The following is a 56993-nucleotide window of genomic DNA, read 5'->3' as shown; positions in this document are numbered from 1 at the left end:
TCGGGGTTGGTCTCGCGGCGGATCAGGATGACCTTCTCGCCGGAGCGGGACCACTTGACGGCCGTGTACGAGTCGAAGACGGCCTTGCCGACCGCCGCGCCCGGGGAGGCGGCGATGCCCCGGCCCAGCAGCGTGGTCCCCCCCTTGCCGGAGGCGGTCTCGTCGAAGCGCGGGAACATCAGCTGCGCCAGCTGGTGGCCGGTGACGCGCTGGAGGGCCTCGGCCTCATCGATCAGGCCCTGGTCCACGAGCTGCGTGGCGATGCGGAAGGCGGCGCCCGCGGTGCGCTTGCCGACGCGGGTCTGGAGCATCCACAGCTGACCGCGCTCGATCGTGAACTCGATGTCGCAGAGGTCCTTGTAGTGGGTCTCCAGCGTCTCCATGATCGTCATGAGCTGGTCGTACGAGGCCTTGTCGATGCCTTCGAGGTCCGCGAGCGGCACGGTGTTGCGGATGCCCGCGACGACGTCCTCGCCCTGCGCGTTCTGCAGGTAGTCGCCGTAGACGCCCTGGTGGCCGCTGGCGGGGTCGCGGGTGAAGGCGACGCCGGTGCCGGAGTCGGGGCCGAGGTTGCCGAAGACCATGGAACAGATGTTGACGGCGGTGCCCAGGTCACCGGGGATGCGCTCCTGGCGGCGGTAGAGCTTGGCGCGGTCGGTGTTCCAGGAGTTGAAGACCGCCTCGACGGCGAGGTCCATCTGCTCGCGGGCGTCCTGCGGGAACGCGCGGCCGGCCTCCTTCGCGACGATCTCCTTGAAGGACGTGACCAGCTTCTTCAGGTCGGCGGCGTCGAGGTCGGTGTCGACGGTGACCTTCTTGGCGGCCTTCGCCTCCTCCAGGGCGTCCTCGAAGAGCTCGCCCTCGACGCCGAGGACGGTCTTGCCGAACATCTGGATCAGGCGCCGGTAGGAGTCCCAGGCGAAGCGCTCGTCGCCGGACTGGGCGGCCAGGCCCGCGACGGACTCGTCGGAGAGGCCGATGTTGAGGACCGTGTCCATCATGCCCGGCATGGAGAACTTCGCTCCGGAGCGGACGGAGACCAGCAGCGGGTCGTCCGACTGGCCGAGCTTCTTGCCCATCTTCGACTCAAGGGCGGCGAGGTGCGCGCTGACCTCGTCGCGCAGCTCGGCCGGGGCCGTGCCGCTGTCCAGGTAGACCTTGCAGGCCTCGGTGGTGATGGTGAAGCCGGGGGGCACGGGGAGACCGAGGTTGGTCATCTCGGCGAGGTTGGCTCCCTTGCCGCCGAGAAGGTCCTTGAGGTCCCGGTTGCCCTCGGTGAAGTCGTAGACGAACTTCTGATCTTTGTTTTCCGACACGGGTCTCGACTCCTCGACGACTCGGCTGGCTGCCCTGACGGCCAGGAACATACCCAGATCGAAGGCTTGTGGGTACGTCCACTTGGTCGTCATGAGGCCGTAACCACCCGTGCGCCAGCAGATCGAAAGTAACTCACGGGTAAGCCAGACACGTGATTCGCCTTCACTTCCCGAAGCCGGAGGGTGTGTACGGGCCTAGATTCCGCTCGGATGAGCGATCATCGATCCATTTGCGTTCAAGCCTTGAACGAACAAAGGGTGGCACCCAGTGCCACCCTTTGAAAGTCTTACCCGTGACTTCTGTGCTCATCTGAGCGAAACCTCTCCCATGCGTGGCGTATATCACGCCGCGCTGAGGGCGATTTGTCAGCCTCCGGACGTGTCCAGCTCGGCGTCCTCGCTCACGCCGGCGCAGTCGTACGGATCCTTCAACCAGCCCTCGGGCAGGACAACCCGGTTGTTTCCGGACGTCCGGCCGCGCGGACCGTCCGCGCTGTCGGGCCAGGGCTGATCCAGATCGAGCTCGCTCAGATGAGCGTCCAGTTCGGCCAGGGAGGAGGTGACCGCCAGCTTCCCGCGCATCTGCGATCCGACCGCGAAGCCCTTGAGGTACCAGGCCACGTGCTTACGGAAGTCGATCACCCCGCGCGCCTCGTCCCCGATCCACTCACCGAGCAGCTGCGCGTGCCGGTGCATGGTGGCCGCGACCTCGCGCAGCGTCGGCTTGTGGAAGTCCTCCGGGCGCCCCTCGAAGGCCGCGACGAGGTCGTTGAACAGCCACGGCCGCCCCAGGCAGCCGCGCCCCACGACCACGCCGTCACAGCCCGTCTCGCGGACCATGCGCAGCGCGTCCTCGGCGCACCAGATGTCGCCGTTGCCGAGCACCGGGATCTCCGGCACGTGCTCCTTGAGGCGCGCGATGGCGTCCCAGTCGGCGGTGCCGCCGTAGTGCTGGGCGGTGGTGCGGCCGTGCAGGGCGATGGCGGTGACCCCCTCCTCGACGGCGATCCGGCCGGCGTCGAGGTAGGTGAGGTGCTCGTCGTTGATGCCCTTGCGCATCTTCATGGTGACCGGCAGGTCCCCGGCGCCCGCGACGGCCTCGCGCAGGATCGCGCGCAGCAGGTGGCGCTTGTAGGGCAGGGCCGAGCCGCCGCCCTTGCGGGTGACCTTGGGGACGGGGCAGCCGAAGTTCAGGTCGATGTGGTCGGCGCGGTCCTCTTCGACGATCATCCGCACGGCCTTGCCGACGGTGACCGGGTCCACCCCGTACAGCTGAATCGAGCGCGGCTTTTCCGTCGCGTCGAAGTGGATCAGCTGCATGGTCTTGTCGTTGCGCTCGACCAGTGCGCGGGTCGTGATCATCTCGCTGACGAACAGCCCCTTGCCGCCCGAGAACTCGCGGCAGAGGGTACGGAACGGGGCATTGGTGATGCCGGCCATCGGCGCGAGCACCACGGGGGGCTGCACGGTGTGCGGGCCGATCGCGAGAGGCGGAGGGAGCGTGGTCATCCCCCCATTGTCGCGCACACCCTGTTCGTTAGTTAGTCGTACTATCGGCAATATGCATCACATGAGTCCCCGGAGGCGTGTGCTCGTCCTGGCGATCTGCTGCATGAGCCTGCTGATCGTCAGCCTCGACAACACCGTCCTGAACGTCGCGCTCCCCTCGATCCGCCGCGATCTGAACGCCTCCGTCGCGGGCATGCAGTGGACGATCGACGCCTACACCCTGGTCCTCGCCTCGCTGCTGATGCTGGCCGGCTCCACCGCGGACCGGATCGGCCGCCGCAGGGTCTTCGCGGCGGGCCTGGTGATCTTCACGGCGGGCTCGGTGCTCTGTTCGCTCGCCCCCACCCTCGAATGGCTGATCGCCTTCCGGATGATCCAGGCCGTCGGCGGCTCGATGCTCAACCCGGTCGCCATGTCGATCATCACCAACACCTTCACCGATCCCAAGGAACGGGCCCGCGCCATCGGCGTCTGGGGCGCGGTCGTGGGCGTCTCCATGGCCGCCGGACCGCTGATCGGCGGGCTGCTCGTGGACTCCGTGGGCTGGCGCTCCATCTTCTGGGTGAACCTCCCCGTCGGCCTCGTGGCCCTCGTCCTGACCCTGCGCTTCATTCCGGAGTCCCGCGCCGAGCGGCCGCGCCGGTCCGACCCGGTGGGCCAGGTGCTGGTCATGGTCCTGCTGGGCACGGTGACGTACGGGATCATCGAGGCCCCGGCGGCGGGCTGGACCTCCCCGCAGACCCTCGGCTGCGCCGCCGCCGCGCTGGCCGCGCTGGTGGGGCTGCTGGTGTACGAGCCCCGGCGCGCGGAGCCGCTGATCGATCCGCGGTTCTTCCGGAGCGTGCCCTTCAGCGGGGCGACGGTGCTGGCGGTGAGCGCCTTCGCCGCGCTGTCCGGCTTCCTCTTCCTGAACACCCTCTACCTCCAGGACGTGCGCGGGCTGGACGCCCTGGACGCCGGGCTCTACATGCTGCCGATGGCGGCCTTCGCCTTCCTGTGCGCGCCGGTGTCGGGGCGGCTGGTGGCCACCCGGGGGCCGCGGCTGCCGCTGCTGGTGGCCGGGGTGACCATGGGGGCGAGCGGGCTGCTGTTCGCGGTGTTCTCCGCGGAGGGCTCCACGCCGCTGATGTTCGCCGGGTACGTGCTCTTCGGCATCGGCTTCGGCCTGGTCAACGCCCCGATCACCAATACGGCCGTGTCCGGGATGCCGCGCGCCCAGGCGGGGGTCGCCGCCGCCGTGGCCTCCACCAGCCGGCAGACCGGCGGAGCGCTCGGGGTCGCGGTGATCGGCGCGGTGCTGGCCGCCGGAACGGCCGGGGGCGGCAGCTTCGTGGCGGCCACCCGGCCCGCCTGGTGGATCATCACCGCCTGCGGGCTGCTCGTCCTGGTGGTCGGCGCCGCGACGACCGGCCCCTGGGCCAACGCCACGGCCCGCCGCACGGCTCGTGAACTGGAGCCCTCTCTCGCCGGACCTGCCGCGACCGCCGCTCCCCCGTCGGCCTGAGGCGACCAGGCGCCACCCGCGTTCCCCGTGTTCCGCCCGGGGAGCGCACACCATCGAGTGACAGATATTGAAATCTGTCATCCGTCATGCCATTCTCGTTTCATGACCACGAATGAGAACCAGAACGAGAACCGAAACGCAAACACCACCGCGACCGGCGCGACCCCTCGCCGGCTCGGCGCCACGGGGCCGACCGTCTTCCCCCTGGGGCTGGGCTGCATGGGCATGTCCGCGCTCTACGGGGAGGCCGACCGGGCCGAGTCGATCGCGACCGTCCACGCCTTCCTGGAGGCCGCCCCCGCCGGTGTGCACACGCTCCTCGACACCGGCGACTTCTACGGCATGGGCCACAACGAGCTGCTCGTCAACGAAGCCCTCCGCACCGCCCCGGCCGCCGCCCGCGAGCAGGCGCTGACCAGCGTCAAGTTCGGGGCCCTGCGCACCGTCGAGGGCGGCTTCAGCGGCTACGACGGCCGGCCGGCCGCCGTCCGGAACTTCCTGGCCTACTCCCTCCAGCGGCTCGGCCGGGACCACATCGACATCTACCGGATCGCCCGCGTGGACCCGGACGTCCCCATCGAGGAGACCGTCGGGGCCATCGCCGAGGCCGTCCAGGCCGGGCACGTCCGCCACATCGGCCTCTCCGAGGTCGGCGCCGACACCCTGCGCCGGGCCGCGGCGGTGGCTCCGATCTCCGACCTCCAGATCGAGTACTCCCTGATCTCGCGCGGCATCGAGGCCGAGATCCTGCCCACCGCCCGCGAGCTCGGCATCGGCGTCACCGCGTACGGGGTGCTCTCCCGCGGCCTGATCAGCGGCCACTTCAGCCGCGACCGCGAGCTGGCCCCCGGCGACTTCCGCGGTATGAGCCCCCGCTTCCAGGGCGAGAACCTCCAGCGCAACCTCGACCTCGTCGACGCGCTGCGCAAGGTCGCCGAGGAGAAAGGCGTCAGCGTCGCCCAGACCGCCATCGCGTGGGTGCTCGCGCAGGGCCCGAGACTGGGCGTCGACCTCGTCCCGCTGGTGGGCGCCCGGCGCCGGGACCGGCTGACCGAGGCACTGGGTGCCATCCCGGTGGAGCTGACGGAGGCCGATCTGGCCGCCATCGAGGAGGCGGTCCCGGCCGGGGCGGCGGCCGGCGAGCGCTACCCGGCGGCCCAGATGGCCCACCTCGACAGCGAGCACTGAGCGGGCGGTACGGTCGTACCCATGTCCCCCGCTGCTGCCGAGCCCCTGACCCCCGAGCGCATCCTCGAAACCACCGAGGAAGTGCTGCGCCGCTTCGGCCCCGGCAAGGCGACCGTGGTGGACGTCGCGCGGGCGCTGGGCGTCAGCCACGGCAGCGTCTACCGGCACTTCCCGTCCAAGGCGGCGCTGCGCGAGGCCGTCACGGAGCGCTGGCTGGCCAAGAGCGAGGACATGCTGGAGGGCATCGCCTCGGCCCCCGCGCAGGCGGCCCCCTCCAAGCTGGAGTCCTGGCTGGAGGCGCTCTTCGCCGCCAAGCGCCGCAAGGCCGGAGCGGATCCGGAGCTGTTCGCCACGTACAGCGTGCTGCTCGCCGAGAACAGCGGGGTGGTCGACGCCCATCTGACCCAGCTCATCGACCAGCTGACCCGGATCATCGGCGAAGGCGTCGCCGAGGGCACGCTGGACGCGCCCGATGTCCCGGCCGCCGCCCGCGCCGTCTTCGACGCCACCGGGCGCTTCCACGACCCGCAGTACGCGGCGGACTGGCTTTCCCCCACGATCGTCACGGAGTTCGAGGCGGTCACCGCGCTGATCATCCGGGGTCTGCGCGCCTGACCCGGAATGGGTCGTAAGCCGCCCGTCCGGACAGCTTGGTGATCATTTTGGCTGGTGTGACTTGTACACGCCGGTGTGGTGTCCCTACGGTCGCCCTACCGCATGTTCATGCACCAACCAGGGGGACCCTTGTCCGGCGACATCGCACAACCTGCCACTCCCTCCCGCTCGGGCGCGGCCACCGCCCTCGGCTGGATCCTCACCATCGGGCTCAACGTGGTCGCCCCGATCCTCACGTACAACTACCTCACCGACCACCGTCATTGGAGCGAGTTCTCGGCGCTCCTGGTCAGCGGTGTCTGGCCGGTGCTCGAAAGCGTCGTCAGCGTGGCCTGGCGCCGCAAGCTCGACGAGTTCGCGGTCGTCACGCTGGTGTTCCTGGTGATCACCGCACTCGTCACCCTCATCGGCACCCACTCGGCCCGGACCCTGCTGGTCAAGGACTCGGCCGTGACCGGGCTGTTCGGCGCCCTCTGCCTCGCCACCCTGCTCGCGCCGCGGCCGCTGATGTTCTACTTCGGCCGCAAGTTCGGCACGGACGGCAGCAAGGAGGGTGTGGACGCCTTCAACAGCCTCTGGCAGTACCCGGACTTCCGCACGGTGATGCGCCGGATGACCGTCGTCTGGGGCGTGGCCTATCTGGTCGAAGCCTCGCTGCGCCTGGTCCTGGCCCTCGTACTGCCCACGTCCACGATGGTGATCGTGAGCCCCGTCCTGATCTACGGCTTCCTGGGCGGCCTGGTCCTGTGGACCATCCGTTACGGGAAGCGGTCCCAGGCCAAGGGCCAGGCCCGGGCGGCCGCCCGGCAGCGGGAGGAGGAGGAGGCGCCGGCCCGGGGCGGTACCGCCTCCGCGTAGCCGCCCGGCGGAACGGGTGAAAAGCCGGTGGCCCGGTGCGCGATCCGCGCACCGGGCCACCGGCTTTCGTACGTCCCGGCCTAGCAGCCGAGCAGACGGCTGCCGAGGTAGCTCTGGATCTGGTCCAGGGAGACGCGCTCCTGCTTCATGGTGTCGCGCTCGCGCACGGTCACCGCGTTGTCGTCCAGGGTGTCGAAGTCGACGGTGACGCAGAACGGCGTGCCGATCTCGTCCTGGCGGCGGTAGCGGCGGCCGATGGCGCCCGCGTCGTCGAACTCGATGTTCCAGTGCTTGCGCAGGTCGGCGGCGAGGCCCTTGGCCTTCGGCGACAGCTGCGCGTTGCGGGACAGCGGCAGGACGGCGACCTTGATCGGGGCCAGCCGCGGGTCGAGGCGCATCACGGTGCGCTTCTCCATGACGCCCTTGGCGTTCGGGGCCTCGTCCTCGTTGTACGCGTCGAGCATGAAGGCGAGCATCGCGCGGTTCACACCGGCCGCCGGCTCGATGACGTACGGGGTGTAGCGCTCACCGGCCTCCTGGTCGAAGTAGACCAGGTCCTGGCCGGAGGCCGCGGAGTGCGCCTTGAGGTCGAAGTCCGTGCGGTTGGCGACGCCCTCCAGCTCGGAGAACTCGCTGCCGCCGAAGTTGAAGCGGTACTCGATGTCGGCGGTGCGCTTCGAGTAGTGGGACAGCTTCTCCTTCGGGTGCTCGTACCAGCGGATGTTCTCCTCGCGGATGCCGAGGTCGCGGTACCAGTTCCACCGCTCGGCCATCCAGTACTCCTGCCACTGCTCGTCCTCGCCCGGCTTGACGAAGAACTCCATCTCCATCTGCTCGAACTCGCGCGTGCGGAAGATGAAGTTGCCCGGCGTGATCTCGTTGCGGAAGGACTTGCCCATCTGCGCGATGCCGAACGGGGGCTTCTTGCGCGAGGTGGTCTGCACCTGGGCGAAGTTGGTGAAGATGCCCTGGGCGGTCTCGGGGCGCAGGTACGCCTTCGAGCCGGTGTCCTGGGTCGGGCCGAGGTGGGTCTCCAGCATGCCGGAGAACTGCTTGGGCTCGGTGAACTGGCCCTTCACACCGCAGTTGGGGCAGTTGACGTCGGCGAGACCGTTGGCGGGCGGGCGGCCGTGCTTGGCCTCGTACGCCTCTTCCAAGTGGTCGGCGCGCTGGCGCTTGTGGCAGGAGGTGCACTCGGTGAGCGGGTCGGAGAAGGTGGCGACGTGGCCGGAGGCCACCCACACCTCGGGGGCCAGGATCACGGAGGAGTCGAGGCCGACGACGTCCTCACGCCCGGTGACCATCGCCTTCCACCACTGGCGCTTGATGTTCTCCTTGAGCTCGACGCCGAGCGGGCCGTAGTCCCAGGCAGCCCTGGTGCCGCCGTAGATCTCACTGCACGGGAAAACGAAGCCACGGCGCTTGCTCAGGCTGACGATGGTTTCGATCTTGTCGGCGGCCACGGTGCTCTCTTCATTACGAGGACGAACGGCGAAGTCTTCAGGTTACCGGCGCCCACACCCCCCCTATCAAATCGGGGGACCCCTTCCATGATGCCCGGCGGGCCGCCCACCTGGGTTTTTGACAATCGTTTCCACTTTTGATGAAAATGGATGTCATGAACGTACGACGCCTCATACCCAGCGCCGCCCTCGCCGGTGCCGTCGCCCTCGCCGCGACGGCCCTCACCGCCTGCTCCGGAACGGCCTCCGACGGCGACAAGGACGGCAAGGCAGCCAAGGACGGCAAGCTCGCCGTGACGGCGTCGTTCTACCCGATGCAGTTCCTCGCCGAGCAGATCGGCAAGGACCACGTCGCCGTCGACAGCCTCACCAAGCCGGGCGTCGAACCGCACGACCTGGAGATCACCCCGAAGCAGACCGGCCGGCTCTCCGAGTCCGACGTGGTGCTCTACCTCAAGGGCCTCCAGCCCGCCGTCGACAAGGCCGTTGCCCAGTCCGGCGTGAAGCACGTCGTCGACGCCGCCACCCTCACCGCGCTGGAGACGCACGGCGCCTCCGGCCACGACGACCACGCCGGGCACGACCACGCCGCCGAGGGCGAAGAAGCGGGTCACAGCCACGACGAGGGCGGCGCGGACCCCCACGTGTGGCTCGACCCCGTCAAGTACGCGGAGATCGCCAAGGGGCTCGGCGGCGCCCTGGCGAAGGCCGACCCCGACCACGCGGCGGACTACCGCAAGAACACCGACGAGCTGCTGGCGAAGCTGGGCGCCCTGGACACCGAGTTCAAGGACGGCCTGAAGAACACCGCCACCAAGACCTTCATCACCACCCACTCCGCCTTCGGCTACCTCGCGGAGCGCTACGGCCTCGACCAGGAGGGCATCTCCGGCGTCGACCCCGAGGCCGAACCCAGCCCGGCCCGCATGAAGGAGCTCCAGGCCGTCGCGAAGCAGGACAATGTCTCCACCGTCTTCTTCGAGACCCTGGCCAGCGACAAGACGGCCAAGAGCCTCGCCCGGGACACCGGTCTGAAGACGGACGTCCTCGACCCCCTCGAAGGCGTCACGGACAAGTCCCAGGGCGCTGACTACTTCGAGGTCATGCGGTCCAACCTGAAGAACCTCCAGAAGGCACTCGGGAGCAAGTAATGGCAGCAACGGAGGCGCCCGCCATGCAGACCACCCCGCACGAGGACCAGGACCCCGACCAGAGCGTCATATCCCTGCGCGGGGCCACGGCCTCGCTCGGCTCGCGCCCCGTCCTGCGCGGGATCGACCTCGTCGTCCGCGCCGGCGAGGTCGTCGCCCTGCTCGGCGCCAACGGCTCCGGCAAGTCCACCGCCGTGCGCGCCGTGGTCGGCCAGGTCCCGCTGACCGGCGGCTCCCTGTCCCTCTTCGGCACCGAGTTCGCGCGCTTTCGCCAGTGGTCGCGGATCGGTTACGTCCCCCAGCGCACCACCGCCGCCAGCGGCGTCCCGGCCACCGTCCGCGAGGTCGTCTCCTCCGGCCGGCTGGCCCGCACCCGCTTCGGGTTCCTGCGCAAGGCGGACAAGGCGGCCGTCGAGCGCGCCCTGGCCCTGGTCGACATGGAGTCGTACGCCGACGCCTCGGTCAACGCCCTCTCCGGCGGTCAGCACCAGCGCGTGCTCATAGCCCGGGCGCTCGCCGTGGAACCCGAACTGCTGATCATGGACGAGCCCATGGCCGGCGTGGACCTGGCCAACCAGGGGGTCCTGGCGAGCGCCCTGCGCCAGCAGGTGGCCGCCGGCACGACCGTCCTGCTCGTCCTGCACGAGCTGGGCCCGCTGGAGCCGCTGATCGACCGGGCCGTCGTCCTGCGCGATGGCTGCGTCACGCACGACGGCCCGCCCCCGGAGGCCGTCGGCCAGCACGCCCTGCCCGGCCACGACCACGTACACCCCCACGCGGCGCACGACGCCGAACCCCTGCGGACGGGACTGCTGACCTGATGGAGATCCTCGACTACGCCTTCATGCAGCGGGCCCTGCTCGCGGCCCTGCTGGTGGGTCTGACCGCTCCGGCGATCGGCACCTACCTCGTCCAGCGCCGCCAGGCCGTCATGGGCGACGGCATCGGGCACGTGGCCATGACCGGCGTCGCGCTCGGCTTCCTCCTCAACACCAGCCCGGTCTGGATGGCCACCCTGGTCGCCGTGATCGGCGCGGTCGGCATGGAGCTGATCCGCTCCCGGGGCAGGACCAGCGGGGACATCGCGCTCGCCATGCTCTTCTACGGCGGCCTCGCCGGCGGCGTGATGATCATCAACCTGTCGCCGGGCGGCTCCACCGCCAACCTGAGCAGCTACCTCTTCGGTTCGATCACCACGGTCTCCGCCGAGGACATCACGGCCGTGGTCGTCCTCGCCGTCTTCGTCGTCGCCGTCACCCTGGGGCTGCGCCGTCAGCTGTTCGCGATCAGCCAGGACGAGGAGTTCGCCCGGGTCACCGGCCTGCCGGTGCGCGCGCTGAACCTGCTGATGGCCGTCACCGCCGCCGTCACCGTCACCGTCGCGATGCGCATCGTCGGCCTGCTGCTGGTGAGCGCCATGATGGTGATCCCCGTCGCCGCGGCCCAGCGCGTCACCCGCGGGTTCACCGCGACCCTGACCCTGGCCATGGTGATCGGCGTCGTGGTCTCGCTGGCGGGCACCACGGCCACGTACTACATCGACGCGCCGTCGGGAGCGACGATCGTGCTGCTCGCGATCGCGGTCTTCACGGTCACCACGGCCCTGTCCACCCCGCTGGCCAGGCGCCGCGCGAGGGCCGCCGTGGCCTCCGAGGAGGTCTGTACCCGCGACGGTGTGACGGCCTAGCCGGAGCGGCCACCTGGCACAATGGGCCGAGGCCGAAACGAGGAGGAACCGGTGGCGACTGCGCCTGGCGAGATGAATACCGCGCCAGTACGAGGGCGATCCACCCGGCAGCGGGCCGCCGTGGCGGCGGCGCTGGACGAGGTGGACGAGTTCCGCAGTGCCCAGGAGCTGCACGACATGCTCAAGCACCGCGGCGACTCCGTGGGCCTGACCACCGTCTACCGCACGCTGCAGTCCCTGGCGGACGCCGGTGAGGTGGACGTGCTGCGCACCAGCGACGGCGAGTCCGTGTACCGGCGGTGCTCCACCGGGGACCACCACCACCACCTGGTCTGCCGCAAGTGCGGCAAGGCGGTGGAGGTCGAGGGCCCCGCGGTGGAGAAGTGGGCCGAGTCCATCGCGGCCGAACACGGCTACGTGAACGTGGCCCACACGGTGGAGATCTTCGGCACCTGCGCCGACTGCGCGGCGGCCGGCTAACCCACGCGGATCAGATTCCGGTCGAAAAGCGAACGGATCCGGTCGATGTCGATCGGATCCGCAGCCGCCCGCTTGGGCAGGACCGTGAGCCCGACGGCTTTGTCGTCGTCGCTCAGCATCACGAAGACGTGCTCCGTCTCGACGTAGCGGGGCTGTAGCCGCCAGCCGATCCGGGTATCCGTGTCGGCCGCGACCAGCCGGATCCCGGCCTCGCCCACGGTGGTGCGGGTCTCCCCCGCCTTGGCGAGCAGACCCTTGAAGCTCCGCGCGGTGAGCCGGGTCCCGTAGACCCGCAGCACCCAGGCGAGGACGCCCAGGACCACCATGACGGCCCCGGTCACGGGCCGCTCCCCCTTCCAGAGGTCCAGCACCCCGCTCAGCGGCAGCAACACCCCGATCACGACGAGCAGCCGCCGCGCCCGGCGCCCCGCCCGCGTGGCGCGGGCGCGCGCGTCCAGCCCGTACGCCATGTCCTGCGGCGTGAGCCGGTACACCAGCTCGACGCTTCCCCCCTGCATGTCCATGACGGATCAGCCTATGCGGCTCCGCCTACCCGGTCGAGGCGTTAACGGACCGCCGGGCGGCGCGCGACGCCGGTCAGGCCGTGGTGGTCTCGGACTGGTTCGGGACCGCGCCGCCGAAGCGGCGGTCGCGCTGGGCGTACTCCAGGCAGGCCCGCCACAGGTCGCGGCGGTCGAAGTCGGGCCACAGCACGTCCTGGTAGACCATCTCCGCGTACGCGCTCTGCCAGAGCAGGTAGTTGGAGGTGCGCTGCTCGCCGCTGGGGCGCAGGAAGAGGTCCACGTCCGGCATGTCCGGGTAGTACATGTACTTCGCGAAGGTCTTCTCGTTGACCTTGGCGGGGTCCAGCCGCCCGGCCGCCACGTCCCGCGCGATGGCCTGCGCCGCGTCCGCGATCTCCGCGCGGCCGCCGTAGTTCACGCAGAAGTACAGGGTCATCGCGTCGTTGTCGACGGTCTGCTCCTGGGCCACCTGGAGCTCCTGGACCACCGACTTCCACATCTTCGGCATGCGGCCGACCCAGCGGATCCGGATGCCCAGCTCGTTCATCTCGTCGCGGCGGCGGCGGATCACGTCGCGGTTGAAGTTCATCAGGAAGCGGACCTCGTCGGGCGAGCGCTTCCAGTTCTCCGTCGAGAAGGCGTACAGGGACAGGTTCTTGACGCCCATCTCCAGGCAGCCCTTGAGCACGTCCAGCACGACGCCCTCGCCGACCTTGTGGCCCTCGGTGCGCGGCAGCCCGCGCTCCTTGGCCCAGCGGCCGTTGCCGTCCATGACGACGGCGACGTGGTTCGGGACCAGCTCACCGGGGATCTTCGGCGGGCGCGCACCGGAGGGGTGCGGCTCGGGAACCTTGTACTCGCGGCGAGAACGTCCCAGAATCCCGCGTCGTGCCATGTGCCCAGCTCCTATTTCTCGACGTATCGCAAGGAGCGTAGCCCGCGCTCCAGATGCCAGTGCAAATAGGCCGAGACCAGCCCGCTGCCCTCCCGCACGTGGCGCGCCGCGCAGGCGTCCGCGTGCTTCCAGTCGCCCGTCAACAGCGCGCTGAGGAGGGCGATCGCCTCCGACGAGGGTACGACGGAGCCGGGCACGCGGCAGTCCCCGCACACGACCCCGCCCGCGGCGACCGAGAAGTGCCGGTTGGGGCCGTGGATCCCGCATTTCGCGCAGTCCTCGAAGCTGGGCGCGTAGCCGTTGACGGCGAGGGAGCGCAGCAGGAACGCGTCGAGGATGAGGTGCGGTTCGTGTTCGCCGCGGGCGAGGGTGCGCAGGGCCCCGACGAGCAGCAGGTACTGCTGTACGGAGGGCTCGCCCTCGTTCTCGGTGAAGCGCTCGGCGGTCTCCAGCATCGCGGTGCCGGAGGTGTAGCGGGCGTAGTCGGTGACGATGCCGTTGCCGTAGGGGGCGATGATCTCGGTCTGCGTGCACAGCGGCAGGCTGCGGCCGATCAGCTCGCTGCCCCGGGCGAAGAACTGCACGTCGACGTGGGAGAAAGGTTCCAGCCCGGCGCCGAACTTGGACTTCGTGCGCCGCACCCCGCGCGCGACGGCCCGTACGCGTCCGTGACCGCGGGTGAGCAGCGTGATGATGCGGTCCGCCTCACCCAGCTTCTGGGTGCGCAGCACGATGCCGTCGTCGCGGAACAGACTCATGCGCCCATTGTCTCCTGTACGGGGACCCGCGCGGGGACGCCTGCGCCCAGGGAGCCGCTAGGGCGCCCGCACCGCCGACAGCAGCCGGGTCACCTCGTCCGAGCCCATGCGCAGCGCCGCGCCGACGGTGGCCAGTACCTCGCGCTCGGCCGGGGTGTAGGGGCCATCGGCGAGGGCGATGCGCGCGCCCTGGAGCAGGATCGAGGCGCGGCCCGGTCCGGCCAGGTGCGGAGCCAGTGGTTCCAGCGCCTCGTGGAGCTCGATCGACAGCGCAGCCCCGCAGCACTCGGGCCCGTCGTACAGCCCGAGCCGGCCCTCGTCGGTGGCCAGGGACTCCACCAGGGACTCCAGCTGCTCCTCGGTGCAGTCCTGGAACCCGGCGGTCCGGACGGCCGTCACGGCGGCCTCCAGGGCGCTGCGCGAGGCGGTCCCGCCCGCGGCCAGCACGGCCAGCGCCACCGTGTGCGCGGCGTCGCGCAGGAGCGCCGAGAAGCGGGTGGTGGTCAGGTGGTCCAGTACGTCGGTGTCGAAGCACAGGCGGCAGGCCTGGCACTCCACGACCGGCCCGGCGTCGCCGCGCGGCAGCAGCGGGACGCCCAGCACGGTGAAGCGCCGGCGTCCGGTCCGCCTGCGGTAGTTGCGGTCACCGCCGCAGCCGGGGCAGAAGAACTCCCCGTCGCCGACGGTGCTCCAGGTGGTACGGATGCCCCAGGCCGTCAGCTTCCGGCCGTCCCCACCCCGAACTGGCAGCACGTCGCACCTCCGTAACCTTCCGGCAACATCGCCGGGTTGGCGTGATGTTAGCCACATCGGTGAGGCCGCGTCAGTCGTGTGACAAGACAACCTCGGACGAGGGCGCGCAGTTGGCCGAGTTGCGCCCCCGACAGACCGCCGCAGAACCCCGTAGAACCCCCGGTGCCCGGCCCCCCGGGGACGGCGTACCCCGCCCCCGCGCTGCCGCGGGGACGGGGTACGCGTACGGACTCAGCGACCCGCACGGTTGACGGCGGAGATGACCGCCTTCAGGGAGGCGCGGGTGGTGTTGGCGTCGATGCCGATGCCCCACAGGACGCGGCCGTCGATCGCGCACTCGATGTACGAGGCGGCCACGGCGGAGGCGCCCTCGCTCATCGTGTGCTCGCTGTAGTCCAGCAGACGGGCGTCGACGCCGATGCCGGCCAGCGCGTCGAAGAAGGCCGAGATCGGGCCGTTGCCGGTGCCGCTCAGGACCGTCTCCACGCCGTCCACGACCGCCTCGACGGTCAGCGTGTCCGTGCCGTCCTTGTCGGTGGTGGTCGAGCCGGAGCGCAGCTGGATGCGGCCCCACTGAGCCGCGGCGTTGGCCGGGTTGGGCAGGTACTCGTCCGAGAAGATGTCCCAGATCGCCTTCGGCGTGACCTCGCCGCCCTCGGCGTCGGTCTTGGCCTGGATGATCCGCGAGAACTCGATCTGCATGCGGCGCGGCAGGTCCAGCTTGTGGTCGTTCTTCAGGACGTAGGCGATGCCGCCCTTGCCGGACTGCGAGTTGACCCGGATGACGGCCTCGTAGGAGCGGCCGACGTCCTTCGGGTCGATCGGCAGGTACGGGACCGCCCACTCGATGTCGTCGACCGTCTTGCCGCGGGCGGCCGCGTCGGCCTCCATGGCGTCGAAGCCCTTCTTGATGGCGTCCTGGTGGGAGCCGGAGAAGGCGGTGTAGACCAGGTCGCCCGCGTAGGGGTGGCGCGGGTGGACCTCCATCTGGTTGCAGTACTCGCTGGTACGACGGATCTCGTCGATCTGCGAGAAGTCGATCTGCGGGTCGATGCCCTGCGAGAACAGGTTCATGCCCAGCGTGATCAGGTCGACGTTGCCGGTGCGCTCGCCCTGCCCGAACAGGCAACCCTCGATCCGGTCCGCGCCGGCCATCAGGGCCAGCTCGGCGGCGGCGACGGCGGTGCCGCGGTCGTTGTGGGGGTGCACGGAGATGCAGATGTGCTCGCGGCGGGTCAGGTGGCGGGCCATCCACTCGAAGCGGTCCGCGTGGGTGGAGGGCGTGGAGCGCTCCACGGTGGCGGGCAGGTTCAGGATGATCTCGCGGCCCTCGCCCGGCTGCCAGACGTCGCAGACGGCCTCGCAGACCTCCAGGGCGAAGTCCAGCTCGGTGTCGGTGAAGATCTCCGGGCTGTACTGGTAGCCGAAGACGGTCTCGGGGCCCAGCAGCTTCTCGGCGTACTCCATGACCAGCCGGGTGCCGTCGACGGCGATCTGCTTGATCTGCTCCTTCGAGCCACGGAAGACCACGCGGCGGAAGGTCGGGGCGGTGGCGTTGTACAGGTGGACGGTGGCGCGCTTGGCGCCGACCAGGGACTCCACGGTCCGCTCGATCAGGTCCTCGCGGGCCTGGGTCAGTACGGAGATGGTGACGTCGTCCGGGATCGCGCCCTCTTCGATGATGGAGCGTACGAAGGCGAAGTCGGTGTCGCCGGAGGAGGGGAAGCCGACCTCGATCTCCTTGTAGCCCATCCGCACCAGCAGGTCGAACATCTCGCGCTTGCGGGCGGGGGTCATGGGGTCGATCAGCGACTGGTTGCCGTCGCGCAGGTCGGTGGAGAGCCAGCGGGGGGCCTTGGTGACGCGGGCGTCCGGCCAGGTGCGGTCGGGGATGTCCACCTGCTCGTACCGGCCGTACTTGTGGATCGGCATCCCGGAGGGCTGCTGGGTGTGGGTCGCGTTGGTGATGGGCGTGGGGCGACCGACAAAAGGCTGCTGGCTCATGGCGTTGGGCTCCTCGCGTGTCCGCGTGTAGTTCGCTGGGACGGCCGACGGCGGTCGTATAAACCGCAACACCAAACTCCGCGGGGAGGGGGCCGGCCTACGACTACAGACCCTCGCCGCGGCAGCTAAGGAGAAGCAGCCCGAAACGCATGATGGACCGAGCCTAACCGAGCCGCCCCGTATCGCGAGGACGTGTTTCAGTATGCAAGACCGTCACGTCCGATTTGCCGCTTTTGTGAGCTAGGTCTCTATTCTCAGCCGGGGTCCGGTCGATCCGTCAACGCACCATGCTCCCTTTCAGACAGTCGAATGAATCATGGTTGCGGCTAGTGACACCGGCATCACCCACTGCCACATTGCCGGACATGGATGCCTCCCTCTCCCCCGGCCACACCCCCGCCCACCCCGTCTTCTGCACCGTCGTCCCGCCACACCTCCTCGACCGGGCCGCCCGCTCCGCGGACACCGCCCGCGCCGACGCCGCGCAGCGGACCCTCGAACTGGACGCCTCCCTGCGCACCCGGCGGCGGATCAGCGCCGTCCGCGGGATCACCCCGGCCGAGGCCGACGCACCCGGCGGGGAGGGCCCGCGGCGGACGGTCTACGACGCCCAGCACCGCACCCGGCTGCCGGGGACGAAGGTGCGCGGGGAGGGCGACGAGGCGGTGGGCGACGCCAGCGCGAACCGCGCGTACGCCGGGCTCGGCGCCACGTACGAGCTCTTCCTGAAGGCGTACGGACGGCAGTCGATCGACGGCTCCGGGCTGGCCCTGGACGCGAGCGTGCACTACGGCCAGGACTACGACAACGCCTTCTGGGACGGGCAGCAGATGGTCTTCGGCGACGGGGACGGGGACCTGTTCCTCGACTTCACCGTCTCCGTAGACGTCATCGGCCACGAGCTGACCCACGGGGTCACCCAGTACACGGCGAACCTCGACTACCACGGCCAGTCGGGCGCCCTCAACGAGTCCCTGTCCGATGTGTTCGGCTCCCTCATCAAGCAGTACTCGCTCGGCCAGAGCGCCGACCAGGCGGACTGGCTGATCGGCGCCGGACTGCTGGGACCGAACGTCAGCGGGGTGGCCCTGCGCTCGATGAAGGCGCCGGGGACGGCGTACGACGACGACGAGCTCGGCAAGGACCCGCAGCCGGCCACGATGGACGGCTACGTCACCACCTCGCGCGACAACGGCGGCGTCCACATCAACTCCGGGATCCCCAACCACGCCTTCTACATCGCGGCGAGCGAGCTGGGCGGCAAGGCCTGGGAGCGGGCCGGGCAGATCTGGTACGACACCCTGACCGGCGGGCAGCTGGCGGCGCGGGCGGACTTCGCCGACTTCGCCCGGCTCACGGTGGCGGCGGCCGTGGCCCGGTACGGGGACGGCGGCGCCGAGCACCGGGCGCTGCAGAAGGCCTGGGCCACGGTGGGCTTGGGGTAACCGGCCGCTGCGGGGTAGGAAGGCCGCATGCGGATCGAAGTGGTGCGGACGGGCGGTTTCGCGGGGATCGAGCGCCGGGCCGAGGTGGACACCTCGGGCCGGGCCGACGAGGACGAGTGGCGGGCCCTGGCCCTGCTGGCCCTGCGGGCCGACCCGGCGGCCGCCCGGGCCTCGGACGGGGTCCGGGACGGGTTCTCGTACCGGATCACGGTGGACGGGCGGACGGTGACCTGCCGGGACCCGCACCTGTCGGACGCCCAGCGGAGCCTGATCACGCGGATGCTGAAGGAAGGCGCCTGAACGCGGCGGCGGCCCCGGGAAACCGGGTGCCCGGCGCCGGGCGGTCCTGCTTGGATGGCCGGATGACTGAAACGATCTTGGCCACCCTGGAGCAGTACTACGACACCGTCCCGCGCGCGGGCGGCGCGCGGGCCGAGGACTTCGGCCCGCTGACGCTCTTCGTCCAGGAGGGGGAGGGCTGGCCGTACTACGCGCGGCCCGCGCTCGGCGGCCCGGAGGCCGGGGCCGACGACGTACGGAAGGTGCTGGAGCGGCAGCGGGAACTGAACGTGCCCACGTCCTTCGAATGGGTGGCCGAAACCAGCCCCTCGCTGCGGACCGCGGTGGAGGCGGCGGGACTGCACGTCCACGCGCACCCGCTGATGGTGCTGGACGCCGGCCGCGCACCGCTCCCGCCGCATCCGGACGTACGGATACTCGGCGCGGGCGACCCGCTGCTGGCGGCGGCGGTGACGGTGCCCGCCCTGGCCTTCGCCGCGCCGGGGACCGCCCTGGGCGAGGCCGGGACCGCCGAACTGACGGCGGCGCTGGCGGACCCGGAGAGCGGGGCCCGCGCGGCCCGCGTCTCGGCGATGCTCGCGGACGGCCGCACCGGCATGGCGGCGGCCGTACGGGACGGGGTGGTGCTCTGCTCCGGCCAGTACAACCCGGTCGGCGAGGTCGCCGAGGTCGTGGCCGTGGGCACGCTGCCCGCCGCCCGGCGCCAGGGGCTCGCCCTCGCGGTGACGGCCGCCCTGGTCGCGCACGCCCGGGAGCGGGGCGCGCGGACGGTGTTCCTGTCGGCCGGCGACGAGGACGTGGCCCGGATCTACGGCCGCGCCGGGTTCCGCCGCGTGGGGACGGCCCTGATCGCGGAACCGCCGGCCTGACGGCGGCGCCCCGGCCTGAGCGCGGAGCCGCCGGCCTGAGCGCGCTGTTGCCGGAGCGGCAACGATGTTTGCCGGGGCCCCGCGGGCGGCCGCAGCATCGGCGGCGTCCGTACCGGCACCACCGAGGAGGCCCCGTGGCCGAGCACGAGCAGCAGGAGAACAACGGGAGCGCGTGGGAAGGGCGGTCCTTCTGGGACGACCGCTACCGGGAGCGGGTCTGGAGCGGCTCCCCCAACGCCGTCCTGGTCCGCGAGGTCTCCGGCCTGGCCCCCGGCCGGGCCCTGGACCTCGGCTGCGGCGAGGGCGGCGACTCGATCTGGCTGGCCCGGCGCGGCTGGCGGGTGACCGGGACCGACATCTCCGGGGTGGCTCTGGAGCGGGCGGCCGCGCACGCCGTCGAGGCGGGGGTCGGCGACCGGGTGGAGTGGGAGCGGCACGACCTGGCCGACTCGTTCCCCGCCGGGGAGTTCGACCTGGTCTCCTCCTGCTTCCTGCACACCTTCGGGGAGTTCCCGCGCGAGCGGATCCTGCGCACGGCCGCCGCCGCCGTGGCCCCCGGCGGGGTGCTGCTGGTGGCCGGCCACGCGGGCTGGGCGCCCTGGCAGGACACCTCCGCCCTGGACGACCTCCAGCGCGCGGTGCGCTTCCCCACCCCGGAGCAGGTCGTGGCGGAGCTGGAGCTGCCCGAGGGGAACTGGGAGGTGCTGGTGGCCGCGGAATACGAACGGGCCCAGAACATGCCCGACGGCACGCCCGGGACCCGTACGGACAACGCGGTGGTGGTACGCCGGCTCAAGTAGCCGACCGGTGCGCCGGCTGAGGTGACCGACCGGTGCGCCGGCTGACGTGGCCGGCGCACAGGGGGTGGGTCTAGAAGCCCAGCTTGCGCAGCTGCTTGGGGTCGCGCTGCCAGTCCTTGGCGACCTTCACGTGCAGGTCGAGGAAGACCGGGGTGCCGAGCAGCGCCTCGATGTGCTTGCGCGACTTCATCCCGACCTCCTTCAGGCGCGAGCCCTTGGGGCCGATGATGATGCCCTTCTGGCTGGGGCGCTCGATGTACACGTTGGCGTGGATGTCGAGCAGCGGCCGGTCGGCGGGCCGGTTCTCGCGCGGGATCATCTCCTCGACCACGACGGCGATGGAGTGCGGCAGCTCGTCGCGCACGCCCTCCAGCGCGGCCTCGCGGATCAGCTCCGCGACCATGACCATCTCGGGCTCGTCGGTGAGGTCGCCCTCCGGGTACAGCGGGGGGCTCTCCGGCAGCAGCGGGGCGATCAGGTCGGCCAGCAGCTGGACCTGGCTGTCGCCGACCGCCGAGACGGGGACGATCTCGGCCCACTCGAAGCCGAGCTCCTCGGCGAGCCGGTGCACGGCGATGAGCTGCTCACCCACCACCTTGGACTCGACCAGGTCCGTCTTGGTGATGATGGCGATCTTGGGGGTCTTCTTGATCCCCGCGAGCTCCTTGGCGATGAACTTGTCGCCGGGGCCGAGCTTCTGGTCGGCGGGCAGGCAGAAACCGATGACGTCGACCTCGGCCCAGGTGGTCCGCACGATGTCGTTCAGCCGCTCACCGAGCAGGGTGCGCGGCTTGTGCAGGCCGGGGGTGTCGACCAGCACCAGCTGGGCGTCGGGGCGGTGCACGATGCCGCGGACCGTGTGGCGGGTGGTCTGCGGCCGGTTCGAGGTGATCGCGACCTTGGTGCCCACGAGCGCGTTGGTCAGGGTCGACTTGCCCGCGTTGGGGCGGCCGACGAAACAGGCGAAGCCCGCGCGGTGCGGGGCGGTGGGCTCGGGGGAACGATCGCTCATACGGGCCATTCTCCCCGATGCCGCTCCCAGCGCCGACCAGGCCACCGCCGCGAGGGCCGTCGCGGACGCCAGAACGGTGACGAGGAGGGGGTGCGCGGCATGGTCGGCGGCGCCCTCGGCGGTGACTCCGGAGGCTTCGGCCCGCACCGTGACGCGGGCCCACTCCAGCGCCGGCGGGTCCGCCCAGCGGAGGGAGAGGCGCACCTGCCCGCCGGGCGGCAGCTCGGCCGGCGGCCCGGCCGGCGGGCGGCGGGACAGGGGGCGTCCGAAGGCTCCGGTGGCGGTGAGCGCGGCGCGGGGGCGCACGGTGACGTTGCCGAGGTTGCGCAGGGTGTACGAGACCTCCGCGCCCCGGCCCGCGGCGGCGACCCGTACGTCCTCCACGGCGAGGGCGGCCGCGGTGGGCCCGGCGACCCGCAGGTACAGCCGGGCGCCGACCGCCTGCCGGATCCCGATGCCGGGCGCGCCCGCGTCGGCCGGGGCGTCCTCCTCCAGGGCGACGATGGCGCCGGGGTGGTCGCCGGGTGCGGCCCGGTCGGGGACGGTGAGGCCGAAGCCGACGTCCACCGAGCCCCCGGGCGGCACGGTGACCCGCTCCACGTCGAGCCGTACCCACGCGGCGGGCGCCAGCCGCGGCTCATCGGGGCCGCACAGCGCGAAGCCGCCGTCGCGGGCGGTGGTGTAGGCGTCGGCGGCGTAGAGCCGGAAGACGCGCGGCCGGCCGGTGCGGTTGGCGACGGTGACGGTGTCGCGGACGCTCGCGCCGGGCGCGGCGGCGAGGTAGAAGTACGGGCGCTGTCCGACGGCAGTGGCGGCGGGCAGCACGGACCACTGCCCGTTGTCGGCGGCGGCGGCCGCTCCGGCGGTCCCGGGCAGCGCGGACAGGCCGAGCCCGAACGCCCCCGCGAGGACGGCGCAGAGGGCGGCCACGAGGCGGCGGGCCCGCGCGCCGGGGCGCCGGGGCACGGCGCCCGCCCGGGTCAGGCCGCGGCCCCGCCTCACGACAGGGTCAGCGTCAGCACCGCCGCGTACGCCCCCGGCGGGGTGTAGGCGGGGATCCGGAGCGCGACCGTGGCGTCGACGGTGAAGGTTCCCCCGGTCACCGGGGCGTCGGGGGCGGAGGCCAGGACCGCCCCGTCCGCGCCGACCGGGCCCGCGCTGCCCGCCGTACAGGGGCTCGGGCTGCCCGGCGCGGCGGTGCAGGAGGGCGTCCAGGACAGGGCCCCGGCGGGAGGCGCAGGCCGCCGGGGCCCGCGAAGTCGGTGACCCGGCCGGTGAGGGTCCACCCCGCCGGGCCGCCCCGGGCGTCCTTGACGGTGACGGTGCCGATGCGGCCCGGGGCCGCGCCGCCGTCCCCGTACGGGACCGCGCCGAGGGTCACCGCCTCCCCCGCCTGGGTCATGGCCAGGGGGCCCGGCTCAACGGTGGCCGTCAGCCGCTGGGTGCCCGGCGCCGGTGCGGCCGGCTCGACCACCGTGTACGCGGCCGGGCCGGAGCCGCGCTCCCGCGACCAGGCCGGGCCCTCGTACGCCACCACCGCGGTGGTGGCCCGGTCCGTGACGGGCAGTTCGACGGTGGCCTCCCCGCGCGCGTCGGCGGTGCCGGTCGCCCGGTCGGCCGTCTCGGCGGCGCCCGCGCGGCCGGCCACGGTCACGGCGGTGCCCGGGGCGAAGCCCGCCGTGGTGACCGGGACCCGGGCGCCCGGTGCCCCGTAACCGGTGGTGAGCCGGACGCGGCGCAGGTTGGCGGTGGGCAGCGGGGTGGCGGTGAGGCGCTGGGCGACGGGTGCGCCGGTGACCTCGCAGACGGTGACCAGGTCGAGCGGGTGCCCGGTGTGCAGGGTGTAGCCGCCGGGGGCGAGGGTGACCGGGCCCGCGGCGGTGACGGTGAAGGTGCCGGTCATGGTGACCTCGGGCAGGGCGGCCCCCACCGGTACGGGCGCGTTGCGCGGGACCCCGACCACGGTGACCGCACCGCTCTGCGCGCCGCCGAGCACGACCCGGCCGACCGGGGTGAGGACGTCGGCGGGCAGCGGCGAGGTCAGCGGGTTCACGGCGGGGGTCCGGGCCACCCGGTAGGTGACGGTGACGGTGTCACCCACCCGCGGGTCCGGGTCGTCGACGCTGATCCGGGCCGCGCCGGCGCCGTCGGCGGGCGGCATTCCGGCCTCCTGGGGCGGCAGGCAGTGGGTGGGGAACTCCACCTGGCCCGGCGGCGTGTGCGCGTCGGCGGCGGCCGGCCCGCTCAGCGCGCCCCCGCTCGCGGCCGCGAGCACCGCCATGCCGACGGCCGCCCGGAATCCCCTGCTGCGCGCGCCTCTTCGCACTGCCCGCCCCCCGCGTTCCGTCGCCCCGACCGGGGCCATTCACGAGCGGGCGCCGGGAGAAGTCAAGGCACGGGGGCGGCAGCGACTGATGGCCCATCAGGAGGTGGCGCCGTGGCCGGTCCCGCCGCCCGGAAGGTGCGCCGGTAGGCCGTCGGGCTCACCCCGAGCGCCGCCTGGACATGTTTGCGCAGCGACTGCGCCGTCCCGAAGCCCGTCTCCCGCGCCACCGCCTCCATCGGCAGCTCGGTCCGCTCCAGCAGCCGCCGGGCCCGTTCGACCCGCTGGGCGGTGATCCACTCCCCGGGGCTGACCCCCGACTCCTCGCGGAAGCGGCGCGTAAAGGTCCGTACCGACATGGCCTCCTGCCGGGCCAGGTCCACCAGCCGCACCGGCTCGTGCAGCCGGTCCAGCACCCAGGCGCGCGCCGCCGTGGTGCTGGCCTCCTGCGGCCGCGGCACCGGCCGGTCGACGTACTGGGCCTGCCCGCCGTCCCGGTGCGGCGGTACGACGGTCCGCCGCGCCACGTCGTTGGCGACGGCCGCGCCGTGGTCGCGGCGCACGATGTGCAGGCACAGGTCGATGCCGGCCGCGACCCCGGCCGAGGTCAGCACGTCCCCGTCGTCGGTGTAGAGCACGTCCGCGTCCACCCGTACGGCCGGGAAGAGCCGCTGGAAGTGCTCGGCGTGCGCCCAGTGGGTGGTGGCGCGCCGGCCGTCCAGGAACCCGGCGGCGGCCAGCACGTACCCGCCCGTGCAGATGGACACGAGCCGGGTGCCGGGCCGGATGTGGGCGAGGGCGGCGGCGAGCCCGTCGGTCAGCCGGCCCTCCCGGTACACCGGCCCCAGCTCGTGCGAGGCGGGCACCACCACCGTGTCGGCGGTGGCCAGCAGTTCGGGGCCGTGCTCGACGTCGACCGCGAAATCGGCGTCCGTGCGCACCGGCCCGGGGGCCAGGGCGCAGGTGCGGATCTCGTACAGCCGCGCTCCGGCGGGGCCCTTGGCGCGGCCGAAGATCCGGTGCGGGATGCCGAGCTCGAAGGGCAGCAGCCCGGTGAGCGCGAGGACGGCGACGCGGTGAGGGGCCATGGCCCGATCATATCGAAGGGTGTCGGTCAGGCCACTGTCGTACCGGGCCCGTCCGGCCGGAAGCTGTCGGGGTGACGCAGACAGCCCCGAACGCAGCCCCCGCTCCCCCGCCCGCACCCACCTCCGCGCGGCGGCCCCCCCGCCCGCCCGGCCGGGTCCACCGGGCCTGGTTCGCGGCGGCCGTCGCCTTCGTGACGATCATTGGCGCCGCCGCCTTCGCCTCCCTGCCCGGCCTGCTCATCGAGCCGCTGCACACGGAGTTCGACTGGTCGCGCGGCACGATCGGCCTCGCCGTCTCCGTCAACCTCGCGCTGTACGGGCTCACCGCCCCCTTCGCCGCCGCGCTGATGGACCGTTTCGGCATCCGCAGGGTCGTCGCGCTGGCCCTGACCGTCATAGCCGGCGGCTCGGTGGCCACCGTGTGGATGACGGCGCCCTGGCAACTGGTGCTGTACTGGGGCGTCCTCGTCGGCCTGGGCAGCGGCTCCATGGCCCTGGCCTTCGCGGCGACGGTGACCAACCGCTGGTTCACCGCCCGGCGCGGGCTGGTCACCGGCGTCCTGACCGCCGCCGGCGCCTCCGGGCAGCTGGTCTTCCTGCCCCTGCTGTCCTGGCTGGTGGAACACCACGGCTGGCGCCCGGCGGCCGTGACCGTCTCCCTGGCGGCCCTGGCCGTCGTCCCCTTCGTATGGCTGCTGCTGCGCGACCACCCGGCCGACCTCGGACTCGCCCCGTACGGAGGCGTGTACGCGGACAAGCCCGCGCCGGTGCCGGGCGCGGCGCGGCGGGCGTTGACCGTGCTGTTCAAGGCGGCCCGCACCGGACCGTTCTGGCTGCTGGCGGGCACCTTCGCGATCTGCGGCGCCTCCACCAACGGCCTGGTCAAAACCCACTTCGTGCCCGCGGCCCACGACCACGGCATGCCGATGACGGCGGCGGCCGGACTGCTCGCCGTGGTCGGCGTGTTCGACGTGCTCGGCACCATCGCCTCGGGCTGGTTCACCGACCGCTTCGCGGCCCGCCGCCTGCTGGCCGTGTACTACGCCCTGCGCGGGGTGTCCCTGCTGTTCCTGCCGATGCTGCTGGCCCCGTCGGTGCACCCGCCGATGCTGTTCTTCATCGTCTTCTACGGGCTGGACTGGGTCGCGACCGTCCCGCCGACCATCGCCCTGTGCCGCGAGCACTACGGGCAGGACAGCGCGATCGTCTTCGGCTGGGTCCTGGCCTCCCACCAGGTGGGCGCCGCGCTCGTCGCCTTCCTGGGCGGGGTGGCGCGCGACGCCTTCGGCTCCTACGACCTCGTCTGGTACGCGGCGGGCGGCCTGTGCGCGGTGGCGGCCCTGATGGCGATGGTCATCCGCCGCCCCGCCCCGGCGGCCCCGGCGGTGGCCGCCTGAGCGGGCCGCGCGGCCGTCAGGCCCCGGCGGGCGTGGTCGACTTCAGGGTGCCGTCCGGGCCGGCCAGCAGGACCGGGGTGGCCGGGCCGCCGAGGTCGCGCACCGCCGCGCGGTCGGCCTCGGCGGGCGCGTCGGCCGCGCTCACCACGGCCGCCGCCTCCAGCGAGCGGGCGCCGCTGGCCACCGCCATGGCGACCGCCGTCTGGAGGGCGCTCAGCTTCAGGGAGTCCAGCTCCACGGTGCCGGCGACGTACGTACGGCCGGTCTCGTCCCGCACCGCCGCGCCCTCGGGCACCCCGTTGCGGGCCCGGGCGCTGCGCGCCAGCGTGATGATCTTGCTGTCCTCGGGGTCGATCCCGGCCCCCACGGTGCTCTCGCTCATGGGGCACAGCTTAAGGAGCGCCCCGGCACGGACGTACGACGGCCCCGCCGGGGCGTCCGGGCAGGCGCCCACCGGGGCGTCCCGGCCGCCGCCCGCCGGGGCGTCCCGGCCGGACCTTCAGGCGCGGTCGAGCCGCAGCCGCTCCGCCTTCGGCAGACCCGCCACGACCAGGTCGTACGAGTCCTCCACCAGCTCCCGTACCAACGCGTCCGGCAGCCCGCCGACCGTCACCGTGTTCCAGTGCCGCTTGTTCATGTGCCAGCCCGGCACGATCGCCGCGTGCTCGGCGCGCAGCCGCAGCGCCTCCTCAGGATCGCACTTGAGGTTGATCTTCAGCGGTTCGGCGTCGAGCGCCGTCAGCGCGAACACCTTCCCCAGCACCTTGAAGACCGAGGTCTCCGGGGTGAAGGGGAACTCCTCCACCGCCGCGTTGAACTCCAGACACAAGGCGCGCAGCTCCGCCGGGGTCATCCGTCCTCCTCGTCCGCGGGCTCCCCGGCCGGCTCCGCCGGCTCCACGAGCACCGTCACGATCTTGTTCCGCCGGCCGCCGGGCGACTCCGCCGTCAGCCGCAGCGGACGCCCGTCCGGCAGCTCCACCACCGCCGAGGCACCCGCGATCGGGACCCGGCCCAGGGCCTTGGCCAGCAGCCCGCCGACCGTCTCCACGTCCTCGTCGTCGAAGGCCTCGACGCCGAACAGCTCGCCCAGGTCCGTGATGTCGAGCCGCGCCGTCACCCGGTAGCGGTCCGCGCCCAGCTCCTCGACCGGGGCGATCTCCCGGTCGTACTCGTCGGTGATCTCCCCGACGATCTCCTCCAGGATGTCCTCGATGGTGACGATCCCGGCCGTGCCGCCGTACTCGTCGACGACCACGGCCACGTGGTTGCGCACCGACTGCATCTCGCGCAGCAGGTCCCCCGCGTTCTTGGTGTCGGGCACGAACACCGCCGGCCGCATCACCGTCGAGACCAGGTCGGACTCCGCGTCGCGGCTGATGTGGGTGCGGCGCACGAGGTCCTTCAGGTAGACGATGCCGACGATGTCGTCCTCGTTCTCCCCGGTGACCGGGATCCGCGAGAAGCCCGAGCGCAGCGCGAGCGTCGTCGCCTGACGGATCGTCTTGTACCGCTCTATGCAGACCAGATCGGTGCGCGGCACCATCACCTCGCGCACCAGCGTGTCCCCGAGTTCGAAGACCTGGTGCACCATCCGGCGCTCGTCGTCCTCGATCAGCGATTCCTTCTCCGCCAGGTCCACCATCGCGCGCAGCTCCGCCTCGGAGGCGAACGGCCCCTTGCGGAAGCCCTTCCCGGGCGTGAGCGCGTTGCCGATGAGGATCAGCAGCTGCGGGATCGGCCCCATCACCCGCGCCAGCGGTACGAGGACGTACGCGGCCGCCGTCGCGGTGTTCAGCGGGTGCTGGCGGCCGATCGTACGGGGGGAGACGCCCACCGCCACGAACGAGACCAGCACCATCACGCCGATCGCCACGAGCAGGGCGGTCCAGTTGTCCCCGAACGTGTCGAGGCAGACGTACGTGACGAGCACGCCCGCCGCCATCTCGCAGATCACCCGCACCAGCAGGGCCACGTTCAGGTAGCGGGTCGGGTCCCCGGCGACCTGGGCGAGCTTCGCACTGCCGCGCCGCCCCGCCCGTACGGCCTGCTCGGCCCGGAAGCCGGAGATCCGGGCGATCCCGGCCTCGGCGCACGCCGCGAACCAGGCCACCACGACCAGCAGGACCGCGCCGGCGATGAGCTGCGGCGCGGTCACGAGACGGTGGGCGCCGGCGACGGGCCGGTGATGCCGCGCTCACCGCGCCAGCCGTCGACGATGGCCGCCTGGAGCCCGAACATCTCGGCCTTCTCGTCCGGTTCCTCGTGGTCGTACCCGAGCAGGTGCAGCACCCCGTGGACGGTCAGGAGCTGGAGCTCCTCGTCCATGGAGTGCTGCGTCGGCGCTTCCTCGCCCTGCCTCTTCGCCACCTCGGGGCAGAGCACGATGTCGCCGAGGAGCCCCTGCGGGGGCTCCTCCTCGTCCTTCGACGGCGGACGCAACTCGTCCATCGGGAAGGACATGACGTCGGTCGGTCCGGGCAGGTCCATCCACTGGATGTGGAGCTGCTCCATGGCGTCCTCGTCGATGACGATGACGGAGAGCTCGGACAGCGGGTGGATCCGCATCCGGGTGAGCGCGTAGCGGGCGATGTCGAGGATCGCCTGCTCGTCGACCTCGGTTCCGGACTCGTTGTTGACGTCGATCGACATGGTGCGCTGAGCTCTACTTCCGCTGGTGGCCGTTCGCGGCCTGCTGGCTGTCGTCGTACTTCTCGTACGCGTCGACGATACGGCCGACCAGCTTGTGCCGGACGACATCCTCGGACGTGAGCCGCGAGAAGTGGATGTCGGGCACCCCTTCCAGGATGTCCTGCACCTGCCGCAGACCACTGCGCGCGCCACCGGGCAGGTCGACCTGCGTGATGTCACCGGTGATCACGATCTTCGAATCGAACCCGAGCCTGGTCAGGAACATCTTCATCTGCTCGGTGGTCGTGTTCTGCGCCTCGTCGAGCACCACGAAGGCCTCATTAAGGGTGTTGTGCGTCAGCAAGTAGTCCTGCGTGACGTACAGGGAGTCCTCGGCCGCGACCTGAATGCAGACGGTCTCCTCGCGGCCCGCGGGCTCGATGGATTCGACGAACCGCATCGGCCGGCCGCCGCCACCGGCCGCGTGGTAGGCGTCCCGCTTGCGGGCCAGGCGGAAGGGCTCGACGCCCTCCGGGAGGCGGATGTCGACAATGTGCGAGTCGTAGCGGTGCACGCCCAAGGCGTTTCCCCGCTTCCGGTCGACGGCCCTGCGGCGCCGGGTGTAGGCCACACCGCCCAGGGACTGGACGAGGGCGACCACGTCGTCCCGCAGGATGATCGAGGCCGTGCAGTACTGGACCCGGCAAGTGCGGTCCCGCTGGGTGACCGGGCCGCCGTCGGAGTCGAGCAGCCCCTGGAGCACGGCGAGACGGACGTCGGCCGTGTTGTACAGGTAGTCCTCCGGCACGTGCTTGGAGTGCGAGCGGGTGCCGAGCAGATCCAGCTCGCGCATGACCCGGGTGACCGGGTTTTCCAGCGTGACCACGTCGCCGGGCGACTTGATCCGGTTGAGGACGTAGTCGGGACCGCCCTTGTGGCGCGCCGTCACACCGGGGAGGGCGGACTCCAGAGCACGGACGAGCTCCTGGTCCTCCGTCGCGAAAGAGGGCGTGGTGGAGCCCGTGACGCACCCGTCGCCCAGCAGCAGACCGAGCGCGTACGGGTCCATCGGGACCTCGCGTGCGGGCAGCGCGACCGGAGCTGTCAGCATGGGGAGCTCGTAGCGGCGGGCGTGCCCTGCCCGCAGGTTGCCGATCATGTCCTGGGTCTCCAGGACCCGCCACGGCTTGTCGCGGCGCTTGTCGTCCCGCGTCCGTACGGTCCAGAGGTGCTCGCCGCAGGCCAGGGTCCAGGATCCGTCCTGCGCCGACACCCGGTACACGTCTTTCTCGCCCTGCGGGTACACGCCGAGGACCGGGGTCGGCTCGCCGTTGGACCCGACGACGAGGTCGCCGACCCGCAGGTCGCCGATGGCGCGCCAGCCGTCCGGGGTCAGCACCTTGGTGAAGACGGGCTGCGCACGACCGCGCATGTAGGCCAGCGGTGCGACCTCGATGGTGCCCGCCGCCATCAGGCGGGGGATGGAGTCCGGGTCCAGCATGTCGTGCAGGGCGTCGTACAGCGGGCGCAGGTACGGGTCGATCTTGTCGAAGAGGGTGCCGGGGAGGAAGCCGAGGCGTTCGCCCGCCTCGACCGCAGGGCGGGTCAGGATGATGCGGCTGACCTGCTTGGACTGGAGGGCCTGGACGGCCTTGGCCATGGCCAGGTAGGTCTTGCCGGTACCGGCCGGGCCGATGCCGAAGACGATCGTGTTCTTGTCGATCGCGTCGACGTACCGCTTCTGGTTGAGGGTTTTGGGGCGGATGGTGCGCCCGCGGCTGGAGAGGATGTTCTGGGTGAGCACCTCGGCCGGGGTCTCCGCCTCGCCGCCCCCGGTGCCGTTCGCCTTGAGCATGGCGATCGAGCGTTCCACTGCGTCCTCCGTCATCGACTGCCCGGTGCGCAGCACCAGCATCATCTCGTCGAACAGGCGCTGGATCAGGGCGACCTCCGCCGCCGGTCCGACCGCGCTGACCTGATTGCCCCGAACATGGATGTCGGCCTTCGGGAAAGCCTTTTCGATCACGCGCAGCAGCGCGTCGCCCGAACCGAGCACCGTCACCATCGGGTGGGCCGCCGGTACGGTGAAGTGGGCGCGCGCCTGGCCCGGCGCGGGGGTGGGGGCTGTCGGTGTCTGAGTCATGGGCCGGCACTGTGGCCTGCGCATACCTCCCGCTGAGGGGCCGCTCGGATCGTCGACCTCCGGAGTACCAAGGGTACGTCCACGCCCGGTCATCCCCGAGGGGTTTTCCGGTCCGGCCGCCCGGTGTTCTCCCGGCGTTCCCGTACGGGGGCCGGGCACGCGGGCGGCCCCGGCGCTCATACGGGGTGACGGAACCCGATGGTCGGCACCGCGCGGCGGCGCGGGGCGCAGGTGGAGCCGGGGGGCAGCAGGGCGTCGAGGAAGCCGTAGCGGCCGCGCAGGGCCTCCGGAGCGGTGCGCCACCACTGGGCCACCTCGGGCCAGCCGGGGGCCGAGAGGGAGCCGCCGAACTCCCGCACCGACAGGGCGGCGGTCAGCCCGGCGAAGGCGAGCCGGTCGGCCAGCGGCCAGCCCGCCAGGCTCCCGGTGACGAACCCGGCGACGAACACGTCCCCCGCGCCGGTCGGGTCCAGGGCCTCCACCGCGATGGCGGGGACCTCGGCCGTCTCCCCGGTCCGGCCGTCCACCGCGTACGAGCCCTCCGCGCCCATGGTCACCACCGCGACGGGCACCTTGTCCGCCAGGGCCCGGGCGGCGGCGCGCGGGCACTCGGTGCGGGTGTAGCGCATCGCCTCGCCGGCGTTGGGCAGGAAGGCCTCGCAGTGGGCGAGGTCGGGCAGGGCGGCCAGGTCCCAGCGGCCGGTCTCGTCCCAGCCGACGTCCGCGAAGATCCGCGAGCCCCGGCGGGCCGCCTCGGCGACCCACTGCTCGGCCGGTCCGGCCGCGAGCGAGGCGACGGCGGCGCGGGTCTTCGGGGGGCACCAGGGGAAGGGGCCGGGGCCGGTGGGGGGCGGGGCCTCGTGGCCGTGGGAGACCATCGTGCGCTCGCCCTCGTACGCCATGGAGACGGTGACGGGGCTGTGCCAGCCGGGGACGGTCCGCGACATGGAGAGGTCGATGCCCTCGCCCTGTTCGAGGGTGTCCCAGCAGTACTCGCCGTAGTGGTCGTCGCCGAACGCGGCGGCCAGCGAGGTGCGCAGGCCGAGCCGGGCGAGGGCGGTGGCCATGTTGGCGACGCCGCCGGGGCTGGAGCCCATGCCGCGCGCCCAGGACTCCGTACCGCGTACGGGGGCCGAGTCGAGGCCGGTGAAGATGATGTCGAGGAAGACGGTGCCGGTCAGGAAGACGTCGCAGCCCGGGTCTTGGGCATCGCGGAGCGGGCCCAGCGGGTCCAGCTTGCCCGGGCGGTTGGTGCGGCTGTCCCGACTGGTCACGGTGTGCTCCCCGGTGAAGTGTCGTTTCTGCTTGCGGTTCATGGGTGGAAAGCTGCGAGCCCTGCCCATGGACGGCAGGAGCGAAACCCAGTGTGACCCATCTCACCGGGCACTCGCTCCTCCGCGCGGCCGCCGGGCCGCCGCCGGGCCGCCGCCCCTACGGCCGCTTCGGTACGGGAACCCGTGCGAGGTCCGCCGCGATCGTCAGCCCGCCCTCGAAGCCGGCCGCGCGGGCCTCGCGTTCGAACTCCGAGGGGTCGGAGTAGCGCTGCGAGAAGTGCGTCAGCACCAGGTGCCGGACGCCCGCGTCCCGCGCCACCCGCGCCGCCTGCCCGGCGGTGAGGTGGCCGTGGTCCTCGGCCAGGCGGACGTCGGCGTCGAGGAAGGTCGACTCGATGACCAGCAGGTCGCAGCCCTCGGCCAGCTCGTCCACCCCGGGGCACAGCCGGGTGTCCATGACGAAGGCGAACCGCTGCCCCGCCCGGTGCTCGCTCACGTCCTCCAGCGCGACCGCGCCGAGCCGTCCCTCGCGCTGGATCCGGCCCACGTCCGGCCCCTTGATCCCGTGCTCCGCGAGCAGTTCCGCCACCATGCGGCGGCCGTCCGGCTCGGTCACCCGGTAGCCGAAGGACTCCACCGGGTGCGAGAGCCGCCGCGCCTCCAGGAGGTACGGGGGCCCCTCGGCGAGGGTCCCGTCCCGCTCCACCGGCTCCTCCCGCAGCCGCACGGTCTCCCGGTAGGCGGTGGCGTAGCGGAGCCGGTCGAAGAACTTCTGCCCCGAGGCCGGGTAGTGCGCGGTCACGGGGTGCGGGACCTGGTCGAGGTTGATCCGCTGGATCACCCCGGCCAGGCCGAGGCTGTGGTCACCGTGGAAGTGGGTGACGCAGATCCGGTTGATGTCGTGCGCGGCGACCCCGGCCCGCAGCATCTGGCGCTGCGTGCCCTCGCCCGGGTCGAAGAGGATGCCCTCGCCGTCCCAGCGCAGCAGGTAGCCGTTGTGGTTGCGGTGCCGGGTGGGGACCTGGCTGGCGGTGCCGAGGACCACGAACTCTCGTACGGACACGGGCTATCCGGGGGGCCACTGGAGGCCACGGCCGCCGAGGACGTGCGCGTGGGTGTGGAAGACGGTCTGCCCGGCCCCGGTGCCGGTGTTGAAGACGATCCGGTAGCCCTGCTCGTCGATCTTCTCGTCGGCGGCGATCAGCCCGGCCTCGCGCAGTATGTCGGCGGCCACGGCCGGCTCGGCGGCGGCGAGGGAGGCGGCGTCGGGGTAGTGGACCTTCGGGATGATCAGGACGTGCGTCGGCGCCTGCGGGTTGATGTCGCGGAAGGCGACGGTCGTCTCGCTCTCGCGGACCACGGTCGCCGGGATGCTCCCGGCGACGATCTTGCAGAACAGGCAGTCCGCCTGCGGTTCCCCGGCCATGGCCGTGCCTCCGGTGTCGTGCGTTGATCGGTCGGGGCATCGTAACCGCCGCTCCCGCCCGCCGGGCCGTCACCGGCGGACGAGGCCGGGGGTCCGTACGGGCCGGCGGGACGACGACCGGCGACCCGCGCGCGCCGGCCGGGATACGACCAGACGCCCGCGCGCACAGGCGGGACTACGACCAGCGGCCCGCGCGCACCAGCGGGGACTACGTCCGGCCGCCCACGCGCACCGGCAGGGCCTCGTCCGGCCGCCCGCGCGCATCGGCACGGCTACGTCCGGCCGCCCCTGCGCACCGGCGAGACTGCGACCAGCCGTCCGTGCCCGCCCGCCGGACTACGACCAGCGGCCCGTGCGGGCCAGCAGGACGGCGGTCGCGGCCGTGCCCGCCGTCGAGGTGCGCAGCACCGAGCGGCCCAGCCGGTACGGGTGGGCGCCGGCCTCCGCGAAGGCGGCAAGCTCCTCCGGGGAGACCCCGCCCTCGGGTCCGACGACCAGCACCACCGAGCCGGAGGCGGGCAGCCGCACCGTGGCCAGGGGCCGCGAGGCGGCCTCCCGGTCCTCGTGGAGCACCATCGCCAGGTCCGCCTCGGCCAGCAGGGCGGCAACCTGCCGGGTGGACAGCGCCTCGGCCACCTCGGGGAAGCGCACCCGGCGCGACTGCTTGCCCGACTCCCGGGCGGTGGCCCGCCACTTGGCGAGGGACTTCGCCCCGCGCTCGCCGCGCCACTGGGTGATGCAGCGGGAGGCCTGCCAGGGGACGATGGCGTCGACGCCGGTCTCCGTCATCGTCTCGACCGCCACCTCGCCCCGGTCACCCTTCGGCAGCGCCTGCACCACGGTGATCCGTACGTCCGGCTCGGGCTCCTCGGCGGTCCCCGAGACGGAGACGACCAGCCGGTCCTTGCCCTCCGCCGCCGTGACGACCGCCTCCGCCCAGCGGCCGCGGCCGTCGGTGAGGACCAGTTCCTCGCCCGGGTTCAGCCGCTTGACCGACACCGCGTGCCGGCCCTCGGGGCCGTCCAGTACGTACTGCGGCCCCGCGGGGACCTCTTCGACCACGAACACCGGGGCCGTCATGACGCTCTCCTCATCTGCAACACCTTCAACGCGCGCTGCGCCTCGGCCAGTTCGGCCACCAGCACCTCCACCAGCCGCGCCGCGGGCAGCGCCCGCGCCAGCCGGTGGCCCTGCCCCGCCCACAGGGCCATGCCCTGCGGGTCGCCCGCCTCGGCGGCCGCCTTGCGCAGTCCCGCGGTCATGTGGTGGACCTGGGGGTAGGCGGCCGGGGCGTACGGTCCGTGCTCCCGCATGAAGCGGTTGACCAGGCCCCGGGCGGGGCGCCCGGAGAAGGCCCGGGTGAGTTCGGTGTGCCCGAACAGCGGGTCGGTCAGGGCCCGCTTGTGCAGGGGGTGCGCGCCGGACTCCGGGCAGGCCAGGAAGGCCGTGCCGAGCTGCGCCGCCTCGGCGCCCGCCGCGAGCACCGCTGCGATCTGGGCGCCGCGCATCAGGCCGCCCGCGGCGGTGATCGGGAGCGCCACGGCCTCCCGTACCTCGGTGACCAGCGCGAGCAGGCCGACGCCCGCCGTGCCGTCGGTCTCCGGGTCGTCGCGGTGGGTGCCCTGGTGGCCGCCGGCCTCGACGCCCTGGACGCAGACGGCGTCGGCGCCCGCCGCCTGGGCGGTGCGGGCCTCGTCGGCGGAGGTCACGGTGACGACGGTGCGCGTACCGGCCGCGCGCAGCCGGGCGAGGGCCTCGGGCACGGGGCAGCCGAAGGTGAAGGAGACGACCGGGACCGGGTCCTCCAGCAGGATGGCGAGCTTGGCCTCGTAGCCGTCGTCGCCGGTGCCGAGGGTGTCCTCCTCGGCGATCGAGACCCCGTACCAGTTGGCCTCGCCCGCGAGCTGGCCGCGGTAGGTCTCGATGGCGGCGGGATCGACGTAGCCGGTCTGGGGGAGGAAGAGGTTGACGCCGAAGGGGCGGCGGGTGAGTCCGCGCAGCCGCTTGATCTCCTGGTACATGCCGTCGGCGGTCTTGTAGCCGCCGGCGAGGCAGCCGAGTCCGCCGGCCTCGCACACGGCCGCGGCGAGGGGCGGGCAGGAGACGCCGCCCGCCATGGGAGCCTGCACGATCGGGTACGGGTGGAGACCGTTCGGTGCGGAGGACATGGACTGCATCGTGCCACGTCCGGCGCACCGCACCGAATCACGGCAATTCGCCTGGCATAGTCCGCTTCCCTCCCGCCGTGAGGGAAGCACGGAGCCCGGTCCGGGGCGTCCCCGGACCGGGCTCGTACGTGCTGTCGTACCGGGCTCAGCGGCCGTTGAAGGCGTCCTTCAGCCGGCTGAAGAGGCCCTGCTGGCCGGGGGCGAACTGGCCCGTCGGGCGCTCCTCGCCGCGCAGCTTCGCGAGCTGGCGCAGCAGCTCCTCCTGCGGGGCGTCGAGCTTGGCGGGAGTAGTGACCTCGACGTGGACGATGAGGTCGCCGCGGCCGCCGCCGCGCAGGTGCGTGACGCCGCGCCCGTGCAGCGGGATCGCCTGGCCGGACTGGGTGCCGGGCCGGATGTCGATCTCCTCCAGGCCGTCCAGCGTCTCCAGCGGGCACTTGGTGCCGAGCGCCGCCGCCGTCATCGGGATGGTGACGGTGCAGTGCAGGTCGTCCCCGCGGCGCTGGAAGGTCGGGTGCGGCAGTTCGTGGATCTCCACGTACAGGTCGCCGGCGGGGCCGCCGCCGGGGCCGACCTCGCCCTCGCCCGAGAGCTGGATCCGGGTGCCGTTCTCGACGCCGGCCGGGATCTTGACCGTCAGGCTGCGGCGGGAGCGGACCCGGCCGTCGCCCGCGCACTCGGGGCACGGGGTCGGGACCACGGTGCCGAAGCCCTGGCACTGCGGGCAGGGGCGCGAGGTCATGACCTGGCCCAGGAAGGACCGGGTGACCTGCGAGACCTCGCCGCGGCCGCGGCACATGTCACACGTCTGCGCGGAGGTGCCGGGGGCGGCGCCCTCGCCGGAGCAGGTGGTGCAGACGACGGCCGTGTCGACCTGGATGTCCTTGGTCGTCCCGAAGGCGGCCTCGTCCAGCTCCAGGTCCAGACGGATCATGGCGTCCTGGCCGCGGCGGGTGCGCGAGCGCGGTCCGCGCTGCGAGGCCTGGCCGAAGAAGGCGTCCATGATGTCGGAGAAGTTGCCGAAGCCGCCGGCGCCGAAGCCGCCCGCGCCCGCGCCGCCGCCCGAGGAGGACAGCGGGTCGCCGCCGAGGTCGAAGACCTGCTTCTTCTGCGGGTCCGAGAGGACCTCGTAGGCGGCGTTGATCTCCTTGAAGCGCTCTTGCGTCTTGGGATCGGGATTGACGTCCGGGTGCAGCTCGCGGGCGAGCCGCCGGAAGGCCTTCTTGATCTCGTCCTGCGATGCGTCGCGGCGCACGCCGAGAACGGCGTAGTAGTCCGTGGCCACTTACGACTCCGCCAGGATCTGTCCGACGTAACGTGCCACTGCGCGTACCGCTCCCATCGTTCCGGGGTAGTCCATGCGGGTCGGTCCGACCACGCCGAGTTTGGCGACTGCTTCGCCGCCCGAACCGTAGCCGACCGAGACGACCGACGTGGAGTTGAGTCCCTCGTAGGCGTTCTCGTGGCCGATGCGTACGGCCATCCCCGACTCACTGGCCTCGCCCAGCAGCTTGAGGAGCACGACGTGTTCCTCCAGCGCTTCGAGCACCGGCCTGATCGTCAGGGGGAAATCATGTCCGAAGCGGGTGAGGTTGGACGTGCCGCCGATCATCAGCCGCTCTTCCGCCTCCTCCGCCAGCGTTTCGAGGAGGGTCGCCAGGACGGCCTTGACGGTCGCCCGGTCGTCGGTCTCGAACGACTCCGGAAGGTCCTGCACGAGCTGCGGCACGTCGGTGAACCGACGGCCGACGACCCGGCTGTTGAGCCGCGCCCGCAGATCGGCGAGGGAGGTCTCGCCGAAGGGGGTCTGGGTGTCGACGAGCCGCTGCTCGACCCGCCCGGTGTCCGTGATCAGTACGAGCATCAGCCGGGCCGGGGCCAGCGACAGCAGCTCGACGTGCCGGACGGTGGAGCGGGTCAGCGAGGGGTACTGGACGACGGCGACCTGCCGGGTGAGCTGCGCGAGCAGGCGCACCGTGCGGCCGACCACGTCGTCGAGGTCGACGGCGCCGTCGAGGAAGTTCTGGATCGCCCTGCGTTCGGGCGTGGACAGCGGCTTGACCCCGGCGAGCTTGTCGACGAAGAGGCGGTAGCCCTTGTCGGTGGGGATCCGGCCGGCGCTGGTGTGGGGCTGGGCGATGTAGCCCTCCTCCTCCAGCACGGCCATGTCGTTGCGCACGGTGGCGGGTGAGACGCCGAGCCGGTGCCGCTCGGTGAGGGCCTTGGAGCCGACCGGCTCCTCCGTCCCGACGTAGTCCTGGACGATGGCGCGCAGCACTTCGAGTCTGCGTTCACTGAGCATCGCGCACACCTCCGGATGCGGTCGGTCGGTCGTCGGTCGGTCGTTCACTGTGCGTCGGCCGGGCTTCCCCGGCCCCTCGTTGGCACTCTGCGCACCCGAGTGCCAGAGATCCCCCGGTCAGTGTACGGGTGGGCGGTACGGGGCGGGCAAGGGTGGCCCGCCAGGGTAGCGTCGCCGCATGGACGTACGTTGGGAAGAGGCGGGCTGGGAACGGCTGACCGGACGGGCCGGACGACGACGGCTTCCGGTGTGGGACTGCACCGTGGGGCTGGTGGTGGGGGACGAGTCGGTGCTCCTGGTCGACCCCGGTTCGAGCGTGCGCGAGGGGACCGGGATCCGGGCCGAGGCGGAGCGGCTGACCGGTCGGCGCGTGACCCATATCGCATTCACGCACGGACATTTCGACCATGTGCTGGGCGCTCCGGCCTTCTCGGGCGCCCAGTGCTACGCGGCGGTCGGCCTGGACCGGCTCCTGGCGACCCCGGGCGGCCGCGAGGAACTGCGCCGCGGCGCGGTCTCGCACGGTCTGGACGAGGCGGAGGCCGCCGGGGCGGTGGAGCTGCTGCGGGCGCCGGAGCACCTGGTGTCGGGCGAGCGGACGCTGGAGCTGGGCGGCGTCCAGGTGCTGCTGGCCAACGTGGGGCCGGCCCACTCGCAGCACGACCTGACGGTGCTGGTGCCGGGCGAGCGGGAGGTGGTGTTCTGCGGGGACCTGGTGGAGGAGTCGGGCGAACCGCAGGCCGGCCCCGACGCCGTGCCCGGGCAGTGGCCCGCCGCCCTGGACCGGCTGCTGTCGCTGGCAGGGGACGACGCGCTGTACGTGCCGGGTCACGGAGCGGTGGTCGACGCCGGCTTCGTCCGTGGGCAACGCGCCACACTGGCGGCCCGGTTCGGCGTGTCGGGGGCGTGAGCGGGGCCGCTCTCCTATCGTCGGCCGGATGCGTGAGTACTCCCCCGACCTGACCCCGCAGTGGAAGCGCGCCAGGGCCGTGCCCGAGGTGCCCGCGGACCCCGATCTGGTGGTCGAGGTGGCGGGCACCGACTTCTGCGGGGCCGTGGTGGGCTGCGAGGCGGGCACCGTGACCCTGGAGGACCGCTTCGGCCGGCGGCGGGTCTTCCCCATGGAGCCGGCCGGCTTCCTGCTGGAGGGCGCGGCCGTGACCCTGGTGCGCCCCTCGCGGGCGCCCGCCGCGCCCGCCCGCACGGCGTCGGGCTCGCTCGCCGTGCCCGGGGCGCGGGCCAGGGTGGCGCGGGCGGGGCGGATCTACGTGGAGGGCCGCCACGACGCCGAGCTGGTGGAGCGGGTCTGGGGCGACGACCTGCGCGTCGAGGGGGTCGTCGTGGAGTACCTGGAGGGCGTCGACGACCTCCCGTCGGTGGTGGCCGGCTTCGCCCCGGCCCCGGACGCCCGTCTCGGCGTGCTGGTGGACCACCTGGTGCCGGGCTCGAAGGAGTCCCGGATCGCGGCGGCCGCGGCCGGCCCGGACGTGCTGGTCGTGGGCCACCCGTACGTGGACATCTGGCAGGCGGTGAAACCGTCCGCGCTCGGCATCCCGGCCTGGCCGGTGGTCCCGCCCGGCCAGGACTGGAAGACGGGCGTCTGCCGGGCCCTGGGCTGGCCCCCGAACACCGGCGCCGCCTGGCAGCACATCCTGTCGCGCGTGTCCTCGTACAAGGACCTGGAGCCGGTCCTGCTGGGCCGCGTCGAGGAACTGATCGACTTCGTCACGGCCCCGGCCTAGCCAGGGCGGGGCGCCGCGAGCCGCAGGGCCCCTCAGTCGACCAGGTCGCGCACCACCGCGTCGGCCAGGAGCCGGCCGCGCAGGGTCAGCACCGCGCGCCCGGCCTCGTACGGAGCCGCCTCCAGCAGCCCCTCGGCCAGCGCCTTCGCGGAGGCGGCGAGGCCGGCCGGGGCCAGCAGGGACAGCGGGACGCCGTCGGCCAGGCGCAGCTCCAGCAGGATCCGCTCCACGCGGCGGTCCTCCGCCGACAGCAGCTCGCGCCCCGCGCCCGGGGAGCGGCCCGCGGCCAGGGCCGCCGCGTAGGCGCCGGGGTGCTTGACGTTCCACCAGCGGACCCCGCCGACGTGCGAGTGGGCGCCCGGGCCCGCGCCCCACCAGTCGGCGCCGCGCCAGTACAGCTCGTTGTGCAGGCACCGGCCGGCCTCGGTGGTGGCCCAGTTCGAGACCTCGTACCAGGAGTACCCGGCCTCGGCCATGACGGAGTCCGCGATCAGGTACCGGTCGGCGTGGACGTCGTCGTCCGTCATCGGGACCTCGCCGCGGCGGATCCGGCGGGCCAGCTGGGTGCCCTCCTCGACGATCAGGGCGTAGGCGCTGATGTGGTCCGGCCCGGCGCCGAGGGCGGCGGCCAGGGAGGCCCGCCAGTCGTCGTCGCTCTCGCCCGGGGTGCCGTAGATCAGGTCCAGGTTGACGTGCTCGAAGCCGGCCGCGCGGGCCTCGGCGACGCAGGCCTCGGGGCGTCCGGGGGTGTGGGTGCGGTCCAGCACCTTCAGGACGTGCTGCCGGGCGCTCTGCATGCCGAAGGAGATCCGGTTGAAGCCGCCCGCGCGCAGCTCCGCCAGGTACGCCGGGTCCACGGACTCCGGATTGGCCTCGGTGGTCACCTCGGCGTCCTCGGCCAGCCCGAACTCGTCCCGGATCGCCGCGAGCATCCGTACGAGGTCCCGCGCGGGCAGCAGGGTGGGCGTGCCGCCGCCGACGAAGACGGTACGCACGGCCCGGGGGTCGTCGCCGAGCACCTTGCGGGCCAGGCGGACCTCGTCGATCAGGGTGTCGGCGTAGTTCTCCCGGGAGGCGAGCACGCCGCCGGTGCCCCGCAGCTCGGTGGCCGTGTAGGTGTTGAAGTCGCAGTAGCCGCAGCGCGTCGCGCAGTACGGGACGTGCAGGTAGAACCCGAGCGGCCGGTCCCCGGCACCCGCCAGGGCGTGCGACGGCAGCGAGCCGTCTTCGGGCATGGGTTCACCGTCGGGCAGTGCGGAAGGCATGGACCCATTGTCCCGCACCGCCCCATGGTCGTTTACGCGTCCGGCCCGGGGCGGCCGGACGGCCCGGCGAGCCCCGGCCGGGCCCCGGCCGGGCGCGCGGTCCCGGGCCGGACGGCCCGGCCGGTCAGGCCTCGCGGGCGCCCTCGTACATCTCGTCGATGAGGTACTTGAACTCGCGCTCGACCACCGGCCGCTTCAGCTTGAGGCTGGGCGTCAGGTCACCGTGCTCGACGTCCAGGTCGCGGGGCAGGAGGCGGAACTTCTTGACCGTCTGCCAGCGCTGGAGGCCCTCGTTGAGGGTCTGGACGTACGTCTCGACCAGGCGGCTGGTCTCGGGCGCCGCCAGGACCTCCTGGTACGTCTTGCCCTCCAGGCCGTTCTCGGAGGCCCAGACCAGGATGGCCGGCTCGTCGAGGGCGATCAGGGCGGAGCAGAAGTTCCGGTCGGCGCCGTGCACGACGATCGTCGACACGTACGGGCAGATCGCCTTGAACTGGTTCTCGACCTCGGCCGGGGCGACGTACTTGCCGCCCGAGGTCTTGATCAGGTCCTTCTTGCGGTCGGTGATGCGCAGGTAGCCGTCGGGCGACAGCTCGCCGATGTCGCCGGTGTGCAGCCAGCCGTCGCTCTCCAGCACCTCGGCGGTCTTGTCGGGCTGGCCGTGGTAGCCCTGCATGATGCCGGGGCCGCGGAGCAGGACCTCGCCGTCGTCGGCGATGCGGACCTCGGTGCCGGGCAGCGGCTTGCCGACGGTGCCGGTGCGGTAGGCCTCGCCGGGGTTGACGAAGGAGGCCGCGCTGGACTCCGTCAGGCCGTAGCCCTCCAGGATGTGGATGCCCGCGCCGGAGAAGAAGTAGCCGATGTCGGGGGCGAGGGCGGAGGCGCCGGAGACGGCGGCGCGCAGCTTGCCGCCGAAGGCCTCGCGGAGCTTGGAGTAGACGAGCGCGTCGGCGATCTTGTGCTTGGTGGCGAGGCCGAAGGGCGCGGTGGCCTGGCCGGTGCGGCGGAAGTTGTCCTGGGTGACCTTGGCGTACTCGCGGGCCACGCCCACCGACCACTGGAAGATCTTGTACTTGGCGCCGCCGCCGGCCCGGGCCTTGGCGGCCACGCCGTTGTAGACCTTCTCGAAGATGCGCGGGACGGCCGCCATGTAGGTGGGCTGGACGACCGGCAGATTCTCGATGATCTTGTCGATCCGGCCGTCGACGGCGGTGACGTGCCCGACCTCGATCTGTCCGGAGGTCAGCACCTTGCCGAAGACGTGGGCCAGCGGCAGCCATAGGTACTGGACGTCGTCCTGGGTGATCAGGCCGGTCGCGACGGTGGCCTTGGCCATGTACGACCAGTTGTCGTGCGGCAGGCGGACTCCCTTGGGGCGGCCGGTGGTGCCGGAGGTGTAGATGAGGGTGGCGAGCTGGTCGGCGGTGATGGCCGCGATCCGCTCCCTGACCGCCTCGGGGTGCTCGGCGAGGTAGGCGTTGCCGCGCTCCTCCAGCTCGGCGAGGGAGAGCACCCAGCCCTCCGGGTCGCCCTCGGCGGCGACCGCGTCGGCCGCCTCCATGACCACCACGTGCGCGAGGTCCGGCAGGCCCGCGCGGCGCTCGCGCGCCTTCGCCAGCTGGGCCGCGTTCTCGGCGATCATCACCCGGCTCTCGGAGTCCGCGAGGATGTACGAGGACTCCTCGGCGTTGGTGCTGGGGTAGATCGTGGTGACCGCGCCGCCCGCGCACATCACGCCGAGGTCGGCGAGGATCCACTCGACCCGGGTGTCGGAGGCGAGCGCGACCCGCTCCTCGGAGCTCAGCCCGAGCGAGATCAGGCCGCCGGCGATGGCGAAGACCCGTTCGGCCGCCTGCCCCCAGCTGAGCGACTTCCAGTCGTCGGGGCCGCCCTCCGGTCCGGCCGCGGGCACCGGGAAGCGGTAGGCCTCCGCGTTCGGCGTGGCGGCGACGCGCTCAAGGAAGAGGGCCGCCACGGTGGGCGGGCGGTTCTCGATCATGGTCTGTGTGTCGCTCACGACATCCTCCGGACCGGTCCACGCGCGGGGCGTGGGCGTGGGGGCGCTAGGGACGGGCGGGGGCGCCGGCGGGGGGACCGGCACTTTCGAACTGGCGAGTAACCATCGAGCAGTGATCAGCGTAAAGGCCGTGCGCCCGCCGCGTAAGGGGCCCCGAGCAGCCGCTTCATAACGAAAAGGGCCCCCATGCGTGTGCATGTGGGCCCTTTCGTACGGTCGGTCAGCGGCCGGTTACTTCTTCTTGGCGCCGGACTCGTCGCTGGAGAGGACGGCGATGAAGGCCTCCTGCGGGACCTCCACGGAGCCGACCATCTTCATCCGCTTCTTGCCTTCCTTCTGCTTCTCCAGCAGCTTCCGCTTACGGGAGATGTCACCGCCGTAGCACTTGGCGAGGACGTCCTTGCGGATGGCGCGGATGGTCTCGCGGGCGATGACCCGGGAGCCGATCGCGGCCTGGATCGGCACCTCGAAGGCCTGCCGCGGGATGAGCTCGCGCAGCTTGGCGACCAGGCGCACGCCGTAGGCGTAGGCGGCGTCCTTGTGCGTGACGGCGGAGAAGGCGTCGACCTTGTCGCCGTGCAGCAGGATGTCGACCTTGACCAGGCTGGAGGACTGCTCGCCGGTGGGCTCGTAGTCGAGGGAGGCGTAACCGCGCGTCTTGGACTTCAGCTGGTCGAAGAAGTCGAAGACGATCTCCGCGAGGGGGAGGGTGTAGCGGATCTCCACCCGGTCCTCGGAGAGGTAGTCCATGCCGAGGAGCGTGCCGCGGCGCTGCTGGCACAGCTCCATGATCGCGCCGATGAACTCGGTGGGCGCGAGGACGGTGGCCCGGACGACCGGCTCGAAGACGTCCGAGATCTTGCCCTCGGGGAACTCGCTCGGGTTGGTGACGGTCACCTCCTTGCCGTCCTCCAGGACCACCCGGTACACCACGTTGGGCGCGGTGGCGATCAGGTCGAGGCCGAACTCGCGCTCCAGGCGCTCGCGGACCACGTCCAGGTGGAGCAGGCCGAGGAAGCCGACGCGGAAGCCGAAGCCCAGCGCCGCCGAGGTCTCGGGCTCGTAGACCAGCGCCGCGTCGTTGAGCTGGAGCTTGTCCAGGGCCTCGCGCAGGTCCGGGTAGTCCGAGCCGTCGAGCGGGTAGAGGCCCGAGAAGACCATCGGGCGCGGGTCCTTGTAGCCGCCGAGGGCCTCGGTCGCGCCGTTGTGCAGGCTGGTGATGGTGTCACCGACCTTGGACTGACGGACGTCCTTCACACCGGTGATGATGTAGCCCACCTCGCCGACGCCCAGGCCGTCGGAGGGGGTCATCTCCGGGGAGGAGACGCCGATCTCCAGCAGCTCGTGGGTGGCGCCGGTGGACATCATCCGGATGCGCTCGCGCTTGTTGAGCTGCCCGTCGATGACACGGACGTAGGTGACGACGCCGCGGTACGAGTCGTAGACCGAGTCGAAGATCATCGCGCGGGCCGGGGCGTCCTTGACGCCGACCGGGGCCGGGACGGTGGCGACGACCTTGTCCAGCAGCGTGTCCACGCCGATGCCGGTCTTCGCCGAGACGCGCAGCACGTCCTCGGGCTGGCAGCCGACCAGGTTCGCCAGCTCCTCGGCGAACTTCTCCGGCTGGGCCGCCGGCAGGTCGATCTTGTTGAGGACGGGAACGATCGCGAGGTCGTTCTCCATCGCCAGGTAGAGGTTGGCCAGTGTCTGCGCCTCGATGCCCTGAGCGGCGTCCACCAGCAGGATCGTGCCCTCGCAGGCGGCGAGGGAGCGCGAGACCTCGTACGTGAAGTCGACGTGACCAGGGGTGTCGATCATGTTCAGGATGTGCGTGCTGCCCTTGCCCGCACCCTCCGTGGGGGCCCAGGGCAGACGGACGGCCTGCGACTTGATCGTGATGCCGCGCTCACGCTCGATGTCCATGCGGTCGAGGTACTGGGCGCGCATCTGCCGCTGGTCGACGACGCCGGTGAGCTGGAGCATCCGGTCGGCGAGGGTCGACTTGCCGTGGTCGATGTGCGCGATGATGCAGAAGTTGCGGAGCAGTGCCGGGTCGGTACGGCTCGGCTCGGGCACGTGGCTGGGGATCGCGGGCACGCGGTGTCCTGATTCTCGGGTCGCAGTCGGAAGCGTTTCCGGCTCTCGTCGGATCTGTACGCAGGTTCCCATGGTCCCATGGACGGGGCAGTGCGCTCGGTTTGGGCCGCTCGGAGCGTGCCTGGTAGCCTGGGCAGCTGTGTCTCGTATGCCCTCTCAGCTGTCGGGACACAATCCGAAGATCAAACTCTGAACCTGAAAAGGCTCTTTCGTGGCGAACATCAAGTCCCAGATCAAGCGGAACAAGACCAACGAGAAGGCGCGCCTGCGTAACAAGGCCGTCAAGTCGTCGCTCAAGACCGCGATCCGCAAGGCCCGCGAGGCCGTCCTCGCCGGTGACGTCGAGAAGGCCACCGTGGCTTCCCGTGACGCCGCGCGTGCGCTCGACAAGGCTGTCTCGAAGGGTGTCATCCACAAGAACGCCGCCGCCAACAAGAAGTCGGCGCTGGCCTCCAAGGTCGCCACCCTCCAGGGCTGAGCTCTGATGTGAAAAAACGCCGGTAAGGACCCAGCGGGCCCTCTCTTCCGCTCCGGACCGGCACACCGCGCCGCACGCGGCCTGCGTTCGCCACGCGGGTGCGGCGCACAACGGCAGTAGACGAAGGCCCCGGCCACCTCCCTTCCCCAGGGCGGCGACCGGGGCCTTCGTGCTGCCCGGGGGCCTTGAGCCCCGGCCGGCCCTCACAGCGGCGCCCGGCCCTGGCGGCGCCCGGCTCCAGCGGCGCCGGGCTCCAGCGACGCCGGCCCCTGCGTGGCGCCCGGCCCTGGAAGCGCCCGGCCCTGGTGGCGCCCGGCTCTGGGAGCGCCCGGCCCCTTGCGGCGCCGGCCCTGGTGGCGCCCGGTCCTAGTGGCGCTGGGGGCGGGCGGCGCGGGCCACGGCCACGACCGCCTTCTCCAGCGCGTACTCGGGGTCGTCGCCGCCGCCCTTGACCCCCGCGTCCGCCGCGGCCACGGCGCGCAGCGCGTCCGAGACGCCGTCCGCCGACCAGCCCCGCATCTGCTGGCGGACCCGGTCGATCTTCCACGGCGGCATGCCGAGGTCCCGCGCCAGGTCACCGGGGCGGGCCCCGCGCGGCGCGGAGGCCAGCTTCCCGATCGCCCGGACCGCCTGGGCCAGCGCGCTGGTGATCAGCACCGGGGCCACCCCGGTGGACAGGGACCAGCGCAGGGCCTCCAGGGCCTCGGCGGCCCGTCCCTCGACCGCCCGGTCGGCGACGGTGAAGCTGGAGGCCTCGGCCCGGCCGGTGTAGTACCGGCCGACCACGGCCTCGTCGATGGTGCCCTCGACGTCCGCGCACAGCTGCGTCACGGCGCTCGCCAGCTCCCGCAGGTCACTGCCGATCGCGTCGACCAGGTTCTGGCAGGCCTCCGGGGTCGCGGAGCGCCCCAGCGTCCGGAACTCGCCCCGGACGAAGGACAGCCGGTCCGCCGCCTTCGTCATCTTCGGGCAGGCGACCTCCCGGGCCCCCGCCTTGCGGGCCGCGTCCAGCAGGCCCTTGCCCTTGACCCCGCCCGCGTGCAGGAGCACCAGGGCGATCTCCTCGTACGGCGCGGCGAGGTAGGCCTTGACCTCCTTCACCGTGTCCGCGCCCAGGTCGTGCGCGTTGCGGACGATCAGGACCTTCCGCTCGGAGAACAGCGAGGGGCTGGTCAGCTCGGCCAGCGTGCCGGGCTGGAGCTGGTCGGAGGTGAGGTCGCGCACATCGGTGTCGGCGTCGGCGGCGCGGGCCGCCGACACCACCTCCCGTACGGCGCGGTCGAGCAGCAGGTCCTCCTGCCCCACCGCGAGGGTGAGCGGGGCAAGCGGTTCGTCGGTGGGGTTCTTCCTGGTGGCCATCGTCCCCAGCATCCCACGGCCCACTGACAGCCCCCCGCTCCCGGTGCCCGAGAATGGCCGGGTGAACGTGCGACATGTGCTGGTCCTGCCCGACCGCGACGCCGCCGAGGAGGTGGCCCGGGAGGCCGCCGACCGCTTCGGCCTGCCCGAGGAACCCCAGTTGGTCCGCGACGCCCTCGCCGGCGAGGACGACGCGGAGGACGCCCAGTGGCTGGTCGTCGTCGAGGACCCGCGACAGCTCCTCGACTCCGCCTCGCTGGACGGCCTCGCCGCCGAGTACGAGGGGTGGCTGGAAGCCCCGTAGCGGGGGCGCCCCGGCTACGCCTTGTGGACGATCTGGACGTCCAGCTCCACTTCCACGGTCGGCCCGAGTGCCGCGACGCCGTGCGCCAGGACCGACTGCCAGTTCAGGCTGAAGTCCTCGCGCCGCAGCTCGGCCGTGGCGCGGCAGGCGGCCCGCGGCTCGCCCTCCAGGCCGGTGCCGGTGCCCAGGTACTGGGTGTCGAGGGTCACGGACCGGCTGACGCCGTGCAGGGTGAGCGCCCCCGCGACCGCCCACCGGCTGCCGCTGCGGTGGATGAACCGCTCGCTGTAGAACTCCACCGTCGGATGGCGGGCGGCGTCGAGGAAGTCCGCGGACCGCAGGTGGTCGTCCCGCATCCGCAGACCCGTGTCGATGCTCGCCGCGTCGATGATCACGTGCATGGAGGAATCCTCCATGCGCTCGGCTATCCGTACCGCGCCGGCGAAGGTCGCGAACCGGCCGTGGATCCGGGCGAAGCCGATGTGGCGGGCGGTGAACCCGATCGACGAGTGCGCCGGGTCCAGTTCCCAGTGTCCGGGCTGCGGCAGCAGCGGCGGCTCCACCGCGTCCAGGATGATCTCCGCGGTGCCGGGCTGCGCCGGGTCCCCCACCAGCGTCGCCCCGTGGAAGGGCGCGTAGCCCTCGGCGGTCACGGAGAGCCGGTACTCCCCTTCCGGCATGGCGGCCGTGAACCCGCCGTAGGGATCGGTCTCCCCGCTGACGACCCGTCTGCCGATCGGATCGGTGACCTCGAACTTGGCCTGGCGAAGCGGCTGGTGGACCGTGTCGAGCACCCGACAGCTCAACAGCCGCGCCGTGGGCGGCAGGGTCAGGGTGGCGGATGTATGCGAGCCGGCACTTCCGGCCGTATCCATCCCCCGTCGGCGTCCGAACATGACTGATGCACCCCCGTGCTGTGTGGACTTGGACCGTTCTGGCGGAAACGCATTCGATCATGCTGTCGGGTCGGGGGCAAACAGAACGGTCGCTCCCGGTATGCCGGGAGCGGCTCCGGCGCCGTCCGGCCGGAAACGCCCGCATCCCCGAGCCGCTCCCGGTGACCGCCACGGAGCCGTCCGTATCGGTGCGCAGCACGGTCGTCCCGCGCGCCCTCAGCCGCGCGAGCGTCACCGGTGCGGGGTGGCCGTAGCGGTTGTCCGCGCCGACGGGGACGATCGCGAGCCGTGGCCGGATCCGCTCCTGGAGCCCCGGGTCCTGGTGGGCCGAACCGTGGTGGGCCACCTTGAGGACGTCCACCGGCCCCAGCTCCGGATGCTCCCTCAAGAGGGCCTGCTGGGAGGGCGGTTCGAGATCACCCAGCAGCAGGAGCGTCAGCCCCGACGTGTGCACCAGCAGGGCGACGCTGGCGTCGTTCGGACCGTCGGGCGGCGGTCCGGAAACCGGCGGCCACAGCACCTGCCACTCCAGCGGCCCGGCCCCGCGCCGCTCCCCCGCGACGGCCGGCACCACCGGCACCCCGGCGGCCGCCGCGCTCCGCCGGACCATCGCGGCCTGCCCGGGCGGCTCCTCCAGGGTGGTGGTCTGAATCACACCGACGGACCGGCCCCGCAGCACCCCCGAAAGCCCTCCGACGTGGTCCGCGTGGAAGTGGGTCAGCAGGAGCAGTGGGACGCGACTCACACCCAGGGCGCGCAGACAGGCGTCCACCGGACCGGGCTCCGGCCCGGCGTCCACGACGACGGCCGTCCCCGGCCCTGCGGACAGCACGGCGGCGTCCCCCTGGCCGACGGCGCACTGGACGTACTTCCAGTCCGGCGGCGGCCAGCCGGTGAGCGTACGGGTCAGCAGCGGCGGCCGCAGCACCACGACCAGCAACACCACCACCAGCCCCCAGCGCACCGCCCGCCGCCGCCCGTACCGGGCCCCGAACCCCACGACCGCCAGCGTGGCCGCACCGAGCAGCAGCCCACCGCCGAGCCCGCCCGGCCAGGGCAGCTCCGCCCCCGGCAGCCGCGCCCCGGCCCGGGCCACGGCGGCGATCCACCCGGCCGGCACCCCCGCGCACCAGGCGAGCGTCTTCGCCGCCCCCATCCACAGCGGGGCCACGGCGAGCGCCGCGAAGCCGAGCACCGTGGCCGGCCCCGCCGCGAGCTCCGCCAGCAGGTTGCACGGCACCGCGACGAGACTCACCCGGGCCGAGAGCACCACCACCACCGGCGCGCACACCGCCTGGGCCGCGGCCGCCGCCCCCAGCGCGTCGGCGAGGCGCGGCCACATCCCGCGCCGCCGCAGGGCCTCACCCCACCGGGGCCCCAGGGTGAGCAGCGCCCCCGTGGCCAGCACCGAGAGCAGGAACCCGTAACTCCGGGCCAGCCACGGGTCGTACAGCACCAGCAGCAGCACCGCCCCGGCCAGCGCCGGGATCAGGGACCTGCGCCGCCCGATGGCGAGGGCGAGCAGGGTGACCGCCCCGCAGGCGGCGGCCCGCAGCACGCTCGGCTCGGGCCGGCACACCACCACGAAGCCCAGCGTCAGCGCGGCCCCGCCCAGTGCCGTGGCGCGCAGCGACAGCCCCAGCCGGGGCGCGAGCCCGCTCCGCTCGACGTGCTGCGCGCGGGCCGGCGCCCCGATGAGCAGGTACAGCACCACGGTCAGGTTGGATCCGGAGACGGCCAGCAGGTGCAGCAGGTCGGTGGCTTCGAACGCCGCGTGCAGGTCGGGCGGCACCCGGGAGGTGTCCCCGACCACCAGCCCCGGCAGCAGGGCCCTGGCGTCGGCCGGGAGCCCCTCGGTGGCCTCCCGCAGCCCGGCCCGCAGCACCCCGGCGACGCGCTGCGCCGGGCCGGGGCCCCCGGTCACCACGGGCGGGGCGTCCGCCGCCGGCCGGAGCAGCGCGATGGCCCGTTCCCCGCCGCGCCCCGGAGCCAGCCGGGCGACCACCCTGACCCGGGTCGACGGCTGCAGCCCGGCCCAGCCCGGATGCCCGGCCAGCACCCGCACCGGCGTCTCCACCCGGGTCCGCGTCCCGTCCGGCCCCGTCACCCCGGTCACCACCGCGTCCAGCGCCACCACGGGCGGCCCGCTCCCGCCCCGGGCGGCCCGGGGGTCGGACCCGACGGTGAGCTCCGCGAGGACCCGGGCGTGGTCCCGGGCCAGCCCCACCACGGGCCCCGCCCGGGCCTCGGCCCGCTCCAGCCCGGCCACCCCCGCCCCCGCGGCCCCGCACAGCAGCGCGGCGGCCGCGGCCGCCCCGACCCGCCACGCCGGCCACACCCGGCGACGGGCCCGCACCAGCAGCACCCCCGCCACGGCCACCGCGAGCCCCGCCCCGGCGGCCGTCCACCCGCCGGGCAGCCCGAGCGCGACGGCGGCGGCGCCCCAGGCGGCCACCGCCGGCCCCGCCAGCCGTAGATCGGTCGCCGCCACGGCCCGCCCGACTCGGTCCGGCTCCGGCCCCGGCTCCGGCCCCCCACGCGGCTCACCCGGGGCCCTCACGGCCGGACCAGCTTCCGCAGGTCGGCGAACCGGCGCTCGCCGATGCCCTGGACCTGCCGGAGGTCCTCCACGGCCCGGAACCCGCCCCGGGCGGTGCGGAAGTCGACGATGTGCCGGGCCAGCACCGGCCCCACCCCGGGCAGTCCGTCCAGCTGGTCCACGGTCGCGGTGGCCAGGCTCAGCGGGCCGGGACCCGGACCGGCACCCCCGACGGCGGGCTGCGCGGTCGCCCCCACCAGTACCTGTTCGCCGTCCACCAGGACCCGGGCCAGGTTGAGCCCGGTCGTGTCGGTACCGGGCCGCACTCCTCCGGCGGCGGCCAGCGCGTCCTCCACCCGCGAACCGCCGGGCAGCCGCCGCACCCCGGGCTCCCGGACCTTGCCGCCGACGTCCACCACGACGCGGGCGCCCCCGGGCCCGGCCGGCGCCGACGCCGATGCCGACACGAGGGCCGGGGCCGGGGCGACCACCGCGGGGGCCGTCACCGCCTCCGGGCGCCCGGACCAGTACTGCTGGGCGGCGAACCCCACCGCCGCGACCAGCACCACGGCGACGGCGGCCACCGTCCGCGGCTCCACCCCGCACCGCGCCTGCACCCACACCGGCAGCCGCTCACGCACCCCGAGCCGCCACCCACCCGCAACCGCCCCACCACCACCCAACCCCGGCGCCGCCACGTCCCCAGGCTCCCCAGGCTCCCCAGGCAAAGACCCGACCACCTCCGGCGCCCGCACACCCCCAGCCCCCTCAGCCGAAGCCCCACCCGACTCCGGCGTCTCCTTGGCAGGCTCCCCCGAACGGCCATCCCCGCCCTCGGACTCCCCCTCGGGCCAAGCGCGCGGATAGGCCCCCCTCCAGGGCTCCGCATCGGGCGGCGGATCGGCCACCCGGACCCCGCCGTCCCCCGACCCGGCGCCCGCCCCCACATCCACCCCCGGCGGCGCACCACTTGCCAGCAGAACCTCCGCCCGGCGCCGCAACACAGCGGGGTCGGGCCGCACCCGCCGCCGCTCCCGCAGCCGCCCGTCGGAGCCACGCCACCGCCCCGGCCCACTCCCGGCACCGGCCCGAGCCGGCACCCCCGCAGACACGGAGCCAGGACCACCGGCCCCAGGCCCTCCAGCCCCCGCAGACCGGGACCCACCAGCCCCGGCCCCACCGCCCTCACCAACGCCCTCAACCGGGCCCGCCACACGCGTTCGCAGAGTCGTCATGCCCCGACGCTAGGCCCGATCCGCGACCCCCGTTCGGAAGCCTCAATTCCGGTGGATGGAGCCCCCGTTGTGGATAACCCCATCACCCGTTCCGGTGATCAGCGGGGCGATACGACCGCCGCCAGCAGCCCCGGCCCGGTGTGCGCGCCGATCACCGCCCCGACCTCGCTGACGTGCAGCTCCACCAGACCCGGGATCCGCTCGCGCAGCCGCTCCGCGAGCTTCTCCGCCCGCTCCGGCGCCGCCAGGTGGTGCACGGCCACGTCCACGCTCCGCGCCCCGGCCCGCTCCACGGCCAGCTCCTCCAGGCGCGCGATGGCCTTCGAGGCCGTCCGTACCTTCTCCAGCATCTCGATCCGCCCGCCGTCCAGCGTCAGCAGCGGCTTGACCGCCAGCGCCGAGCCCAGCAGCGCCTGCGCGGCCCCGATCCGCCCTCCCCGCCGCAGGTAGTCGAGGGTGTCCACGTAGAAGTACGCCGACATCTCCCCGGCCCGCTTCTCGGCGGCGGCCACGGCCTCGTCGACGGTCCCGCCGGCCTCGGCCGCCTCCGCGGCGGCCAGGGCGCAGAAGCCGAGGGCCATCGCGACCATCCCGGTGTCGACGACCCGGACCGGTACCGGAGCCGTCTTCGCCGCGACCACGGCGGCGTCGTAGGTGCCGGAGAACTCCGCCGAGAGGTGCAGGCTCACGATGCCGGTCGCACCGGCGTCCGCCGCCGCCCCGTAGGCCCGTACGAACTGCTCCGGGCCGGGGCGGGAGGTCGTGACCGACCGGCGCTTCTGCAGGGCCACGGCGAGGCTCCGGGCCGAGATCTCGGTGCCCTCCTCAAGGGCCTCGTCCCCCAGGACCACGGTCAGGGGAACGGAGGTGATCCCGTGCCGCGCCATCGCCGAAGGGGGCAGGTAGGCCGTGGAATCGGTGACGATCGCGACATGGCGGGACATGAGCCGGAGGTTACCTCCACAGGCCGCGATCCGGCAGCCCGGACCTGCACACCCGCACCCGCACACCCACCCCCGAACACCCTCAGGTGGTGGCCTCCGGCCGCGGCGTCTTCTGCCACGGGTAGCGGGCCGCCGGAGCGGCCGGGTTCAGCGACGCCGGCCGCGACTCCGAATCCGCACCGCCCGCACCACCGGCACCGCCCGCACCCGCACCGCCCGCACCACCGGCACCACCCGCACCGCCCTGCGCGTCCCACGCGGCCGCCGCGGCCGCCAGGTCGTCCACCGACTCCCGCGACCAGTCCCGCAGCGCGCCCGACTCCATCTCGATCTGCTCGGACAGCGCCGCCAGATCGTCGGCCGCGAACCGGCGTGCGCGGTCGCGCACGGCCCAGCGCAGCGAATCAGCCGCCTGCGTGATCTTCGCGGCGCGTTCCCGCAGGTCCGGCAGCATCTCCGCGATGCGCCGCCGGTCCGGCTCCTGCTCCAGCCGCTTCAGCTCGTCGTCCAGCTCGTGCCCGTGGGCGCTCAGCCGCTCGAAGAGGCCGATCGACTCCTTCAGCGAGGCGTCCGCCTGCACCCCCTGGTAGAGCGCCTGCTGCGTGGCCCGCATCGACGTCCGCAGGTCCAGCCGCAGCTGTGCCAGCGCCCCCGAGACCCCGACCTGGCCGAGGCTCTTCGCCTTCAGGGTGGTGTCTTCGACGGTGCGGCGGGCCTGCGTGATCGTCCGGTCCACGCCCCGCTTGGCCGCGCCGACCGCCTTCACCGCGACGAACACGCCCAGCCCCAGGAAGGCGAACAGCATCAACAGAGCAAAGATGATCAAAGCGCCCGCCTCCATGAGGGTTCCCTTTCCTCCGCCGTACCGTCCCGTCCCTCCACCGTAAACGCCAAGGGCAGGCCAGGGGTTCCAAACGAACCCCCAACCTGCCCGTACGGGATGTCCCCCACCTCCCCCGCCGGGGGGGAGGACGGCGGCCGGTCACCCACCTCCCCCGGCGGGGAGCACGGGGGGGGGACCGGTCACCCTCAGATGACGATCAGATGACGATGTTCACCAGCTTCGGCGCGCGCACGATCACCTTGCGGATCTCGGCCCCGCCCAGCGCCGCCACGACGCCCTCGTCGGTGACCGCCAGCCGCTCCAGGTCGGCCGCGGAGATGCCCGGCGGCACCTCCAGGCGCGCCTTGACCTTGCCCTTGACCTGCACCACACACGTCACGGTCTCGTCCACGACGTACGCCGGGTCCGCGACCGGGAAGTCCTGGTGGACCACCGAATCGGTGTGACCCAGGCGGTGCCACAGCTCCTCCGCGATGTGCGGCGCCAGCGGGGCGACCAGCAGCACCAGCCGCTCGGCGACCGAGCGCTCCAGCGGCCGGCCCGCCTTCGTCAGGGTGTTGTTCAGCTCGGTGATCTTGGCGATGGCGGTGTTGAACCGCAGGCCCGCCATGTCCCCGCCGACCCCGTCGATCGCCTTGTGCAGCGCCCGCAGGGTGTCCTCGCCGGGCTCCGCGTCCACGACGGTGACCTCACCGGTCTCCTCGTCGACGATGTTGCGCCACAGCCGCTGCAGCAGCCGGTACTGGCCGACCACGGCGCGCGTGTCCCAGGGACGCGAGACGTCCAGCGGACCCATGGCCATCTCGTACAGGCGCAGGGTGTCCGCGCCGTACTCCTCGCAGATCTCATCGGGCGTGACGGCGTTCTTCAGGGACTTGCCCATCTTGCCGTGCTCGCGCTTGACCGGCTCGCCCTGGTGGAAGTAGGCGCCCTCGCGCTCCTCGACCTCGGCCGCCGGGACGTAGACGCCGCGCGCGTCGGTGTACGCGTACGCCTGGATCATGCCCTGGTTGAACAGCTTGTGGAACGGCTCCGCCGAGGAGACGTGACCCAGGTCGAACAGGACCTTGGACCAGAAGCGCGCGTACAGCAGGTGCAGCACCGCGTGCTCGGCGCCGCCCACGTACAGGTCGACACCGCCGTGCGGCGCGCCCTCGCGCGGGCCCATCCAGTACTGCTCGATCTCCGGGTCGACCAGCGCCGAGGCGTTGTTCGGGTCCAGGTAGCGCAGCTCGTACCAGCAGGAGCCGGCCCAGTTCGGCATGGTGTTGGTCTCGCGGCGGTAGCGCTTGACGCCCGCGCCGTCACCCAGGTCCAGCTCCACGTCGACCCACGCCTCGTTGCGCGACAGCGGGGTCTCCGGCTTGGAGCCCGCGTCGTCGGGCGCGAAGGTGCGCGGGGAGTAGTCCTCCACCTCCGGCAGCTCCAGGGGCAGCATCGACTCGGGCAGCGGGTGCGCGACGCCGTCCTCGTCGTAGACGATCGGGAAGGGCTCGCCCCAGTACCGCTGGCGGCTGAACAGCCAGTCGCGCAGGCGGAAGTTGACGGTGCCCTCGCCGATGCCGCGCTCGGCCAGCCAGTCCGTGATGGCGGCCTTGGCCTCGACGACGCCCAGGCCGTCCAGCGAGATGCCCTCGCCGGCCGAGTTCACCAGCTTGGCGTCGTACGAGACGAACGCGTCGTCCCACTCGGCCGGGTCGGTGCCGCGCCCGTCGGTCGGCTCGACGACGCAGCGGATCGGCAGCTCGAAGGCGCGCGCGAACGCGAAGTCGCGGACGTCGTGCGCCGGTACGGCCATGATCGCGCCGGTGCCGTAGCCCATCAGGACGTAGTCGGCGATGAAGACGGGGACCTGCTCGCCGCTGACCGGGTTGGTCGCGTACGCGCCGGTGAAGACGCCGGTCTTGTCCTTGGCCTCGGCCTGGCGCTCGACGTCCGACTTCGAGGCGGCCTGCTTGCGGTACGCGTCGACGGCCTCGGCCGGGGTCGCGTAGCCGCCGGTCCACACGGAGTGGGTGCCCTCGGGCCAGGCGGCCGGGACGATCGGGGCGACCAGCTCGTGCTCGGGCGCCAGCACCATGTAGGTGGCGCCGAACAGCGTGTCGGGGCGGGTGGTGAAGACGGTGATCGCACCCGCGTCGCCGACGGGGAAGTCGACGCGCGCGCCCTCGCTGCGGCCGATCCAGTTGCGCTGCTGCAGCTTGATGGCCTCGGGCCAGTCCAGCGCGTCCAGGTCGTCCAGCAGACGGTCGGCGTACGCGGTGATCCGCATGTTCCACTGGCTCAGCTTGGCCTTGAACACCGGGAAGTTGCCGCGCTCGGAGCGGCCCTCCGCGGTGACCTCCTCGTTGGCCAGTACGGTGCCCAGCCCGGGGCACCAGTTCACGGGCGCGTCGGAGGCGTAGGCCAGCCGGAAGCCGTTCAGTACGTCGGCCCGCTCGGCCGCGGTCAGCTCCGCCCAGGCGCGGCCGCCGGGGACCTCACGGGTGCCGGCCTCGAAGGCGGCGACCAGTTCGGCGATCGGGCGGGCCTGCCGCGCGTCGGCGTCGTACCAGGAGTTGTAGATCTGCAGGAAGATCCACTGCGTCCACTTGTAGTACTCGGGGTCGATCGTGGAGACGGAGCGGCGCTTGTCGTGGCCCAGGCCCAGCCGGCGCAGCTGGACCTTCATGTTGGCGATGTTGGCCTCGGTCGACACCCGCGGGTGGGTGCCGGTCTGCACGGCGTACTGCTCGGCCGGCAGGCCGAAGGCGTCGAAGCCCAGGGTGTGCAGGACGTTGTGGCCGGACATCCGCTGGTGGCGGGCGAAGACGTCGGTGGCGATGTACCCGAGCGGGTGGCCGACGTGCAGCCCCGCACCGGACGGGTACGGGAACATGTCCATGATGAACTTCTTGGGCCGGGCGACGACCGCCGGGTCACCGGCCAGGTCACCGGTCGGGTTGGGCGCCTCGTAGGTGCCCTCCGCGTCCCATACGTCCTGCCAGCGTGCCTCGATGTCGGCGGCCATGGCAGCCGTGTAACGGTGCCCCTCGGCCGCCTCGGGGGCCGGGGTCTTCGTCTCGCTCATGATTTCTGAAGCTCCATCGATCGTCTCTGCCGTCTCTGCCTGCCCAAACGAAAAAACCCCTCGCACAGGAGGGGACGCCGCGCCGATGCCGACCGTCTCGAAGGGTCGGTGCTGATCAGCGCGGCTCGGTAAGCAGAAGGCGTACGGCACGCATGGCGCCAGGGTACCGCAGGGGCCCGGGCCGACGCTCTGCCGTTCCGCACGCCGAGAAGAACGACCCCAAGAACCACAACAACCACAACAACAACCACCACACAACAAGAAGCGGGCCACCCGATCCGGGTGGCCCGCGTCTCCGACTGTGGAGCTAAGGAGAATTGA

Annotated in this window: 48 protein-coding genes, 1 tRNA gene and 2 pseudogenes (2 of these 51 only partly in view); 17 read left to right on the top strand and 34 right to left on the bottom strand. The window is 72.7% G+C overall.

What is annotated here, in order from left to right; translation table 11 throughout:
• Positions 1 to 1316, bottom strand: partial view of a pyruvate, phosphate dikinase gene (gene ppdK / locus ACZ6ZT_RS07065; RefSeq protein WP_469716282.1) — the start only. 1405 nt of this gene lie to the left of the window's left edge; only the first 1316 of its 2721 coding nucleotides appear in the window; the start codon lies at positions 1314 to 1316; its stop codon lies beyond the left edge, outside the window.
• 366 nt (positions 1317 to 1682) lie between these two features.
• The gene (gene dusB / locus ACZ6ZT_RS07060; RefSeq protein ID WP_469716280.1) at positions 1683 to 2825 is read right to left on the bottom strand and encodes a tRNA dihydrouridine synthase DusB; all 1143 of its coding nucleotides are present in this window, start codon (positions 2823 to 2825) and stop codon (positions 1683 to 1685) included.
• Positions 2826 to 2877: 52 nt separating this feature from the next.
• Between dusB and ACZ6ZT_RS07055 the strand changes: the two genes are divergently transcribed.
• From ACZ6ZT_RS07055 to ACZ6ZT_RS07040, 4 genes are all read left to right on the top strand, one after another.
• The gene (locus ACZ6ZT_RS07055) at positions 2878 to 4329 is read left to right on the top strand and encodes an MFS transporter (protein WP_469716279.1); all 1452 of its coding nucleotides are present in this window, start codon (positions 2878 to 2880) and stop codon (positions 4327 to 4329) included.
• 102 nt (positions 4330 to 4431) lie between these two features.
• Entirely contained in the window at positions 4432 to 5517 is a 1086-nt protein-coding gene (locus ACZ6ZT_RS07050; protein WP_469716277.1) for an aldo/keto reductase, read from the top strand.
• Between the two features lie 21 nt (positions 5518 to 5538).
• Complete coding sequence (locus ACZ6ZT_RS07045) at positions 5539 to 6132, top strand: TetR/AcrR family transcriptional regulator (protein ID WP_469716275.1); 594 nt, start codon at positions 5539 to 5541, stop codon at positions 6130 to 6132.
• A gap of 129 nt (positions 6133 to 6261) precedes the next feature.
• A complete protein-coding gene (locus tag ACZ6ZT_RS07040; protein ID WP_469716273.1) occupies positions 6262 to 6990 on the top strand; it encodes a VC0807 family protein in 729 nt (242 codons plus the stop codon).
• 80 nt (positions 6991 to 7070) lie between these two features.
• On the opposite strand, the gene ACZ6ZT_RS07035 is transcribed toward ACZ6ZT_RS07040, so the two are convergent.
• Positions 7071 to 8453 carry a glycine--tRNA ligase gene (locus tag ACZ6ZT_RS07035; protein WP_469716272.1) on the bottom strand — a complete coding sequence of 461 codons (1383 nt, stop codon included), beginning with the start codon at positions 8451 to 8453 and terminating at the stop codon, positions 7071 to 7073.
• A 155-nt stretch (positions 8454 to 8608) separates the two neighbouring features.
• Here ACZ6ZT_RS07035 and ACZ6ZT_RS07030 point away from each other — a divergent pair, with 155 nt between their 5' ends.
• The 4 genes from ACZ6ZT_RS07030 to ACZ6ZT_RS07015 are packed head-to-tail and all read left to right on the top strand — an operon-like array spanning position 8609 to position 11771.
• Entirely contained in the window at positions 8609 to 9604 is a 996-nt protein-coding gene (locus ACZ6ZT_RS07030; protein ID WP_469716271.1) for a metal ABC transporter substrate-binding protein, read from the top strand.
• Positions 9604 to 10425, top strand: coding sequence for a metal ABC transporter ATP-binding protein (locus ACZ6ZT_RS07025; protein ID WP_469716270.1), 822 nt, complete (start codon positions 9604 to 9606; stop codon positions 10423 to 10425). Before ACZ6ZT_RS07030 ends, ACZ6ZT_RS07025 begins: the two co-directional genes overlap by 1 nt.
• The gene (locus tag ACZ6ZT_RS07020) at positions 10425 to 11291 is read left to right on the top strand and encodes a metal ABC transporter permease (RefSeq protein WP_469716268.1); all 867 of its coding nucleotides are present in this window, start codon (positions 10425 to 10427) and stop codon (positions 11289 to 11291) included. The genes ACZ6ZT_RS07025 and ACZ6ZT_RS07020 overlap by 1 nt, the downstream gene beginning before the upstream one ends.
• 51 nt (positions 11292 to 11342) lie before the next feature.
• A complete protein-coding gene (locus tag ACZ6ZT_RS07015) occupies positions 11343 to 11771 on the top strand; it encodes a Fur family transcriptional regulator (RefSeq protein WP_078626133.1) in 429 nt (142 codons plus the stop codon).
• Here the strand turns inward: ACZ6ZT_RS07015 and ACZ6ZT_RS07010 are convergent.
• The 5 genes from ACZ6ZT_RS07010 to leuA form a co-directional block, all read right to left on the bottom strand.
• Complete coding sequence (locus tag ACZ6ZT_RS07010) at positions 11768 to 12295, bottom strand: YcxB family protein (protein WP_469716267.1); 528 nt, start codon at positions 12293 to 12295, stop codon at positions 11768 to 11770. The genes ACZ6ZT_RS07015 and ACZ6ZT_RS07010 overlap by 4 nt on opposite strands.
• 73 nt (positions 12296 to 12368) lie before the next feature.
• A complete protein-coding gene (locus ACZ6ZT_RS07005) occupies positions 12369 to 13190 on the bottom strand; it encodes an isoprenyl transferase (RefSeq protein ID WP_469716266.1) in 822 nt (273 codons plus the stop codon).
• 11 nt (positions 13191 to 13201) lie between these two features.
• Positions 13202 to 13948: a DNA repair protein RecO gene (recO, locus tag ACZ6ZT_RS07000; RefSeq protein ID WP_469716264.1), complete on the bottom strand. Its 747-nt coding sequence runs from the start codon at positions 13946 to 13948 to the stop codon at positions 13202 to 13204.
• 57 nt (positions 13949 to 14005) lie between these two features.
• Positions 14006 to 14701: a TerB family tellurite resistance protein gene (locus tag ACZ6ZT_RS06995; protein ID WP_469716263.1), complete on the bottom strand. Its 696-nt coding sequence runs from the start codon at positions 14699 to 14701 to the stop codon at positions 14006 to 14008.
• A 231-nt stretch (positions 14702 to 14932) separates the two neighbouring features.
• Positions 14933 to 16705, bottom strand: coding sequence for a 2-isopropylmalate synthase (gene leuA, locus ACZ6ZT_RS06990; protein ID WP_469716261.1), 1773 nt, complete (start codon positions 16703 to 16705; stop codon positions 14933 to 14935).
• A 365-nt stretch (positions 16706 to 17070) separates the two neighbouring features.
• Between leuA and ACZ6ZT_RS06985 the strand changes: the two genes are divergently transcribed.
• The 4 genes from ACZ6ZT_RS06985 to ACZ6ZT_RS06970 all read left to right on the top strand — a co-directional run bounded on the left by ACZ6ZT_RS06985 (position 17071) and on the right by ACZ6ZT_RS06970 (position 20119).
• A complete protein-coding gene (locus ACZ6ZT_RS06985) occupies positions 17071 to 18150 on the top strand; it encodes a M4 family metallopeptidase (RefSeq protein WP_469716260.1) in 1080 nt (359 codons plus the stop codon).
• Positions 18151 to 18177: 27 nt separating this feature from the next.
• Entirely contained in the window at positions 18178 to 18450 is a 273-nt protein-coding gene (locus tag ACZ6ZT_RS06980; protein ID WP_469716258.1) for a protealysin inhibitor emfourin, read from the top strand.
• A 62-nt stretch (positions 18451 to 18512) separates the two neighbouring features.
• Positions 18513 to 19319, top strand: coding sequence for a GNAT family N-acetyltransferase (locus ACZ6ZT_RS06975; RefSeq protein ID WP_469716257.1), 807 nt, complete (start codon positions 18513 to 18515; stop codon positions 19317 to 19319).
• A 134-nt stretch (positions 19320 to 19453) separates the two neighbouring features.
• On the top strand, positions 19454 to 20119 hold the full coding sequence (locus ACZ6ZT_RS06970; protein WP_469716256.1) for an SAM-dependent methyltransferase: 666 nt from the start codon (positions 19454 to 19456) through the stop codon (positions 20117 to 20119).
• Positions 20120 to 20189: 70 nt separating this feature from the next.
• Here the strand turns inward: ACZ6ZT_RS06970 and era are convergent, their stop codons facing one another.
• The 3 genes and pseudogenes from era to ACZ6ZT_RS06955 form a co-directional block, all read right to left on the bottom strand.
• Complete coding sequence (gene era / locus ACZ6ZT_RS06965; RefSeq protein ID WP_393712184.1) at positions 20190 to 21140, bottom strand: GTPase Era; 951 nt, start codon at positions 21138 to 21140, stop codon at positions 20190 to 20192.
• 989 nt (positions 21141 to 22129) lie between these two features.
• Positions 22130 to 23412, bottom strand: a pseudogene (locus tag ACZ6ZT_RS06960) (beta-xylosidase).
• Positions 23413 to 23519: 107 nt separating this feature from the next.
• Positions 23520 to 24542, bottom strand: coding sequence for a GlxA family transcriptional regulator (locus ACZ6ZT_RS06955; RefSeq protein ID WP_469716254.1), 1023 nt, complete (start codon positions 24540 to 24542; stop codon positions 23520 to 23522).
• A gap of 71 nt (positions 24543 to 24613) precedes the next feature.
• Between ACZ6ZT_RS06955 and ACZ6ZT_RS06950 the strand changes: the two genes are divergently transcribed.
• Positions 24614 to 25939, top strand: coding sequence for an MFS transporter (locus ACZ6ZT_RS06950; protein ID WP_469716253.1), 1326 nt, complete (start codon positions 24614 to 24616; stop codon positions 25937 to 25939).
• A 16-nt stretch (positions 25940 to 25955) separates the two neighbouring features.
• On the opposite strand, the gene ACZ6ZT_RS06945 is transcribed toward ACZ6ZT_RS06950, so the two are convergent.
• From ACZ6ZT_RS06945 to hrcA, 12 genes are all read right to left on the bottom strand, one after another.
• Positions 25956 to 26321, bottom strand: coding sequence for a cytidine deaminase (locus ACZ6ZT_RS06945; RefSeq protein WP_469716252.1), 366 nt, complete (start codon positions 26319 to 26321; stop codon positions 25956 to 25958).
• Positions 26322 to 26438: 117 nt separating this feature from the next.
• Positions 26439 to 26792, bottom strand: a complete 354-nt coding sequence (locus ACZ6ZT_RS06940; protein ID WP_469716250.1) for an MmcQ/YjbR family DNA-binding protein — start codon at positions 26790 to 26792, stop codon at positions 26439 to 26441.
• Entirely contained in the window at positions 26789 to 28096 is a 1308-nt protein-coding gene (locus ACZ6ZT_RS06935; RefSeq protein ID WP_469716248.1) for a hemolysin family protein, read from the bottom strand. Before ACZ6ZT_RS06935 ends, ACZ6ZT_RS06940 begins: the two co-directional genes overlap by 4 nt.
• Positions 28093 to 28590: an rRNA maturation RNase YbeY gene (ybeY, locus tag ACZ6ZT_RS06930; RefSeq protein ID WP_030715653.1), complete on the bottom strand. Its 498-nt coding sequence runs from the start codon at positions 28588 to 28590 to the stop codon at positions 28093 to 28095. Before ybeY ends, ACZ6ZT_RS06935 begins: the two co-directional genes overlap by 4 nt.
• Before the next feature lie 13 nt (positions 28591 to 28603).
• On the bottom strand, positions 28604 to 30712 hold the full coding sequence (locus ACZ6ZT_RS06925; protein ID WP_469716246.1) for a PhoH family protein: 2109 nt from the start codon (positions 30710 to 30712) through the stop codon (positions 28604 to 28606).
• Positions 30713 to 30888: 176 nt separating this feature from the next.
• Complete coding sequence (locus tag ACZ6ZT_RS06920; RefSeq protein WP_469716245.1) at positions 30889 to 32028, bottom strand: carbohydrate kinase family protein; 1140 nt, start codon at positions 32026 to 32028, stop codon at positions 30889 to 30891.
• Positions 32029 to 32143: 115 nt separating this feature from the next.
• Positions 32144 to 33049 (bottom strand): ribonuclease Z, encoded by a 906-nt coding sequence (locus ACZ6ZT_RS06915; protein WP_469716243.1) that lies wholly within the window; start codon positions 33047 to 33049, stop codon positions 32144 to 32146.
• Between the two features lie 3 nt (positions 33050 to 33052).
• Positions 33053 to 33412 (bottom strand): histidine triad nucleotide-binding protein, encoded by a 360-nt coding sequence (locus ACZ6ZT_RS06910; RefSeq protein WP_469716241.1) that lies wholly within the window; start codon positions 33410 to 33412, stop codon positions 33053 to 33055.
• Between the two features lie 336 nt (positions 33413 to 33748).
• Positions 33749 to 34492, bottom strand: a complete 744-nt coding sequence (locus ACZ6ZT_RS06905; protein ID WP_469716240.1) for a 16S rRNA (uracil(1498)-N(3))-methyltransferase — start codon at positions 34490 to 34492, stop codon at positions 33749 to 33751.
• Entirely contained in the window at positions 34489 to 35580 is a 1092-nt protein-coding gene (locus tag ACZ6ZT_RS06900; protein ID WP_469716238.1) for a nitronate monooxygenase, read from the bottom strand. Before ACZ6ZT_RS06900 ends, ACZ6ZT_RS06905 begins: the two co-directional genes overlap by 4 nt.
• A 145-nt stretch (positions 35581 to 35725) precedes the next feature.
• Positions 35726 to 36865, bottom strand: coding sequence for a molecular chaperone DnaJ (gene dnaJ / locus ACZ6ZT_RS06895; RefSeq protein ID WP_469716237.1), 1140 nt, complete (start codon positions 36863 to 36865; stop codon positions 35726 to 35728).
• The gene (gene hrcA, locus ACZ6ZT_RS06890) at positions 36866 to 37882 is read right to left on the bottom strand and encodes a heat-inducible transcriptional repressor HrcA (protein WP_469716235.1); all 1017 of its coding nucleotides are present in this window, start codon (positions 37880 to 37882) and stop codon (positions 36866 to 36868) included.
• A gap of 178 nt (positions 37883 to 38060) precedes the next feature.
• Here hrcA and ACZ6ZT_RS06885 point away from each other — a divergent pair, with 178 nt between their 5' ends.
• Together ACZ6ZT_RS06885 and ACZ6ZT_RS06880 are read left to right on the top strand one after the other, a co-directional pair.
• Positions 38061 to 38792, top strand: coding sequence for an MBL fold metallo-hydrolase (locus ACZ6ZT_RS06885; protein ID WP_469716234.1), 732 nt, complete (start codon positions 38061 to 38063; stop codon positions 38790 to 38792).
• Between the two features lie 28 nt (positions 38793 to 38820).
• Positions 38821 to 39624 carry a DUF3097 domain-containing protein gene (locus tag ACZ6ZT_RS06880; RefSeq protein ID WP_469716232.1) on the top strand — a complete coding sequence of 268 codons (804 nt, stop codon included), beginning with the start codon at positions 38821 to 38823 and terminating at the stop codon, positions 39622 to 39624.
• 32 nt (positions 39625 to 39656) lie between these two features.
• Here ACZ6ZT_RS06880 and hemW read toward each other — a convergent pair whose 3' ends face one another.
• From hemW to lepA, 3 genes are all read right to left on the bottom strand, one after another.
• Positions 39657 to 40889 (bottom strand): radical SAM family heme chaperone HemW, encoded by a 1233-nt coding sequence (gene hemW / locus ACZ6ZT_RS06875; protein ID WP_469716231.1) that lies wholly within the window; start codon positions 40887 to 40889, stop codon positions 39657 to 39659.
• A 124-nt stretch (positions 40890 to 41013) separates the two neighbouring features.
• Positions 41014 to 42906 carry an AMP-dependent synthetase/ligase gene (locus ACZ6ZT_RS06870; protein WP_469716229.1) on the bottom strand — a complete coding sequence of 631 codons (1893 nt, stop codon included), beginning with the start codon at positions 42904 to 42906 and terminating at the stop codon, positions 41014 to 41016.
• A gap of 231 nt (positions 42907 to 43137) precedes the next feature.
• Positions 43138 to 45003 (bottom strand): translation elongation factor 4, encoded by a 1866-nt coding sequence (gene lepA, locus ACZ6ZT_RS06865; RefSeq protein ID WP_469716227.1) that lies wholly within the window; start codon positions 45001 to 45003, stop codon positions 43138 to 43140.
• A gap of 211 nt (positions 45004 to 45214) precedes the next feature.
• On the opposite strand from lepA, the gene rpsT reads away from it, so the two are divergent.
• On the top strand, positions 45215 to 45481 hold the full coding sequence (rpsT, locus tag ACZ6ZT_RS06860; protein WP_008738895.1) for a 30S ribosomal protein S20: 267 nt from the start codon (positions 45215 to 45217) through the stop codon (positions 45479 to 45481).
• A gap of 366 nt (positions 45482 to 45847) precedes the next feature.
• On the opposite strand, the gene holA is transcribed toward rpsT, so the two are convergent.
• On the bottom strand, positions 45848 to 46840 hold the full coding sequence (gene holA, locus ACZ6ZT_RS06855) for a DNA polymerase III subunit delta (RefSeq protein ID WP_469716225.1): 993 nt from the start codon (positions 46838 to 46840) through the stop codon (positions 45848 to 45850).
• A 61-nt stretch (positions 46841 to 46901) separates the two neighbouring features.
• Between holA and ACZ6ZT_RS06850 the strand changes: the two genes are divergently transcribed.
• Entirely contained in the window at positions 46902 to 47144 is a 243-nt protein-coding gene (locus ACZ6ZT_RS06850) for a hypothetical protein (protein WP_469716223.1), read from the top strand.
• Positions 47145 to 47158: 14 nt separating this feature from the next.
• On the opposite strand, the gene ACZ6ZT_RS06845 is transcribed toward ACZ6ZT_RS06850, so the two are convergent.
• From ACZ6ZT_RS06845 to ACZ6ZT_RS06815, 7 genes and pseudogenes are all read right to left on the bottom strand, one after another.
• A complete protein-coding gene (locus tag ACZ6ZT_RS06845) occupies positions 47159 to 48040 on the bottom strand; it encodes a YceI family protein (RefSeq protein WP_469716222.1) in 882 nt (293 codons plus the stop codon).
• Between the two features lie 136 nt (positions 48041 to 48176).
• Positions 48177 to 50600, bottom strand: a pseudogene (locus ACZ6ZT_RS06840) (ComEC/Rec2 family competence protein); the annotation flags it as partial.
• A complete protein-coding gene (locus tag ACZ6ZT_RS06835) occupies positions 50597 to 51220 on the bottom strand; it encodes a ComEA family DNA-binding protein (RefSeq protein WP_469716221.1) in 624 nt (207 codons plus the stop codon). The pseudogene ACZ6ZT_RS06840 and the gene ACZ6ZT_RS06835, both read right to left, overlap by 4 nt.
• 692 nt (positions 51221 to 51912) lie before the next feature.
• The gene (locus ACZ6ZT_RS06830; protein ID WP_469716220.1) at positions 51913 to 52758 is read right to left on the bottom strand and encodes a DegV family protein; all 846 of its coding nucleotides are present in this window, start codon (positions 52756 to 52758) and stop codon (positions 51913 to 51915) included.
• A gap of 82 nt (positions 52759 to 52840) precedes the next feature.
• Positions 52841 to 53599 (bottom strand): hypothetical protein, encoded by a 759-nt coding sequence (locus ACZ6ZT_RS06825; RefSeq protein ID WP_469716218.1) that lies wholly within the window; start codon positions 53597 to 53599, stop codon positions 52841 to 52843.
• Between the two features lie 199 nt (positions 53600 to 53798).
• On the bottom strand, positions 53799 to 56672 hold the full coding sequence (leuS, locus tag ACZ6ZT_RS06820) for a leucine--tRNA ligase (RefSeq protein ID WP_469716216.1): 2874 nt from the start codon (positions 56670 to 56672) through the stop codon (positions 53799 to 53801).
• Positions 56673 to 56974: 302 nt separating this feature from the next.
• Positions 56975 to 56993: transfer RNA gene (locus ACZ6ZT_RS06815), tRNA-Ala, on the bottom strand (it continues 154 nt past the right edge of the window).

This window comes from Streptomyces sp. NPDC102258, assembly GCF_055584685.1.
The sequence above is the reverse complement of the archived record's forward strand: the minus strand, read 5'-3'. Positions and strand labels throughout refer to the sequence as shown.

Bases quoted from the DNA above. Each gene is read 5' to 3' on its own strand.
- dusB (WP_469716280.1), bottom strand. From the start codon at position 2,825: ATGACCACGCTCCCTCCGCCTCTCGCGATCGGCCCGCACACCGTGCAG.
- ACZ6ZT_RS07055 (WP_469716279.1), top strand. From the start codon at position 2,878: ATGCATCACATGAGTCCCCGGAGGCGTGTGCTCGTCCTGGCGATCTGC.
- ACZ6ZT_RS07050 (WP_469716277.1), top strand. From the start codon at position 4,432: ATGACCACGAATGAGAACCAGAACGAGAACCGAAACGCAAACACCACC.
- ACZ6ZT_RS07045 (WP_469716275.1), top strand. From the start codon at position 5,539: ATGTCCCCCGCTGCTGCCGAGCCCCTGACCCCCGAGCGCATCCTCGAA.
- ACZ6ZT_RS07030 (WP_469716271.1), top strand. From the start codon at position 8,609: ATGAACGTACGACGCCTCATACCCAGCGCCGCCCTCGCCGGTGCCGTC.
- ACZ6ZT_RS07025 (WP_469716270.1), top strand. From the start codon at position 9,604: ATGGCAGCAACGGAGGCGCCCGCCATGCAGACCACCCCGCACGAGGAC.
- ACZ6ZT_RS07020 (WP_469716268.1), top strand. From the start codon at position 10,425: ATGGAGATCCTCGACTACGCCTTCATGCAGCGGGCCCTGCTCGCGGCC.
- ACZ6ZT_RS07010 (WP_469716267.1), bottom strand. From the start codon at position 12,295: ATGGACATGCAGGGGGGAAGCGTCGAGCTGGTGTACCGGCTCACGCCG.
- ACZ6ZT_RS07005 (WP_469716266.1), bottom strand. From the start codon at position 13,190: ATGGCACGACGCGGGATTCTGGGACGTTCTCGCCGCGAGTACAAGGTT.
- recO (WP_469716264.1), bottom strand. From the start codon at position 13,948: ATGAGTCTGTTCCGCGACGACGGCATCGTGCTGCGCACCCAGAAGCTG.
- leuA (WP_469716261.1), bottom strand. From the start codon at position 16,705: ATGAGCCAGCAGCCTTTTGTCGGTCGCCCCACGCCCATCACCAACGCG.
- ACZ6ZT_RS06985 (WP_469716260.1), top strand. From the start codon at position 17,071: ATGGATGCCTCCCTCTCCCCCGGCCACACCCCCGCCCACCCCGTCTTC.
- ACZ6ZT_RS06980 (WP_469716258.1), top strand. From the start codon at position 18,178: ATGCGGATCGAAGTGGTGCGGACGGGCGGTTTCGCGGGGATCGAGCGC.
- ACZ6ZT_RS06975 (WP_469716257.1), top strand. From the start codon at position 18,513: ATGACTGAAACGATCTTGGCCACCCTGGAGCAGTACTACGACACCGTC.
- era (WP_393712184.1), bottom strand. From the start codon at position 21,140: ATGGCCCGTATGAGCGATCGTTCCCCCGAGCCCACCGCCCCGCACCGC.
- ACZ6ZT_RS06955 (WP_469716254.1), bottom strand. From the start codon at position 24,542: ATGGCCCCTCACCGCGTCGCCGTCCTCGCGCTCACCGGGCTGCTGCCC.
- ACZ6ZT_RS06945 (WP_469716252.1), bottom strand. From the start codon at position 26,321: ATGAGCGAGAGCACCGTGGGGGCCGGGATCGACCCCGAGGACAGCAAG.
- ACZ6ZT_RS06940 (WP_469716250.1), bottom strand. From the start codon at position 26,792: ATGACCCCGGCGGAGCTGCGCGCCTTGTGTCTGGAGTTCAACGCGGCG.
- ybeY (WP_030715653.1), bottom strand. From the start codon at position 28,590: ATGTCGATCGACGTCAACAACGAGTCCGGAACCGAGGTCGACGAGCAG.
- ACZ6ZT_RS06925 (WP_469716246.1), bottom strand. From the start codon at position 30,712: ATGACTCAGACACCGACAGCCCCCACCCCCGCGCCGGGCCAGGCGCGC.
- ACZ6ZT_RS06920 (WP_469716245.1), bottom strand. From the start codon at position 32,028: ATGAACCGCAAGCAGAAACGACACTTCACCGGGGAGCACACCGTGACC.
- ACZ6ZT_RS06910 (WP_469716241.1), bottom strand. From the start codon at position 33,412: ATGGCCGGGGAACCGCAGGCGGACTGCCTGTTCTGCAAGATCGTCGCC.
- ACZ6ZT_RS06905 (WP_469716240.1), bottom strand. From the start codon at position 34,492: ATGACGGCCCCGGTGTTCGTGGTCGAAGAGGTCCCCGCGGGGCCGCAG.
- ACZ6ZT_RS06900 (WP_469716238.1), bottom strand. From the start codon at position 35,580: ATGTCCTCCGCACCGAACGGTCTCCACCCGTACCCGATCGTGCAGGCT.
- hrcA (WP_469716235.1), bottom strand. From the start codon at position 37,882: ATGCTCAGTGAACGCAGACTCGAAGTGCTGCGCGCCATCGTCCAGGAC.
- ACZ6ZT_RS06885 (WP_469716234.1), top strand. From the start codon at position 38,061: ATGGACGTACGTTGGGAAGAGGCGGGCTGGGAACGGCTGACCGGACGG.
- ACZ6ZT_RS06880 (WP_469716232.1), top strand. From the start codon at position 38,821: ATGCGTGAGTACTCCCCCGACCTGACCCCGCAGTGGAAGCGCGCCAGG.
- hemW (WP_469716231.1), bottom strand. From the start codon at position 40,889: ATGCCTTCCGCACTGCCCGACGGTGAACCCATGCCCGAAGACGGCTCG.
- holA (WP_469716225.1), bottom strand. From the start codon at position 46,840: ATGGCCACCAGGAAGAACCCCACCGACGAACCGCTTGCCCCGCTCACC.
- ACZ6ZT_RS06845 (WP_469716222.1), bottom strand. From the start codon at position 48,040: ATGTTCGGACGCCGACGGGGGATGGATACGGCCGGAAGTGCCGGCTCG.
- ACZ6ZT_RS06830 (WP_469716220.1), bottom strand. From the start codon at position 52,758: ATGTCCCGCCATGTCGCGATCGTCACCGATTCCACGGCCTACCTGCCC.
- ACZ6ZT_RS06825 (WP_469716218.1), bottom strand. From the start codon at position 53,599: ATGGAGGCGGGCGCTTTGATCATCTTTGCTCTGTTGATGCTGTTCGCC.
- leuS (WP_469716216.1), bottom strand. From the start codon at position 56,672: ATGAGCGAGACGAAGACCCCGGCCCCCGAGGCGGCCGAGGGGCACCGT.